40 protein-coding genes are annotated in these 41,411 nt (G+C 69.1%); 25 read left to right on the top strand and 15 right to left on the bottom strand.

What is annotated here, in order from left to right; all coding sequences use genetic code 11:
* The first annotated feature begins 221 nt into the window (after positions 1 to 221).
* Positions 222 to 710 carry a tripartite tricarboxylate transporter TctB family protein gene (locus tag AC07XP_RS26925; RefSeq protein WP_070063464.1) on the top strand — a complete coding sequence of 163 codons (489 nt, stop codon included), beginning with the start codon at positions 222 to 224 and terminating at the stop codon, positions 708 to 710.
* 13 nt (positions 711 to 723) lie between these two features.
* Entirely contained in the window at positions 724 to 2,235 is a 1,512-nt protein-coding gene (locus tag AC07XP_RS26920) for a tripartite tricarboxylate transporter permease (protein WP_062472774.1), read from the top strand.
* Positions 2,236 to 2,576: 341 nt separating this feature from the next.
* Here AC07XP_RS26920 and AC07XP_RS26915 read toward each other — a convergent pair whose 3' ends face one another.
* The gene (locus AC07XP_RS26915; protein ID WP_495266396.1) at positions 2,577 to 3,335 is read right to left on the bottom strand and encodes a sulfite exporter TauE/SafE family protein; all 759 of its coding nucleotides are present in this window, start codon (positions 3,333 to 3,335) and stop codon (positions 2,577 to 2,579) included.
* 420 nt (positions 3,336 to 3,755) lie between these two features.
* On the opposite strand from AC07XP_RS26915, the gene AC07XP_RS26910 reads away from it, so the two are divergent.
* Both AC07XP_RS26910 and AC07XP_RS26905 read left to right on the top strand, forming a co-directional pair.
* On the top strand, positions 3,756 to 4,994 hold the full coding sequence (locus AC07XP_RS26910) for an ammonium transporter (protein WP_495266395.1): 1,239 nt from the start codon (positions 3,756 to 3,758) through the stop codon (positions 4,992 to 4,994).
* Between the two features lie 18 nt (positions 4,995 to 5,012).
* Complete coding sequence (locus tag AC07XP_RS26905; protein ID WP_082818034.1) at positions 5,013 to 5,315, top strand: hypothetical protein; 303 nt, start codon at positions 5,013 to 5,015, stop codon at positions 5,313 to 5,315.
* Between the two features lie 7 nt (positions 5,316 to 5,322).
* On the opposite strand, the gene AC07XP_RS26900 is transcribed toward AC07XP_RS26905, so the two are convergent.
* From AC07XP_RS26900 to amaB, 4 genes are all read right to left on the bottom strand, one after another.
* On the bottom strand, positions 5,323 to 6,996 hold the full coding sequence (locus tag AC07XP_RS26900; RefSeq protein WP_495266394.1) for a thiamine pyrophosphate-binding protein: 1,674 nt from the start codon (positions 6,994 to 6,996) through the stop codon (positions 5,323 to 5,325).
* Positions 6,997 to 7,025: 29 nt separating this feature from the next.
* Positions 7,026 to 8,243 carry a pyridoxal phosphate-dependent aminotransferase gene (locus tag AC07XP_RS26895; RefSeq protein WP_495266393.1) on the bottom strand — a complete coding sequence of 406 codons (1,218 nt, stop codon included), beginning with the start codon at positions 8,241 to 8,243 and terminating at the stop codon, positions 7,026 to 7,028.
* The gene (locus AC07XP_RS26890) at positions 8,240 to 9,148 is read right to left on the bottom strand and encodes an amino acid ABC transporter substrate-binding protein (RefSeq protein WP_095743237.1); all 909 of its coding nucleotides are present in this window, start codon (positions 9,146 to 9,148) and stop codon (positions 8,240 to 8,242) included. Before AC07XP_RS26890 ends, AC07XP_RS26895 begins: the two co-directional genes overlap by 4 nt.
* A 99-nt stretch (positions 9,149 to 9,247) precedes the next feature.
* Positions 9,248 to 10,786 (bottom strand): L-piperidine-6-carboxylate dehydrogenase, encoded by a 1,539-nt coding sequence (gene amaB / locus AC07XP_RS26885; RefSeq protein WP_495266392.1) that lies wholly within the window; start codon positions 10,784 to 10,786, stop codon positions 9,248 to 9,250.
* Positions 10,787 to 10,967: 181 nt separating this feature from the next.
* Here amaB and AC07XP_RS26880 point away from each other — a divergent pair, with 181 nt between their 5' ends.
* Together AC07XP_RS26880 and AC07XP_RS26875 are read left to right on the top strand one after the other, a co-directional pair.
* Positions 10,968 to 11,243, top strand: a complete 276-nt coding sequence (locus tag AC07XP_RS26880; protein WP_369630933.1) for a GIY-YIG nuclease family protein — start codon at positions 10,968 to 10,970, stop codon at positions 11,241 to 11,243.
* A gap of 79 nt (positions 11,244 to 11,322) precedes the next feature.
* Positions 11,323 to 11,538 (top strand): hypothetical protein, encoded by a 216-nt coding sequence (locus AC07XP_RS26875; RefSeq protein WP_495266391.1) that lies wholly within the window; start codon positions 11,323 to 11,325, stop codon positions 11,536 to 11,538.
* A gap of 6 nt (positions 11,539 to 11,544) precedes the next feature.
* Here AC07XP_RS26875 and AC07XP_RS26870 read toward each other — a convergent pair whose 3' ends face one another.
* A complete protein-coding gene (locus AC07XP_RS26870) occupies positions 11,545 to 13,179 on the bottom strand; it encodes a GMC family oxidoreductase (protein WP_495266390.1) in 1,635 nt (544 codons plus the stop codon).
* A gap of 71 nt (positions 13,180 to 13,250) precedes the next feature.
* Complete coding sequence (locus AC07XP_RS26865) at positions 13,251 to 14,768, bottom strand: CoA-acylating methylmalonate-semialdehyde dehydrogenase (protein ID WP_139703976.1); 1,518 nt, start codon at positions 14,766 to 14,768, stop codon at positions 13,251 to 13,253.
* Positions 14,769 to 14,854: 86 nt separating this feature from the next.
* Here AC07XP_RS26865 and AC07XP_RS26860 point away from each other — a divergent pair, with 86 nt between their 5' ends.
* From AC07XP_RS26860 to AC07XP_RS26830, 7 genes are all read left to right on the top strand, one after another.
* On the top strand, positions 14,855 to 15,763 hold the full coding sequence (locus tag AC07XP_RS26860; RefSeq protein WP_495266389.1) for a LysR family transcriptional regulator: 909 nt from the start codon (positions 14,855 to 14,857) through the stop codon (positions 15,761 to 15,763).
* Between the two features lie 133 nt (positions 15,764 to 15,896).
* Positions 15,897 to 17,069 (top strand): MlaE family ABC transporter permease, encoded by a 1,173-nt coding sequence (locus tag AC07XP_RS26855; RefSeq protein ID WP_139703979.1) that lies wholly within the window; start codon positions 15,897 to 15,899, stop codon positions 17,067 to 17,069.
* On the top strand, positions 17,066 to 17,920 hold the full coding sequence (locus AC07XP_RS26850; protein WP_495266388.1) for an ABC transporter ATP-binding protein: 855 nt from the start codon (positions 17,066 to 17,068) through the stop codon (positions 17,918 to 17,920). Before AC07XP_RS26855 ends, AC07XP_RS26850 begins: the two co-directional genes overlap by 4 nt.
* Positions 17,921 to 17,928: 8 nt before the next feature.
* Positions 17,929 to 18,885 carry an MlaD family protein gene (locus AC07XP_RS26845; RefSeq protein WP_159273519.1) on the top strand — a complete coding sequence of 319 codons (957 nt, stop codon included), beginning with the start codon at positions 17,929 to 17,931 and terminating at the stop codon, positions 18,883 to 18,885.
* Positions 18,886 to 18,908: 23 nt separating this feature from the next.
* A complete protein-coding gene (locus AC07XP_RS26840) occupies positions 18,909 to 19,592 on the top strand; it encodes an ABC-type transport auxiliary lipoprotein family protein (RefSeq protein WP_495266387.1) in 684 nt (227 codons plus the stop codon).
* 40 nt (positions 19,593 to 19,632) lie between these two features.
* A complete protein-coding gene (locus tag AC07XP_RS26835; protein ID WP_070063477.1) occupies positions 19,633 to 19,854 on the top strand; it encodes a hypothetical protein in 222 nt (73 codons plus the stop codon).
* Between the two features lie 19 nt (positions 19,855 to 19,873).
* Positions 19,874 to 20,368 (top strand): GFA family protein, encoded by a 495-nt coding sequence (locus tag AC07XP_RS26830; protein WP_495266386.1) that lies wholly within the window; start codon positions 19,874 to 19,876, stop codon positions 20,366 to 20,368.
* 4 nt (positions 20,369 to 20,372) lie between these two features.
* Here the strand turns inward: AC07XP_RS26830 and AC07XP_RS26825 are convergent, their stop codons facing one another.
* Together AC07XP_RS26825 and AC07XP_RS26820 are read right to left on the bottom strand one after the other, a co-directional pair.
* Entirely contained in the window at positions 20,373 to 21,149 is a 777-nt protein-coding gene (locus AC07XP_RS26825; RefSeq protein WP_495266385.1) for an SIR2 family NAD-dependent protein deacylase, read from the bottom strand.
* Positions 21,146 to 22,009 carry an IclR family transcriptional regulator gene (locus AC07XP_RS26820; protein ID WP_062472735.1) on the bottom strand — a complete coding sequence of 288 codons (864 nt, stop codon included), beginning with the start codon at positions 22,007 to 22,009 and terminating at the stop codon, positions 21,146 to 21,148. The genes AC07XP_RS26825 and AC07XP_RS26820 overlap by 4 nt, the downstream gene beginning before the upstream one ends.
* A 149-nt stretch (positions 22,010 to 22,158) precedes the next feature.
* Between AC07XP_RS26820 and AC07XP_RS26815 the strand changes: the two genes are divergently transcribed.
* The 6 genes from AC07XP_RS26815 (at position 22,159) to fahA (ending at position 28,636) form a co-directional block, all read left to right on the top strand.
* The gene (locus AC07XP_RS26815) at positions 22,159 to 23,118 is read left to right on the top strand and encodes an MBL fold metallo-hydrolase (protein ID WP_062472733.1); all 960 of its coding nucleotides are present in this window, start codon (positions 22,159 to 22,161) and stop codon (positions 23,116 to 23,118) included.
* A gap of 64 nt (positions 23,119 to 23,182) precedes the next feature.
* A complete protein-coding gene (locus AC07XP_RS26810) occupies positions 23,183 to 24,820 on the top strand; it encodes an FAD-dependent oxidoreductase (RefSeq protein WP_495266384.1) in 1,638 nt (545 codons plus the stop codon).
* 5 nt (positions 24,821 to 24,825) lie between these two features.
* Entirely contained in the window at positions 24,826 to 25,020 is a 195-nt protein-coding gene (locus AC07XP_RS26805; RefSeq protein ID WP_062472729.1) for a DUF2783 domain-containing protein, read from the top strand.
* Positions 25,021 to 25,066: 46 nt separating this feature from the next.
* Positions 25,067 to 26,377 (top strand): homogentisate 1,2-dioxygenase, encoded by a 1,311-nt coding sequence (gene hmgA / locus AC07XP_RS26800; RefSeq protein WP_495266383.1) that lies wholly within the window; start codon positions 25,067 to 25,069, stop codon positions 26,375 to 26,377.
* Positions 26,374 to 27,348: a Bug family tripartite tricarboxylate transporter substrate binding protein gene (locus AC07XP_RS26795; protein WP_495266382.1), complete on the top strand. Its 975-nt coding sequence runs from the start codon at positions 26,374 to 26,376 to the stop codon at positions 27,346 to 27,348. The genes hmgA and AC07XP_RS26795 overlap by 4 nt, the downstream gene beginning before the upstream one ends.
* Positions 27,349 to 27,370: 22 nt before the next feature.
* The gene (gene fahA / locus AC07XP_RS26790; protein ID WP_495266381.1) at positions 27,371 to 28,636 is read left to right on the top strand and encodes a fumarylacetoacetase; all 1,266 of its coding nucleotides are present in this window, start codon (positions 27,371 to 27,373) and stop codon (positions 28,634 to 28,636) included.
* Positions 28,637 to 28,676: 40 nt separating this feature from the next.
* On the opposite strand, the gene mrdA is transcribed toward fahA, so the two are convergent.
* The 4 genes from mrdA to AC07XP_RS26770 all read right to left on the bottom strand — a co-directional run bounded on the left by mrdA (position 28,677) and on the right by AC07XP_RS26770 (position 33,432).
* Positions 28,677 to 30,674: a penicillin-binding protein 2 gene (gene mrdA / locus AC07XP_RS26785; protein ID WP_062472723.1), complete on the bottom strand. Its 1,998-nt coding sequence runs from the start codon at positions 30,672 to 30,674 to the stop codon at positions 28,677 to 28,679.
* A gap of 147 nt (positions 30,675 to 30,821) precedes the next feature.
* The gene (gene mreD / locus AC07XP_RS26780; RefSeq protein WP_062472721.1) at positions 30,822 to 31,343 is read right to left on the bottom strand and encodes a rod shape-determining protein MreD; all 522 of its coding nucleotides are present in this window, start codon (positions 31,341 to 31,343) and stop codon (positions 30,822 to 30,824) included.
* A complete protein-coding gene (mreC, locus tag AC07XP_RS26775; RefSeq protein ID WP_095743224.1) occupies positions 31,340 to 32,302 on the bottom strand; it encodes a rod shape-determining protein MreC in 963 nt (320 codons plus the stop codon). The genes mreD and mreC overlap by 4 nt, the downstream gene beginning before the upstream one ends.
* An 86-nt stretch (positions 32,303 to 32,388) precedes the next feature.
* A complete protein-coding gene (locus AC07XP_RS26770) occupies positions 32,389 to 33,432 on the bottom strand; it encodes a rod shape-determining protein (protein ID WP_056583929.1) in 1,044 nt (347 codons plus the stop codon).
* Positions 33,433 to 33,648: 216 nt separating this feature from the next.
* Between AC07XP_RS26770 and gatC the strand changes: the two genes are divergently transcribed.
* The 3 genes from gatC to gatB are packed head-to-tail and all read left to right on the top strand — an operon-like array spanning position 33,649 to position 36,930.
* On the top strand, positions 33,649 to 33,948 hold the full coding sequence (gene gatC / locus AC07XP_RS26765) for an Asp-tRNA(Asn)/Glu-tRNA(Gln) amidotransferase subunit GatC (protein WP_056583926.1): 300 nt from the start codon (positions 33,649 to 33,651) through the stop codon (positions 33,946 to 33,948).
* Positions 33,948 to 35,438 carry an Asp-tRNA(Asn)/Glu-tRNA(Gln) amidotransferase subunit GatA gene (gatA, locus tag AC07XP_RS26760; RefSeq protein WP_495266380.1) on the top strand — a complete coding sequence of 497 codons (1,491 nt, stop codon included), beginning with the start codon at positions 33,948 to 33,950 and terminating at the stop codon, positions 35,436 to 35,438. Before gatC ends, gatA begins: the two co-directional genes overlap by 1 nt.
* A gap of 1 nt (position 35,439) precedes the next feature.
* Positions 35,440 to 36,930, top strand: a complete 1,491-nt coding sequence (gatB, locus tag AC07XP_RS26755; RefSeq protein WP_095949786.1) for an Asp-tRNA(Asn)/Glu-tRNA(Gln) amidotransferase subunit GatB — start codon at positions 35,440 to 35,442, stop codon at positions 36,928 to 36,930.
* 46 nt (positions 36,931 to 36,976) lie between these two features.
* Here the strand turns inward: gatB and AC07XP_RS26750 are convergent, their stop codons facing one another.
* A complete protein-coding gene (locus tag AC07XP_RS26750) occupies positions 36,977 to 37,669 on the bottom strand; it encodes a DUF4124 domain-containing protein (protein WP_495266379.1) in 693 nt (230 codons plus the stop codon).
* Between the two features lie 12 nt (positions 37,670 to 37,681).
* Positions 37,682 to 38,362, bottom strand: coding sequence for an orotate phosphoribosyltransferase (pyrE, locus tag AC07XP_RS26745; protein WP_056583914.1), 681 nt, complete (start codon positions 38,360 to 38,362; stop codon positions 37,682 to 37,684).
* A 12-nt stretch (positions 38,363 to 38,374) separates the two neighbouring features.
* On the opposite strand from pyrE, the gene AC07XP_RS26740 reads away from it, so the two are divergent.
* The 3 genes from AC07XP_RS26740 to AC07XP_RS26730 are packed head-to-tail and all read left to right on the top strand — an operon-like array spanning position 38,375 to position 41,364.
* Positions 38,375 to 39,178, top strand: coding sequence for an exodeoxyribonuclease III (locus AC07XP_RS26740; protein WP_062472711.1), 804 nt, complete (start codon positions 38,375 to 38,377; stop codon positions 39,176 to 39,178).
* A gap of 15 nt (positions 39,179 to 39,193) precedes the next feature.
* Complete coding sequence (locus AC07XP_RS26735) at positions 39,194 to 40,558, top strand: hypothetical protein (protein ID WP_495266378.1); 1,365 nt, start codon at positions 39,194 to 39,196, stop codon at positions 40,556 to 40,558.
* Positions 40,555 to 41,364 (top strand): DUF1266 domain-containing protein, encoded by an 810-nt coding sequence (locus AC07XP_RS26730; protein ID WP_495266377.1) that lies wholly within the window; start codon positions 40,555 to 40,557, stop codon positions 41,362 to 41,364. Before AC07XP_RS26735 ends, AC07XP_RS26730 begins: the two co-directional genes overlap by 4 nt.
* Positions 41,365 to 41,411 lie beyond the last annotated feature (47 nt).

Here is a 41,411-nt window from a genome sequence, read left to right as displayed (position 1 = left end):
CTCCCCCTCACTCCCCGCCCCTTCGTGGAACACCACGGAACCGGCTTCGCCGGGCCGTTGGTGTTGCCCCCGGAAGGGGGTTGGCGTAGCGACACGAAGTGCGCGAAGCCTGGGGGAGAGCCAGTGCTAACCCTGTAAGCATTTGTCCGTACCGTCGCGGTCAGCCGACGGTCAGCCGCTGGCGACGACCCTCGTCCCTTCGAAAACAGAGGGTCGAGACAATGAAAATCAAGAGACAGGCGGACTTCTTCTCAGGAGTCATGTTCGCCGCCGTCGGTGGCGCGTTCGCCATCGGCGCCACCACCTACACCATCGGCGACGGCGCCCGCATGGGGCCGGGGTACTTCCCGCTGATGCTGGGCATCCTGCTGGCGCTGCTGGGCGCGCTGATCATGTTCCAGGCCATGGTGGTCGAGAGCGCCGACGGCGACAAGATCGGCAAATGGGCCTGGAAGCCGCTGGCCTTCGTGCTCGGCGCCAACCTGGCCTTCGGCGTGCTGCTGGGGGGCCTGCCCAGCGTCGGGCTGCCGGCGATGGGCATGATCATCGCGATCTACGCGCTGACCATCATCTCGAGCATGGCCGGCGAGCACTTCAAGCTGCGCGACGTGCTGGTGCTCTCCACCATCCTGGCAGCCGGCAGCTATGTGGCCTTCATCTGGGCGCTCAAGCTGCAGATCCAGGTCTGGCCCACGTTCATTTCGGGTTGAGGAGCACACCGCCATGGAACTGTTCCACAACCTGGCGACCGGCTTCGGCGTCGCCTTCACCTTCACCAACCTGCTGTACTGCCTGGTCGGCTGCATCCTGGGCACGCTGATCGGCGTGCTGCCGGGCATCGGCCCGGTCGCGACCATCGCGATGCTGCTGCCCGCCACCTACGCGCTGCCGCCCGTGTCGGCGCTGATCATGCTGGCCGGCATCTACTACGGCGCCCAGTACGGCGGCTCGACCACCGCAATTTTGGTGAACCTGCCCGGGGAGTCGTCCTCGGTGGTCACCTGCATCGACGGCTACCAGATGGCAAGGCAGGGCCGCGCAGGCCCTGCGCTGGCTGCGGCCGGCCTGGGCTCGTTCTTCGCGGGCTGTGTCGGCACCTTGATCCTGGCCGCCTTCGCGCCGCCGCTGACCGAGCTGGCCTTCAAGTTCGGCCCGGCCGAGTACTTCTCGCTGATGGTGCTGGGCCTGATCGGCGCGGTGGTGCTGGCCTCGGGCTCGCTGCTCAAGGCGGTGGCGATGATCGTGCTGGGCCTGCTGCTGGGCATCGTCGGCACCGACGTGAACTCGGGCGTGGCGCGCTTCAGCTTCGACATTCCCGAGCTCACCGACGGCATCGGCTTCGTGGTGATCGCCATGGGCGTGTTCGGCTACGGCGAAATCATCGGCAACCTCTCGCAGCCCGACGACGAGCGCGAGGTCTTCACGCACAAGGTCAAGGGCCTGTGGCCCACCAAGGACGACTTCAAGCGCATGACGCCCGCCGTGCTGCGCGGCACGGCGCTGGGTTCGGCGCTGGGCATCCTGCCGGGCGGCGGTGCGCTGCTGGCGGCCTTCGCGGCCTATGCGCTGGAGAAGAAGATCAAGATGCGCCCCGGCGAAGTGCCCTTCGGCAAGGGCAACATCCGCGGCGTGGCCTCGCCCGAGTCGGCCAACAACGCCGGCGCGCAGACCTCCTTCATTCCGCTCTTGACGCTGGGCATCCCGCCCAACGCCGTGATGGCGCTGATGGTGGGCGCGATGACCATCCACAACATCCAGCCCGGTCCGCAGGTCATGACCAGCAACCCGGAGCTCTTCTGGGGCCTGATCGCCTCGATGTGGATCGGCAACGCGATGCTGATCATCCTGAACCTGCCGCTCATCGGCATGTGGATCAAGCTGCTGACGGTGCCCTACAAGTTCCTGTTCCCCGCCATCGTGCTGTTCTGCGCGATCGGCGTGTACTCGACCAACAACAACACCTTCGACGTGTGGATGGTGGCGATCTTCGGCTTCATCGGCTACCTGTTCCTGAAGCTGCGCACCGAGCCGGCCCCGCTGCTGCTGGGCTTCATCCTCGGGCCGATGATGGAAGAGAACCTGCGGCGCGCGCTGCTGCTGTCGCGCGGCGCGTGGAGCGTGTTCGTGACGCGGCCGCTGTCGGCCGGTCTGCTGATCGCTGCGGCGCTGTTGCTGGCCATCGTGCTGCTGCCGGCGATCAAGGCGAAGCGCGAAGAGGCCTTTGTCGAAGACTGACAGTTCTTTTCGCTCGCTTGCAAGAAAGCCCCCGTGTGGGGCTTTTTTGTTTTCTGCGGATGGGGGCGTTCAGGGTGCGTGCACAGGACACCGGGTACTCCCCTCCGCGAATGTCCTCCGGCCTGCGGCCTCCCCCTTAATTTCGCTGCGGGGAGCACCCAGTGCCCTGCGCACGAGGGCACGCTGCTGGTTCGCGGCCGATCAACAACCTCGGCTGATAACGATCACGCTGGCGGGGTGCCTTGCGCAGCGAAATTAAGGGGGAGGCCGCAGGCCGGAGGACATTCGCGGAGCAAGGTGCCCCGTCGGCGGGATCGCGCCCTGAACGACCGCCTCAAGGATCACCGAAAGAACGCGTCGTAAGCCGTCTTCAGGATCAGCGCACTCACCACCACGATGAACACGATCCGCACGAACCCCGCCCCGTGCTTCAGCGCCACGCGCGTGCCGACCAGGCTGCCGGCCACGTTGGCCACCGCCATCACCAGCCCGTAGTGCCACCAGACGTGGCCCTTGGCGGCCAGCAGGATCAGCGCGGCGGCGTTGGTCAGGGTGTTGATGACCTTGGCCGAGGCCGAGGCGTTGAGGAAGTCGTAGCCCATCCAGCGCACGAACAAAAACACCAGGAAGCTGCCCGTGCCCGGCCCGAAGAAGCCGTCGTAGAAACCGATGGTCAGGCCGATGGTGCTGGCCGCCAGCGTCTCGGCGCGGCCGCTGAAGCGCGGCGCGTGCAGCCGGCCCATGTCCTTGCGCGCCAGCGTGTAGACCAGCACGCCCAGCAGGATGACCGGCAGCGCCCGGCGCAGGAAGTCGCCCGGGAAGACCGTGACGGTCCAGGCGCCGAGCATCGAGCCGCCGAAGCCCAGCAGCGCGGCCGGCCACATCGCGCCCCAGCGCATCTGCACCCGCTGACTGAACTGGGCCGCCGAGGCCGCCGTGCCCCAGATGGACGCGCTCTTGTTGGTGCCCAGCAGCGTGGCCGGCGGCGCGCCCGGAAACACCGCAAAAAGAGCCGGCACCAGGATCAACCCGCCGCCGCCCACGATCGCATCGATAAAACCCGCGAGCAGTGAGGCGCCCGTGACCACCAGCATTTCCATGCGGGCGATTGTCTCACCGGAATCGCTATCGAAACGATAGCTGTGGTGGCCGGTACCGGCTGGCCAGGAGGCTTGTTTGGCTTGGAGGAAAGCGCCCGCGTCCGCGCGGCGAACAGGCAAAAAAAAAGCGCCGACCAGCGGCGCTTTTCAAATATCAGACAGGCATCTCGTACGGAGCCTTTGAAGAATGTTCTTGTTGATCGATCGGAAGCTTGTCTCCTCGGACCCTCGGCAGTACGAGCAGGGCCCGTCGCGAGTGCGCAGATTGTGCAAGCGCGCACCCGCCCGGTGCATTAGGAATTACCCGCTTCGTGTTACTTCGACCCTCCGGTTGGGAAACCAAAGTGTTTCAGTCAGTTAACAAGATGGCATGACTCGTGCACACAGGCCTGTCGTCCACCACTCCAAGAAGAAACGGTCATGGCCCTGCTGGCACCCCAAGCCTCCCTGAACGCGGCCGACACCGCCTGGATGATGACCTCGACCGCGCTGGTGCTGCTGATGACGCTGCCCGGCATCGCGCTCTTCTATGCCGGCATGGTGCGGCGCAAGAACGTGCTGGCCACCATGGCCGGGGTGGTGGCGGTCGCCGCCGTGGTCTCGCTGACCTGGTTCGCGCTCGGCTACTCGCTGGCCTTCACGCCCGGCTGGCCCTGGCTGGGCAAGCTCTCGCGCATCGGCTTCTCGGGCTTCGAGTACCTGAAAGAGGCCGGCCAGGTGGCCGTGAGCCACGTGGCGCCGAACGTGCCGGAGTCGGTCTACGCCATGTTCCAGCTGAGCTTCGCGATCATCACCACCGCGCTGGTGCTCGGCGCCTTTGTCGAGCGCATGCGCTTCTCGGCGCTGCTGTGGTTCGCGCTGCTGTGGAGCCTGCTCGTGTACGCACCGGTCGCGCACTGGGTGTGGGAGCCGGGCGGCTGGCTCGCGCAGATGGGCGCGCTCGACTTCGCGGGCGGCTCGGTGGTGCACGTCAACGCGGGCATCGCGGGGCTGGTGTGCGCCTATGCGCTCGGGCCGCGCCGGGGCTACGGGCGCGAGGCCTTCGAGCCCTACAGCCTGGCGCTCACCATGACGGGCGCGGGCCTGCTGTGGGTGGGCTGGTTCGGCTTCAATGCCGGCTCGGCGGTGGCGGCCGACGGGCGCGCCGGCCTGGCGATGCTGGTGACGCACATCGCGGCAGCGGCCGGCGCCATGAGCTGGATGATCGGCGAATGGATCGTGCGCCGCAGCCCCTCGCTCTTGGGCCTGTGCTCCGGCCTCGTGGCCGGGCTGGTGGCGATCACGCCGGCGGCCGGCTTCGTCACGCCGCTGTCGGCGCTGGCCATCGGCGCCATCGCCGGGCTGGCCTGCTACTGGGGCGCCACGGGTCTGAAGCACCTGCTCGGTGCGGACGACTCGCTCGACGTGTTCGGCGTGCACGGCATCGGCGGCATCGTGGGCGCGCTGCTCACGGGCGTGTTCGCCGACCCGCGCATCTCGGGCGCGGCGGGCAATGTGCTGACGCAGGCGATCGCGGTCGCCAGCGTGGCGATCTACAGCGCGGCCGGCACGGCCATCGTGCTGTTCCTGGTGCATGTGCTGGTCGGATTGCGCGTCGACCCCGAGAGTGAACTGGTGGGCCTCGATCTTGCTCAGCATCGTGAACACCTGGGAGCCTGACCACCCGAGGGAAACGCCATGCCATCCATGTCCGAAAGCGAACGCATCGCGCTTGCAGCACGCCTTCACGTGGCACTGCGGCGAAAGCACGGGCGCGTGACCGACACCGAATGGATGGCCACCAACGCCGAGTACGCCGCCGAGATCGTGCGCATGACGCGCCAGCACGCCGCCGAGACGAAAGACGACGAACTCGACCAGCTCGCCACGCGGCTCGAGCAGGCCATGGAGCCGCTGGCCCGCGCCGCGCGGCTGGCGGCGCGCCAGCCCGACGGCCTACCGCCCACGCCGCCGCCGCGCTATGTCGGCGGGCTGCGCTGACGACGCCTCAGTTCGCGGCCAGCGCCGCCTTGCGGATCGACGCCAGCGTGCTCGCGGGCGTGATCGCCTCCGGGTCCAGCAGGCAATGCAGGATCGCCGGCTTGCCGCTGGCACGCGCACGCGCGAGTGCGGGGCCGAATTCTTCCGTCGTGGTCACGCGCTCGCCGTGGCCGCCGAACACCTCGGCATAGCCACGGAAGTCGGGGTTCTTCAACTGCGTGGCGCTGATGCGGCCGGGGTAGTGCTTTTCCTGGTGCATGCGGATCGTGCCGTACATGCCGTTGTCCAGCAGCACCACGAGGATCGGCAGACCGTACTGCACGGCAGTGGCGAACTCCTGGCCGTGCATCATGAAGTCGCCGTCGCCCGCGAACACGACCACCTCGCGTTCGGGCCACAGCCGCTTGGCGCCGACGCCCGCCGGCAGGCCGTAGCCCATCGAACCGCTGGTCGGCGCGAGCTGGCTCGCGAACGCGCGGAACGGCCAGAAGCGGTGCACCCAGGTCGCGAAGTTGCCCGCGCCGTTGCAGAAGATGGTGTCGCCCGGCAGCACCTCGCGCAGGTGCTGCATGACCTCGCCCATCTGCAGCGGACCGGGGATGCGGATCGCGGCCGGGTCGCTCCAGCGCAGGAAGTCTTCGCGCGCGGTCTTCGTCTCGGCCTGCCACACGGGCGGTGACGCCGGATGCAACGCGGACACCGCTTCGGCAAACGCCTGCGGCGTGGCGTGGATGCCCTGCGTCGGGCGATAGAGCTTGCCGAGCTCGTCGGCATCGGCATGCACGTGCACCAGCGCCTGCTTCGGCTGCGGAATCGCGAACAGCTCATAACCCTGCGACGGCACTTCCGACAGGCGCCCGCCGACCAGCAGCACGAGGTCCGCATTGCGGATGCGTTCCAGCATGCGCGGGTTCGCGCCGAGCCCCAGGTCGCCCGCGTAGCAAGGGTGCTCGGCGGACATCAGCATCTGGCGGCGGAACGAGCAGTACACGGGCAGCGCATGCGCCTCGGCGAACTTCGCGAACTGCTGCGTCGCGGCTTCGGACCAGCGGCTTCCGCCCAGGATGACGACCGGCCGCTGCGCCTGCGACAGGCGCTGCTGCAGCTCGGCGATCTGCGCCGCACCCGGATGCGTTTCGGTGACGGCATACGGCAGCGCATCGGCCACCACAGCGGCTTCGGTGAGCATGTCTTCGGGCAGCGCGATCACCACCGGACCGGGCCGGCCCGAGGTCGCGACATGGAAGGCGCGCGACACCAGCTCGGGCACGCGCGCCGGATCGTCGATCTGCACGACCCACTTGGCCATCGTGCCGAAGACCGCGCCGTAGTCCAGCTCCTGGAAGGCTTCGCGGCCCATCGCGTCGCGCGCGACCTGGCCGACGAACAGCAGGAGCGGCGTCGAATCCTGGTGCGCGATGTGCACGCCCGCCGCCGCATTGGTGGCGCCGGGGCCGCGCGTGACGAAGCAGATGCCGGGCTGGCCCGTGAGCTTGCCCTGCGCCTCGGCCATCATCGTCGCGCCGCCTTCCTGCCGACACACCGTCACGTCGATCGATGCGTCGTGCAGCGCGTCGAGCACGGCCAGGAAGCTTTCGCCGGGCACGCAGAAGAGCTGCTTGACGCCGTGGGTGATGAGCTGGTCGACCAGGATCTGGCCGCCGGTGCGGGAGGAAGTCATGAGGGTTCCAGTGGAATGAAGAGAAGAGGTCAGGAAAGCGCGGCGCAGGCGGCGGCGATGCGCGCACAGGCCTCTTCGAGCTGCGCCATCGACGTCGCATACGAGATGCGGAAATACGGCGCGAGCCCGAACACGCTGCCCGGCACCACCGCCACCTCGAAGTCCTGCAGCAGGTAGCGGCAGAAGTCGCTGTCGGTCTGCAGCAGCGTGCCGCTGGCCGTGCGCTTGCCGAGCACGCCGGCGCAGCTCGCGAAGGTGTAGAAGGCGCCCTCGGGCACGCGGCAATGCAGGCCTGGCGTGCGGTTGAGCGCGGCCACGACGAAGTCGCGGCGCTGTTGAAAGGATGCGCAGCGCTCGGCGACGATGCCCTGCGGGCCGGTGAGCGCCTCGATCGCGGCGGCCTGGCTCACCGACGAGGGGCACGAGGTCGACTGGCTTTGCACCACGGCCATCGCCGCAATCAGCGGGCGCGGTCCCGCGCCATAGCCGACGCGCCAGCCGGTCATCGCATAGGCCTTCGACACACCGTTCACCGTGAGCGTGCGTTCGCGCAGCCGCGGCTCCACAGCCACCGGCGTTGCGAACGCGAGGCCGTCGTAGAGGATGTGTTCGTAGATGTCGTCCGCCAGCACCCAGACGTGGGGGTTGTCGAGCAGAACGTCGGTGATCGGCTTCAGCTGCGCCGCGCTGTAGGCTGCACCGCTCGGGTTCGACGGCGAGTTGAGAAACAGCCAGCGCGTGCGCGGCGTGATGGCGGCCTGCAGTTGCGCTGCTGTCAGCCGAAAGCCGTTCTCCTCGCCACACGCCACCGACACCGGCACGCCGCCGCAGATCTGCACGATGTCCGCGTACGAGGTCCAGTACGGTGCGGGCAGGATCACCTCGTCGCCCGGGTTCAGGCTCGCCATCAGCGCGTTGAAGATCACCTGCTTGGCGCCCGCGCTCACGCTGATCTCGTCGAGCGCGAAGTCCAGCGCGTTGTCGCGCTTGAACTTCAGCTGCACCGCCGCCTTCATCGCCGGGCTGCCGTCGAGCACCGTGTAGCGCGTGTCGCCACGCGCAATGGCCTGCGAGGCCGCATGCCGGATGTTCTCGGGCGTGTCGAAGTCGGGCTCGCCCGCGCCCAGCACGATCACCGGGCGGCCGGCGCGCTTGAGCGCCTGCGCATGGTCGGTGATGCGCAGGATCTCCGAGACGTGGATGGCGCGCACGCGTTGCGCCGGCGAGAACACGGCGGCGTCTGTCACTTGGCGTAGGCCTCCAGCGGCTTGTCGTTGGGCTCGAGCAGCAGCTGCTTGAGCGCGGGGCTCATCGGCAGGTTGAGGCTGGTGTTCTTCGGCGGGATCGCGGCCACGAACCACTTGGTGTAGATCTTCTCGAGCTCGCCGCTCTTCATGAGCTTGCGCAGCGAATCGTCCACCGCGGCCTTGAAGGCCGGGTCGTCCTTGCGGAACAGCAGCGCGATCGGTTCGGAGCCCAGCGCCTCGCCGGTGATGCGGTAGGCCGTGGGGTTCTTCGAGTTCGCGATGATGCCGGCGAGCAGGTTGTCGTCGAGCACGAAGGCATCGGCGCGGCCCGACTCCATGAGCAGGAAGCTCTCCAGGTGGTCCTTGCCGAGCATGGTGTTGTACGAGACGTTCTGCGCGCGCTCGCGCTTGCGCAGCAATTGCACGGCGGTGGTGCCGGTCGAGGCCGACACGTTGCGGCCCGCGAGCTGGTCGAGCGTGGTGATGCCCGAGTCGACCTTGGTGGCCATGCGCACTTCGCTCACGTACGTGGTGAGCGCGAAGGCCACCTGCTGCTGGCGCGCGGTGTTGTTGGTGGTGGGGCCGCAGCCGATGTCCAGCGTGCCGTTCTGCACCAGCGGGATGGTGTTCTGCGCGGTCACGGCCATGTACTCGAGCTTGGCGTTGGGCGTGATGTCCTTCAGCACGCGCTCGCAGAGCTCGACGTGGTAGCCCACGTACTTCTCGCCCGCGCCCAGCATGTAGGCCATGGGCGGCGAGGCTTCGCGCACGCCGAGCACGACCTTGCCGCTCGCCTTGATCTTGTCGAGCGTGCCGCCCGTGGGCGCCTGCTGCGCGGTGGCAGTGGTGCCGAAGGCGAGCGCAAGCAGCGCGGCGGTGGCGAGGGTCTTCAGTTGCATCTTCATCTTTGCTGTCTCCTGGTGGTTTTTCTGGGGGATAGGTGCGACCGCTGCCTGGCCGCTGCGGCGAAATGCCGCGCGGCAGGCACCACGGGCCGGGGTTGTTCAGTCGCCGATGTCGAAGGTCACGCCTTGAGCCAAGGGCAATGCCGTCGAGTAGTTGATGGTGTTGGTCGCGCGGCGCATGTAGGCCTTCCAGCTGTCCGAGCCCGCTTCGCGCCCGCCGCCGGTTTCCTTCTCGCCACCGAAGGCGCCGCCGATCTCGGCACCGCTCGGTCCGATGTTGACGTTGGCGATGCCGCAGTCCGAACCCGCGCTGGACATGAAGCGCTCGGCCTCGCGCACATTGAGCGTGAAGATCGACGACGACAGGCCCGCGCCCACCGCGTTGTGCCATTCGATGGCTTCGTCGAGCGAGCTGTAGCGCACCACGTAAAGGATGGGCGCGAAGGTCTCGCGCAGCACGGGGCCGGCGTGCGACGTCAGTTCCACCAGCGCGGGGCGCACATAGAACGCGTCCTGCGTGCCGATGCCCTCGACGCGCTGGCCGCCGTGCACCGTGGCGCCGATCTCGCGGCTTTCGTTCAGGGCCTTCTGCATGCCGTCGAAGGCGGCGCGGTCGATCAGTGGACCGACCAGCGTGCCGGCCTCGCGCGGGTCGCCCACCTGCACATTGCCGTAGACCTTCACGAGCTTGGGCACGAGCTGGTCGTACACGCTCTCGTGCACAAACAGGCGCCGCAGCGTGGTGCAGCGCTGGCCCGCCGTGCCCATGGCCGCGAAGGCGATGCCGCGCAGCGTGAGGTCCAGGTCGGCCGAGGGCGTGACGATGGCGGCGTTGTTGCCGCCCAGTTCGAGGATCGCGCGGGCGAAGCGCGCCGCCAGCTTCGGGCCGACCTGCCGGCCCATCGCCGTGGAGCCGGTGGCCGAGAGGATGGGTACGCGGGGGTCGTCGACCAGCACCTCGCCGATGTCGCGCCGGCCCAGCAGCAGGCCGAGCAGGCCTTCGGGCGCGTCGCCGAAGCGTTCGATGGCGCGCTGCGCGATGGCGTGCACGGCCAGCGCGGTGAGCGGTGTTTTTTCCGATGGCTTCCACACCACCGGATCGCCGCACACGAGCGCGAGCGCCGCATTCCACGACCACACGGCCACGGGAAAGTTGAAGGCCGAGATCACGCCGCACACGCCCAGCGGATGCCAGGTTTCCATCATCCGGTGCTCGGCGCGCTCGGTGGCCAGCGTGAGGCCGTAGAGCTGGCGCGAGAGGCCGACCGCGAAGTCGCAGATGTCGATCATTTCCTGCACCTCGCCCGCGCCTTCGGACGGGATCTTGCCGGCCTCCAGCGTGACGAGGCGACCCAGGTCGCGCTTGGCGGCGCGCAGCTCTTCGCCCAGCAGGCGCACCAGCTCGCCACGGCGCGGCGCCGGCACCAGGCGCCAGGCCTTGAAGGCCTCGTGCGCGCGGCCGATGGCGCCGGTGGCTTCCACGGCCGTGGTCTGCGGCACCTGCGCGATCACCTCGCCGCTGACCGGCGAGCGCACCGTGAGGTCACCGCGGGTGTGGGCGGTGCGGGGCACGCCCAGGCGATGCAGCAGTTGTTCGACCTCGGCGGGAAGGGACACGGGGGTCTGGGCTTCTGGCATGGACGCTCCAGGGAGAAAGAAGGACAGAAGAAGAAATGCAACGGCGTTAACGGGCCAATATGTGCGAAACCCGCGCCCTTGCCTAGCGAAAAATTGGAAGGACTTGGTGCGTTTTGCGAATGAACTTCGTGGCGACACCTTCGTTCGACGCACGATAAGCGCCTGCCCGCACAATGCGCGCGTGCCCCGAAAACCGCCCGATCCCTCGCCGCCCCCACCCTATTGGCTCTACCTGCTGGAATGCGAAGGCGGCGTGTACTACGCGGGCATCGCGCTCGACGTGGAGCAGCGCTTCTTCCAGCATGTCTTCGGGATGGGCGCCAAGTTCACGCGCGCGCGTCCACCGCAGCGCGTGCTGGCGGCGCGCCAGTACCCCGACAAGGGCGCCGCGCTGCGGGCGGAGATCGCACTCAAGGCGCTGCCGCGGGCACGCAAGCTGGCGTTCTTCGACAGTTAGCCAACCGCCGCAGGCGACCTGCGCAGCATCACGGGCAGGCACAGCAGATAGAGCACGGCGCCGGCCAGCCCTGCGCCGTGTGCTGGAGGAACAGGCGGCACCGCCCGATGCGGAAATCCGGCAGCAGGCACTCGATGCCGCTGCGGCCTCGCGCCCGCTCTTGGCCGAGGCCTTCGCCAGCTACCGCAAGGCCGGCCCCGATGCGATGTTCGAGGTCGGCGTCGACCTCATGCTCGAAGGCGCGAAGGCGCGCTTGGCGGCTGACACCCAGCGCGGCGCCAAGCCGCGCCGCTGAACCGCCTCAGCGGTTGCGGTTGTCTTCCAGGATCCAGCCCGCCGCCTTCTCCGCCATCATCAGCGTCGGGCTGTTGGTGTTGCCGCTCGTGATGGTGGGCATCGCGCCCGCATCGACCACGCGCAGGCCCTGCACGCCGCGCACGCGCAGGCGCGCATCGAGCACCGCCATCGGGTCGCCGTCGGCGCCCATCTTCGTGGTGCCGACCGGGTGGAAGATGGTGGTGGCGATGTCGCCGGCCAGCCGCGCGAGGTCGTCGTCGGTCTGGTACTGCACGCCGGGCTTCCACTCCTGCGGCTTGTACTTCGCGAGCGCGGGCTGCTGCGCGATGCGGCGCGTCACGCGCAGCGAATCGGCCGCGACCTTGCGGTCTTCCTCGGTGCTCAGGTAGTTGGGCGCGATGGCGGGCGCGTCTTCGAAACGCGCGCTCTTGATGCGCACCGAGCCCCGGCTCGTCGGGTTCAGGTTGCACACGCTCGCGGTGAAGGCCGGAAAGCTGTGCAGCGGCTCGCCGAAGGCATCGAGCGACAGCGGCTGCACGTGGTACTGGATGTTGGGCCACGCGCGATCGGGCGAGCTGCGCGTGAACGCGCCGAGCTGCGACGGCGCCATGCTCATCGGGCCGCTGCGCTTGAGCAGGTATTCGAGGCCGATCTTCGCCTTGCCGACCAGCGACGAGGCCAGCACGTTGAGCGTGGGCGCGCCCTCGATCTTGTAGACCGCGCGGATCTGCAGGTGGTCCTGCAGGTTGGCTCCGACGCCGGGCGCGTCCAGCGCCACCTCGATGCCGTGCTGGCGCAGCAGCTCGGCCGGGCCGACGCCCGACAGCTGCAGGATCTGCGGCGAGCCGATGGCGCCCGCGCTGAGGATCACTTCGCACTCGGCATGCGCCGTGGTCATCTCGGTGCCGTCCCACACCTGCGCGCCGGTGCAGCGTTTGGTGCCGTCGGGCAGCGTCTCGAACAGCAGGCGCGACACCTGCGCGCCGGTCCACAGCTCGAAGTTGGGGCGGCCGTAGCAGGTGGGCCGCAGGAAGGCCTTGGCGGTGTTCCAGCGCCAGCCGCTCTTCTGGTTGACCTGGAAGTAGCCCACGCCTTCGTTGCTGCCGCGGTTGAAGTCGGCGGTGTGCGGCACGCCGGCCTGCACGGCCGCATCGGCAAACGCGTCGAGGATGTCCCAGCGCAGCCGCTGTTTCTCGACACGCCATTCGCCGCCCGCGCCGTGCATCTCGTCGGCGCCGAGGTAGAAGTCTTCGTGCTTGCGAAAGGCCGGCAGCACGTTCTCCCAGCGCCAGCCTTCGTCGCCCGTGAGTTCAGCCCAGTGCTCGTAGTCGCGCGACTGGCCGCGCATGTAGATCATGCCGTTGATGCTGGAGCAGCCGCCCAGCGTCTTGCCGCGCGGATAGCGCAGCGTGCGGCCGTTGAGGCCCGCGTCGGGCTCGGTGTTGTAGAGCCAGTCGGTGCGCGGGTTGCCGATGCAGTACAGGTAGCCCACCGGAATGTGGATCCAGTGGTAGTCGTCCTTGCGGCCGGCCTCGATGAGCAGCACGCGCTTGGTCTTGTCGGCGCTCAGGCGGTTGGCGATGAGCGAGCCGGCGGTGCCGGCGCCGATGATGATGTAGTCGAAGGTGGTGTCGCTCATGGCGGCTGGCTTTTTGTCTCTCGTTGTTCTTCGGATGCGAAGCGCCGCGCGTGCGGCGCCCCCTTTTACCTTTACTTCGCCGTGGGCATCACGAACTCTGCGCCCTTGCCGATGCTCTCCGGCCAGCGCTGCATGATCGACTTCTGCTTCGTATAGAAGCGCACGCCCTCTTCGCCATACGCGTGCATGTCGCCGAACAGGCTCTTCTTCCAGCCGCCGAAGCCGTGCCAGGCCATCGGCACCGGGATCGGCACGTTGATGCCGACCATGCCGACCTGGATGCGGCGGCCGAACTCGCGCGCCACGTTGCCGTCGCGCGTGAAGCAGCTCACGCCATTGCCGAACTCGTGCGCGTTGATGAGGTCGACGGCTTCCTTGAAGGTCGCGACGCGCAGGCAGCCCAGCACGGGGCCGAAGATTTCTTCCTTGTAGATGCGCATCTCGGGCGTGACGTGGTCGAACAGCGTGCCGCCCATCCAGAAGCCGTCGCCGCAGCCTTCGCCAGCCTTGTTGCCGTCGAAGCTGCGGCCGTCGACCAGCAGCTTCGCGCCTTCCTTCTCGCCCTGCGCGATGTAGCCGGTGATGCGCTCGTGCGCGGCGCGCGTGACGATCGGGCCCATCTCGGCCGCGAGGTTCTCGCCATCGAGCACCTTCAGCGTCTTCGTGCGCTCGATGAGCTTGGGCAGCAGCCGGTCGGCCACGTCGCCCACCAGCACCGCGACGCTGATCGCCATGCAGCGCTCGCCGGCCGAGCCGTAGCCGGCGCCGATCAGCGCATCGACCGCCTGGTCGATGTCGGCGTCGGGCATGACGACCATGTGGTTCTTCGCACCGCCCAGCGCCTGCACGCGCTTGCCGTGGCGTGCGCCGGTTTCGTAGATGTAGTTGGCGATGGGCGTGGAGCCCACGAAGCTCACGGCCTTGACGTCGGGGTGCTCCAGCAGCGCGTCAACCGCGGCCTTGTCGCCCTGCACCACGTTGAACACGCCGTCGGGCAGGCCGGCCTTCTTGAGCAGCTCGGCCATCAGCAGCGACGGGCTCGGGTCGGTCGGGCTGGGCTTGAGCACGAAGGTGTTGCCCGCGGCGATGGCCACCGGGAACATCCACATCGGCACCATCACCGGGAAGTTGAAGGGCGTGATGCCGGCCACAACGCCCAGCGGCTGGCGCAGCGTCCAGTTGTCGATGCCGGTGCTCACCTGGTCGGTGAAGTCGCCCTTGAGCAACTGCGGAATGCCGCAGGCGAACTCGACGATGTCGATGCCGCGGCTCACTTCGCCCTGCGCGTCGGTGAAGACCTTGCCGTGCTCGGCGGTGATGAGGTGGGCGAGCTCGTCCTTGTGCTGGTTGAGCAGTTCGAGGAACTTGAACATCACGCGCGCCCGGCGGATCGGCGGCGTGTCGGCCCAGGCCGGGAACGCGGCCTGCGCGGCGGCCACGGCGGCGGCCACCTGGGCGGCGTCGGCCAGGCCGACCTTGCCGGTGACGGCGCCGGTGGCGGGGTTGGTCACGTCCTGCGTGCGGCCGGAGGTGTTGGCGGCGGGGGCGCCGGCGATGTGGTGGTCGATATTTCGGGTGCTGATGGACATGTACGGGTCTCCTGAAGGCAATTTGGCCCAATCCACGAAGAGAAAGCCAATGAATTCGCGTCGATGGCGCTATAAATCAGTCTTATATGACTACGTCATCGATGGACCTCCAGATTCTGCGCGCCTTCGTTCTGGCGGCGCGCGAGGGCAACGTCTCGCGCGCCGCCGAGAAGCTGCACCTGACGCAGCCCGCGGTGAGCCTGCAGCTCAAGCGTTTCGCGGAAGAAACCGGGCTGGTGCTGTTCACCCGCACGCCGCACGGGCTGGCGCTCACGGCCGACGGCGCGGCCATGCTGCCGCAGGCCGAGCGCGTGCTGGCGGCCGTGGGCGACCTGCAGCAGGCCGCGCGCAAATTGCAGGGCACGGTGCGCGGGGCGCTGCGCATCGGCACCATCCTCGACCCCGAGTTCACGCGGCTGGGCGTGTTCCTGCGCGAGCTGGTCGAGGCCGCGCCGCAGATCGAGACCGAGCTGCGCCACGGCATGAGCGGCAGCGTGCTGGCGCAGGTGCTGCGCGGCGAGCTCGACGTGGGCTTTCACCTCGACCCCGGCGATGAATCCGACGACGCCGCGCCGGCGCCGCTGGCGGTGCGCACCCTCACCCGCTTCAGCTACCGCGTGGTCGCGCCGGCCGGCTGGGGCCCGCAGGTGCTGGGGCGCGACTGGAAGGCGCTGGCCGCCCTGCCCTGGCTCGCCACGCCGCCCGAGTCGGCGCACCACCGTCTGCTGGAACGCGTGTTCGGCCCGCTCGGCCTGGCGCCCCGGCGCGTGGCGCTGGTCGACCAGGAGGCCTCGATGCTCGACCTGCTGAAGTCGGGCGTGGGGCTGAGCCTCGTGCGCGACTCGATCGCCATCCGCGAAAGCCAGGCGCACGGCCTCGTGCTGGCCGACCGCGTGCGGCTGGATTGCGCGCTGCGTTTCGTCTCGCTGGCCGCGCGGCGCGACGAGCCCGTGATCGCCAGCGCCTGGGATGCGCTGGCCCGGGCCTGGAGCTGAAGATTGGCTGAAAAAAACGGCGTCTGGCCCTACGCAAACGAAGGGCCAGACGCACACAAGCCCCGGATGCACGCGGTTACGATGCGCGCTCTCGCTTGGACCTTTGTTTACGTTTTGTCCCGCACCTTTGCCCATGTCGCCCACCCCGTCGCCCGCTGACGCCCCCGCCACCGACGACGCCTTCGCGCCGCCGCGCGCGCAGACGCAGGACGTGGACGGCCGCACCTGGGCCGTGGCCAGCGGTTGCTGGACCACGCTGGCGATGTCGACGCGCCCGGCCTGGGAGGCGCTGGCCAGGGACCTCGCGGCGCTGCCGCCCGCGGACGACCGGGCCTGGGACCTGCGCCCCATCGGCCAGCTCGACCACATCGGCGCCCAGCTGCTGTGGGAGCACTGGCGCCAGGCTTGGCCGGCCACGATCGAGCTGTCGCCGCAGCACCAGGCGGTGCTCGACCAGGTGGCGAAGTTCACGGTGGCCACGCCCGACGAGCCGCCCAAGTCGCTGAGCGACCGGCTGCACGCACTGGCCCACCACGGCCCGCGCGCGATGGTCGTGCTGCGCGACTTCGTCGGCCTCATCGGCCAGCTCGCGCTCGACCTGTGCACGCTGGCGCGCGCGCCGCACCGCGCGCCGTGGCGAGACTTCTCGGGCCACCTCTATCAGTTCGGCGCCACGGCGCTGCACATCACGGCGCTGGTCGGCCTCTTGATCGGCGTGGTGCTGGCGTACCTGATCTCCCAGCAGCTGCGCAACTACGGCGCCGAGGCCTTCGTGGTGAACATCCTCGGGCTGTCGCTGATCCGCGAGCTCGGGCCGGTGCTGGCCGCCGTGCTGATCGCCGGCCGCTCGGGTTCGGCGATCACGGCGCAGATCGGCGTGATGCGCGTCACCGAAGAACTCGACGCGATGCGCGTCATGGGCATCCCGCACGGCTTCCGTCTCGTGATGCCGCGCGTGCTGGCGCTGGCCATCGCGATGCCGCTGATCAGCCTGTGGACCTCGATGGCGGCGCTGGCCGGCGGCATGCTCGCGGCCGATGCGGCGCTGGGCATTTCGCCGTCGTATTTCCTGTCGGCCTTGCCGCGCGCGGTGCCCATCTCCAACCTCTGGCTGGCCCTGGCCAAGTCGGCGGTGTTCGGCGTGCTGATCGCGCTGATCGGCTGCTACTTCGGCATGAAGGTCAAGCCCAACACCGAGAGCCTGGGGCGCGGCACCACGTCGTCGGTCGTGACCTCGATCACCGCGGTGATCCTGGTCGACGCGCTGTTCGCGGTGCTCTTCAAGGGCATAGGATTCCGCGGATGAACGCCGCCGCGACATCCCCGTCGAACACCGTGGTCGACATCCGCAAGCTCTGGACCGTGTTCAAGAGCCCCGATGGCGAACAGGTGGTGCACCGCGACCTCGACCTGCACCTCGACCGCGGCGAGGTGCTGTCGCTGGTCGGCGGCTCGGGCACCGGCAAGACGGTGCTGCTGCGCCAGATCCTCGGGCTGCAGAAGCCCACGAAGGGCGCGGTCGAGGTGCTGGGCCGGGCGCCGGGCGAACTCAGCGCGGCCGGCGCGGCCAACGTGGGCATGCTGTTCCAGCACGGGGCGCTGTTCTCGGCCTTCAGCGTGCTGGAGAACATCGCCTTTCCGCTGCGCGAACTCAAGCTGCTGCCCGACGAGCTGATCCGCAACGCCGCGCTCGTGAAGCTGCAGATGGTGGGGCTGGAGCCGCAGCATGCGAACAAGAGCCCGTCGGACCTGTCGGGCGGCATGATCAAGCGCGTGGCGCTCGCGCGCGCGCTCATCATGGACCCGCCGCTGCTGCTGCTCGATGAGCCCACGGCCGGCCTCGACCCCGAAGCGTCGGACAGTTTCTGCGACCTGCTGCGCGGCCTGCACCGCGAGCTGGGCCTGACGGTCGTGATGGTCACGCACGACCTGGACACCCTGTTCGACCTGAGCACCCGCATCGCGGTGCTGGCCGACCAGAAGGTGATCGTGAGCGGCACGGCGCGCGAAGTCATCGCCTACCCGCATCCCTTCATCCACGAATACTTTCTCGGCGGGCGCGGCCAGCGCGCCCTGGAGGCGCTGCACGACAAGCCCGCCGCCGGCACACAACCATCCGCGCCGCGGCCCGAGGCCGCGCGCGCTGACGAAAGGTAGGTCCCCTCATGGAAAACAAGGCCCACGCCCTCGCTGCCGGCGCCTTCGTGCTCGGCCTGATCGCCGCGCTCGTCGCGCTGGTGGTCTGGTTCACGCGCGACAACACCGTGCGCAACGTGTACGAACTCTCCACCCGCGACGCCGTGAGCGGCCTGCAGCCGCAGGCCCAGGTGCGCTACCGCGGCATCTCGGTCGGCAAGGTGACCTCGATCGACTTCGACCCCAAGACCAAAGGCAACGTGCGCGTGCGCATCACGGTCGACGAGCGCGTGCCGCTCACCACCTCCAGCTTTGCCACGCTGAGCTACCAGGGCGTGACCGGCCTGGCCTTCATCGCGCTGGACGACGAAGGCGAATCGACCGTCGCGCTCAAGCCGAACAACGACAGCCCGCCGCGCATTCCGCTCAAGCCCTCGATGCTCGCGAAGCTGCAGGACCGCGGCGAGGAAATCATCGACCAGGTGGAAGAAGTGACCAAGCGCGCCAACGCGCTCTTGGCCGACGCCAACCAGAAGCGCGTGGCCGACGCGCTGGAGAACATCGCGGCCGCCTCGGCCAGCGCCAACACGCTGCTCAAGCAGCTCGACAACACCGTCAAGACCGGCCTGAACCCGACGCTCGCCGCCATGCCCGAGACGCTGTCGACAGTGAAGAAAGCAGCCGGCGATGTCTCGCGCGTGGCCAACAACTTCAACTCCACCGTGGGCCGGCTCAACGCACCCGACGGTCCGGTCGAGCGCCTGAGCGAGGGCACCAAGGCGCTGGCGCAGGCGGTCGATTCGTTCAACGCCGCCACCCTGCCGCGCGTGAACCGCGTGGCCGACGACACCGCCCACGCGGTGCGCCGCCTGGGCCGCGCGGCCGACAGCATCAACGACAACCCGCAATCGCTGCTGTTCGGCAACGGCGGCGCGGCCGCGGGCCCAGGCGAGCCCGGCTTCGTCGCGCCCGCCGCACGCCACTGACCGGGAGCAGACCAACCATGCGCATGAAGAACACCCTCCCCGCCCTCGCCAGCCTCGGCTGCGTGCTGCTGGTCGCCGGCTGCGGCATGCTGCCCGACAAGCCGGCGCGCGCCACGCTGTACGACTTCGGCCCCGGCCTTTCGGCCACTGCCCCTGCAGCAGCGCCTGCCACGGCGTTGCCGGCGCTGTCTCTCGCGGAGTTCGACAGCAACACGCGCCTGGACGGCACGCAGATCCTGTACCGCCTGGGCTACGCCGACGCCAATGAACTGCGCCCCTACGGCCAGTCGCGCTGGAGCCTGCCGCCCGCGCAGCTGCTGCGCCAGCGGCTGCGCGACACGCTGGCCGAGCGCCGCACCGTGCTCGGCCCCGAAGAGAGCGCGACGCTCGCGCGCACCGAGGGCATCGTGCCCGACACGCTGCGCATCTCGCTCGACGAGTTCAGCCACTACTTCGACGCACCCGCCAGCAGCACGGGCCTGGTGCGCCTGCGCGCCACGCTGGTCCGCACCGCCACCGGCGGCGACCGCGTGATGGGCCAGCGGACCTTCACCGTGCGCCGTCCCGCCGCCAGCGCCGACGCGCCCGGCGGCGTGAAGGCGCTCATCGCGGCGAGCGACGCGGCCATGGCCGAGGTCGTGCAATGGGTCGACCAGCTGCAGCATCAGGAGCCGCCGCAGCCGCGCACGGCGGCACCGCGGCGCTGAACGGCTTTTCATTCCAACCAACCCTGAGGAGACCCGTCCCATGAACGCAACGCGCATCGTCGGCATCCTGCTGGTCGTGGCCGGCATCGCCGGGCTCGGCCTGGGCGGCTTCAGCTTCACCAAGGAAACCCACCAGGCCAAGCTCGGCCCGCTGGAGTTCTCGGTGAAGGAAAAACAGACCATCAACATCCCGGCCTGGGCCGGCGTGGCGGCGATCGTGGTGGGCGGCGCGCTGGTGCTGCTGGGTGGCAAGAAGGGCTGAGCGCCCGCCGACCACCGCCATGGCCGACGCCTTCGTGCCGCTGGAAGGCGGCTGCACCTGCCGGCAGGTGCGCTACCGCCTGAACGCCCCGCCGCTTTTCGTGCACTGCTGCCACTGCCGCTGGTGCCAGCGCGAGACGGGCTCGTCCTTCGCGCTCAACGCGCTCATCGAACCGGAACACGTGCAGATGCTGCAGGGCATGGTCGATCGGGTGCTCACGCCTTCGGCCAGCGGACGCGGCCAGACGTACGCGCGCTGCCCCACTTGCCACGTCGCGCTGTGGAGCCACTACGCCGGCGCCGGCGACGCCGTGAGCTTCATCCGCGTGGGCACGCTCGACACGCCCGACCGGCTGCCGCCGGACCTGCACATCTTCACGATGTCCAAGCAGCCGTGGGTGGTGCTGCCGCCCGGCGCAGCGGCCGTGCACGAGTACTACGACCGCAAGGATTACTGGCCCGCCGAAAGCCTCGCGCGCTGGCGCGCGCTGCGCGAGAAGATGCGGGCCGGCTAGCGCTTCAGTCGCCCGCCATCCCGGCAACCAACTTCGGCAACAGGTCTTCCGACGCCCCCCGCAACACCACCGCCGCCGCATCGTCCAAGTGCGGCAACGGCTCGATGTTCAGCGTGACCAGCCGGGCCCCGCGCGCCATCGCCAGCTTGGGCAGCTCGGCCGCCGGGTAGACGATGGTGGTGCTGCCGACCACCAGGAACAGGTCGGACTCCTGCGCCGCCACTTGGGCGTCGAGCAGCACGCCGGCGTTCAGCATCTCGCCGAACATGACCACGTCGGGCCGCGCGTGCGAGCCGCAGCGCAGGCAGCGGTGGAACGGCCAGGGGCCGCTGCGGTTGCCGCAGTGGTCGCAGCGCCAGCGGCGCAGCGAGCCGTGCAACTCCAGCACGTCCTGCCCGCCGGCCTTGCCGAGCAGGCCGTCGACGTTCTGCGTGATGAGCCGGGTCGCGGGGCGCAGCCGCTGCAGCTGCGCGAGCGCGAGGTGGCCGGGGTTGGGCGACGCGGTCTCGATCAGCGACAGGCGCTGGGCCCAGAACTTGGTGAAGCCGCCCGGGTCGCGCGCGAGGTCGTCGGCATGCGAGAACTTGAGCGCGTTCTGGCTCATCCAGAGACCGTCGGCGTCGCGGTAGGTCGGGATGCCCGAGGCCTTGGACAGCCCCGCGCCCGAGAAGACCACGATGCGTCGCGCGCCGCGCAGCAGCGCCACGGTGCGGTCGATGCGCAGCGCGAGGTCGTCGTCGGAAGAAGAGAAAGAAGACAAGGCGGAAGAAAACAGGGTCATCGATCGGAAACGGAGGGCACCACGGCGCCGGTGGCGCTCGCGCCCAGGCGCTGCGACACCGTGCCCGCGCAGGCCTTGAGCGCGCGCGCGATCTCGCCGTCCCAGGCGGTGTGGAAGATGCCGGCCGGGCCGATGGCGGTCACGGCCAGCACGATGGCGCCGGTGTGGTCGAACACCGGCGCGGCCATGGCGCTCACGCCCTCGATCACCTCGCCGTCGGAGCGGCTGATGCCGTGGTCGCGCACTTCCTGGCACTGGCGCTCGAAGTCGCTCCACGAAGGCAGCGGCTGCACCGGCGGCATGCCGGCCGGCGGCGCGGGCTCGGCGGCGCCCTTGCGCTGCTTCTGGCGCTGGCGCTCGTCCTCGAGCTGCGCGCGCACCACGGCCGGATCGAGGTAGGCGGCAAAGACGCGGCCCGAGGCCGTGTTGGTGAGCGAGAACACCGTGCCGTGGCGCATGTTCACGTGCACCGGCGAAGGCGACTCGGCCGTGCGCACGATGGTCGCGCCGCGCGCGCCCCACACGGCCAGCGCCACGGTGTGGCCGATCTGCTGCGCGAGCTGGCCGATCAGCGGCGTGGCGATGTGCACCGGGTCGGCCTGCTGCAGGCTGATCAGCCCCAGTTGCAAGGCCAGCGGGCCGAGCAGATAGTGGCCGCTGGCGCGGTCCTGCTCGATGAGGCCCAGCCGGCCGAAGCTCACCATGTACGGGTGGGCCTTGGCGGCCGTCATGTCCGCTTCGCGGGCAAGGTCTTTGAGCGCCATCGGGCGGCCGTGGTGCACCAGCGCGCGCAGCAGCTGCCCGCCGACTTCGATGCTCTGGATGCCGCGCTGGGCGCGGTCGGTGTCAGTCGCTGCCATGGCCGCCTTGCCGTCTGGTTGTTCGTTCATGAAGAAGGCATTAGACATGAACTGATCTCGGGCTTACACTCCGCGCATTCGTTATCTGCAAACTCGTTCGCCTTAAACGAATCAGGCGAATCCCAAAACCACCCCACCGGAGACACACGATGAGCCAAGCCAAGAAATTCGCCAGCCAGGCCGACCTGGAAGAAAAGAAGATCACCTTCAGCCAGATCTCGGAGCACGCCTGGGCCTACACGGCCGAAGGCGACCCCAACACCGGGATCATCATCGGCGACGACTGCGTGCTGGTGGCCGACACCCAGGCCACGCCCGCCATGGCCGCCGACGTGGTGCGCCGCATCCGCGAAGTGACCGACAAGCCCATCAAGTACGTGGTGCTCACCCATTACCACGCGGTGCGCGTGCTGGGCGCGGCGGGCTACGGCGCCGAACACATCCTGGCCAGCCAGGACACGCGCGACCTGATCGTGGAGCGCGGCGAGGAAGACAAGGCCAGCGAAATCGGCCGCTTCCCGCGCCTGTTCCAGAACGTCGAAACGGTGCCCCCGGGCCTGACCTGGCCCACCATGACCTTCACCGGCAAGATGACGCTGTGGCTGGGCAAGCTCGAAGTGCAGCTGCTGCAGCTGGGCCGCGGCCACACCAAGGGCGACACGGTCGTCTGGCTGCCGCAGGAGCGCGCACTGCTGTCGGGCGACCTGGTCGAGTTCGGCGCCACGCCGTACGCCGGCGACGCCTACTTCCAGGACTGGCCGCAGACGCTGGACAACATCGCCGCCCTGAAGCCCCTGGCCCTGGTGCCGGGCCGCGGCGCCGCGCTGACCACGCCCGAAGCCGTGGCCGAGGGCCTGAACGGCACGCGGGCCTTCATCTCCGACGTGTACGCCAGCGTGCAGGAAGGCGTGAAGGCCGGCCGCGACCTGAACGCGGTCTACAAGGAAACCTACGCGAAGCTGCAGCCCAAATACCAGCAGTGGGTCATCTTCGACCACTGCATGCCCTTCGACGTGAGCCGCGCCTACGACGAGGCCTCGGGCCACGCCGACCCGCGCGTGTGGACGGCCCAGCGCGACATCGACATGTGGAAGGCCCTGGAAGGCTGATCGCGCCGCGACCTTCCCCCGCGCGGGGAAGGCGACGGAAACGACAAGGACACGGAGACATCACGTGATCGACTATCAAAGCCTGCGCTTCGACTACACCCGCCACGCCGACCAGGACGCCGCCGCGCCCGCCCGCCACCCCGTGGTGGTCGTGGGCGCCGGCCCGGTGGGCCTCACGCTCGCCATCGACCTCGCCCTGCGGCAGGTGCCCGTGGTGCTGCTCGACAACGACAACAGCCTGTCCAGCGGATCGCGTGCGATCTGCTTCGCCAAGCGCACGCTCGAGGTGTTCGACCGCCTCGGCTGCGGCGACCGCATGGTGGACAAGGGCGTGTCGTGGAACGTCGGCAAGGTGTTCTTCCATGACGAGCAGGTCTACCGCTTCGACCTGCTGCCCGAGCCCGGCCACGAGCGCCCGGCCTTCATCAACCTGCAGCAGTACTACGTCGAGGGCTACCTCGTCGAACGCGCCGCGGCGCTGCCGCTGATCGACCTGCGCTGGAACAACAAGGTCACCGGCATCGAGCAAGGCGACGACGGCGCGGTGCTGACCGTGGAGACGCCCGAGGGCGAGTACCGCCTGCAGGCCGGCTACGTCGCCGCCTGCGACGGCTCGCGCTCCAACCTGCGCCAGATGCTGGGGCAGGAAGCCAAGGGCCGCGTGTTCCGCGACCGCTTCCTGATCGCCGACATCACGATGGACGCGCAGCTGCCCACCGAGCGCCGCTTCTGGTTCGACCCCTCGTTCCACCCCGGCCAGAGCGTGCTGCTGCACAAGCAGGCCGACGGCATGTGGCGCGTCGACTTCCAGCTCGGCTGGGACGCCGACCCGGTGGAAGAACGCAAGCCCGAGCGCATCACGCCGCGCGTGCGCGCGCTGCTGGACAGCATCGGCTTCGAAGGCGTGCAGTTCCAGATCGGCTGGGCCAGCGTCTACACCTTCGCCTGCCAGCGCATGGAGCGCTTCCGCCATGGCCGCGTGCTGTTCGCGGGCGACTCGGCGCACGGCGTGTCGCCCTTCGGCGCGCGCGGCGCCAACTCGGGCGTGCAGGACGCCGACAACCTCGCCTGGAAGCTCGCGGCCGTGCTGGCCGGCGACGCGCCCGACGCGCTGCTCGACAGCTACGCCAGCGAACGCGAATTCGCGGCCGACGAGAACATCCGCAACTCCACGCGCGCCACCGACTTCATCACGCCCAAGAGCGAGGTGAGCCGGCTGTTCCGCGACGCGGTGCTCGAGCTCACCAAGCGCCACGCCTTCGCGCGCTCGCTGGTCAACAGCGGACGGCTGTCGGTGGCCACGGTGCTGCGCGACTCGCCGCTCAACACGCCCGATGCCGACACCTTCGCCGGCGCGATGGTGCCCGGCGCGGCAGCAGCCGATGCGCCCGTGCGGCGCGCCGACGGCAGCACCGGCTGGCTGCTGCGCGAATGCCATGTGGCGCGCTTCACCGCGCTGGTGTTCGGCCAGGGCGACGCCGCCGAGCGCAGCCTGCAGGCGCTGAAAAGCAGCGACCTCGCGCTGCACGTCGTGCGCGTGGAAGGCACCGGCCCCGACGCCGAACTCGCCACGCAGCGCTACGACGCGCAGCCCGGCACCGTCTACCTGCTGCGGCCCGACCAGCACGTGTGCGCGCGCTGGCGACAGCCCACGGCGGCGAACCTGCGCGCGGCCCTCGACCACGCACTGGCAAAGGCATGACCCCGATGCAACCGCAACTGATCACCACGCCGAACCTCGAAGCGCCCGACGATTTCTACGAGGCGCTCATCGAGGCCCACCAAGGGCTTTCCACCGAAGAAAGCCACGCCTTCAACGCACGGCTCGTGCTCGTGCTGGCCAACCACGTCGGCTCGCTGGCCGTGCTGCGCGAAGCCTTCGACGCGGCGCGCGCCGGCTGAACGGCCGTACGTTCCCACCTCATCGCGACTTTCGAAAGACAAGCCCATGATCCAAGCAACACCCGCCGCCGAACGGCGCTACCAGAGCGGCTTCGGCAACGAATACGCCTCCGAAGCCGTGCCCGGTGCGCTGCCGCAAGGCCGCAACAACCCGCAGCGCGGCCCCTTCGACCTGTACACCGAGCTGCTCTCGGGCACCGCCTTCACGGCGCCGCGCCACGAGAACCGCCGCACCTGGCTGTACCGCCGCCAACCCTCGGTGGTGTCGGGCCGCTACCAGCCCTACGCGCAGGCGCACTGGACCACCGGCGCCGACCGCGAGATCGCGCTGCCGCCCGAGCCGATGCGCTGGGGCCCGCTGCCGCTGGACGGCGCGGCCGACGTCGACTTCATCGACGGCATGCACACGCTGGCCGCCAACGGCGACGCCGAGTCGCAGGTCGGCATCGGCTCGCTGATGTACCTGGCCGGTCGCTCGATGGAGCAGCGCGCCTTCGTCAACGCCGACGGCGAGATGCTGGTGATGCCCCAACAGGGCCGCCTCGTCGTCACGACCGAACTCGGCGTGCTCGACGTCAAGCCCGGCGAAATCGTGGTGCTGCCGCGCGGCATGGCCTTCAAGGTCGCATTGCCCGACGGCCTCTCGCGCGGCTACGTGTGCGAGAACTACGGCGCGCACTTCCGCCTGCCCGAACTCGGCCCGATCGGCTCGAACGGCCTGGCCAACGCGCGCGACTTCCAGGCGCCCGTGGCGGCCTTCGAGGCAGACGGCGGCGCCTACGAGCTGGTGAAGAAATTCGGCGGCCGCTTCTGGACCGCACCCACCAAACAGTCGCCCTTCAACGTGGTCGCCTGGCACGGCAACCTCGCGCCGGTGAAGTACGACACGGCCAACTTCATGGTCATCGGCTCGATCAGCTTCGACCATCCCGATCCCTCGATCTTCACCGTGCTGACCTCGCCCAGCGACACGCCCGGCACCGCCAACTGCGACTTCGTGATCTTCCCGCCGCGCTGGATGGTGATGGAAAACACCTTCCGTCCGCCGTGGTTCCACCGCAACCTCATGAGCGAGTTCATGGGCCTGGTGCTGGGCGAGTACGACGCCAAGCCGGGCGGCTTCAAGCCCGGCGGCGCGAGCCTGCACAACTGCATGGTGCCGCACGGCCCGGACGAGGAAGCCTTCGACAAGGCCACCCACGCCGACCTCAAGCCGCACAAGCTGGACAACACGCTGGCCTTCATGTTCGAGAGCCGCTACCGTTTCATCCCGACGAACTTCGCGCTGCAAAGCCCGGCGCTCGACACCGACTACACCGACTGCTGGGCAGGGTTGAAGGACCAATTCAAGGCATGACGCACGCTCTCACCCTCACCCGCCGCGCCGCGGCCCTCGCGCTGCTGGCCGCGCCGCTGCTGGCGCATGCGGCCGACTTTCCGTCCAAGCCCATCAAGTTCATCGTGCCCTACACGGCCGGCGGCACCACCGACCTCGTGGCGCGCACCGTGGGCCAGAAGGTGTCGGAGAAGCTGGGCCAGCCGGTGCTCATCGACAACCGCGGCGGCGCGGGCGGCAACATCGGCATGGACGCCGTGGCCAAGGCCGCGCCCGACGGCTACACGATCGGCTTCGGCGCCATCTCGACCAACGCGCTGAACCCGCACATCTACAAGTCGATGGCCTTCGATCCGCGCAAGGACTTCACGGCCATCAGCCTGCTGGGCATGTCGACCATCGTGCTCGAAGTGCCGGCCACCTCGGCCATCAAGACCGTGCCCGAGCTCATCGCCGCCGCGAAGAAGAACCCCGGCCTGCCCTACGCCACCGCGGGCGCCGGCACCTCGATGAACCTGGCCGGCGTGATGTTCGCGCAGATGACCGGCACCGAGCTCACGCACGTGGCCTACAAGGGCAGCGGCCCGGCCATCACCGACATGCTGGGCAACACCATCGGCGTGATGTTCGACAACCTGCCGGCCTCGCTGCCGCACATCCAGGCCGGCAAGCTGCGTGCGCTGGCCGTGGCGGGCGCCACGCGCTCGCCCTCGCTGCCCGACGTGCCGACGATGGCCGAAGCAGGCCTCAAGGGCTATGCGCTAGAGCCGTGGTTCGGCGTGTACGGCCCGGCGAAGCTGCCGGCGCCGATCGTGAAGGCGCTGAACGAAGCGTTTGTCGAAGCGCTCGCGATGCCCGACGTGAAGGCCAAGCTGCAGCAGGCCGGCTTCTCGCCGCGCGGCTCGAGCGCGCAGGAGCTCACCACGCTCACCGACACCGAATACAAGCGCCTGGGCGACGTCGCCAAAAAAGCGGGCATGACCGCAGACTGATCCGATTCAACGAAAGACCTCCATGACCGCACTCAACGCCACCCACGACCCGAAGCTGCGCAGCTGGGTCGCCGCCGCCAACGTGGCCGGCACCGACTTCCCGATCCAGAACCTGCCCTTCGGCCGCTTCCGCGCCGCCGGCAGCAGCGAGGCCTTCCGCATCGGCGTGGCCATCGGCGACCAGATCCTCGATCTGCGCGCCACCGGCCTCATCGACACCGACGACATGAACGTGCTGATGAACGCCTCGGTGAAAGACCGCCAGGCGCTGCGCGCCGCGATCTCCGCGGGCCTCGCCGAAGGCAGCGGCCAGCAGGCTGCATGGTCGAAGGCGCTGCTCGCGCAAGCCCAGGCCGAGATGACCGTGCCCTGCCGCATCGGCGACTACACCGACTTCTACACGGGCATCCATCACGCCACCACCATCGGCAAGCTGTTCCGCCCCGACCAGCCGCTGATGCCCAACTACAAGTGGGTGCCCATCGGTTACCACGGCCGCGCCTCGTCGATCGGCGTGAGCGGCCAGGTCTTCAAGCGCCCGCAAGGCCAGACCAAGGCACCCGACGCAGTGGCGCCGAGCTTCGGCCCCTCGAAGCGGCTGGACTACGAACTGGAGCTGGGCTTCCTCGTGGGCCGCGGCAATGCGCTGGGCGAACCCATCGCGATCGGCGACGCCGAAGACCACCTGTTCGGCGTGACCCTGCTCAACGACTGGTCAGCGCGCGACCTGCAGGCCTGGGAATACCAGCCGCTGGGCCCGTTCCTCGCGAAGAACTTCGCCAGCACGCTGTCGCCCTGGATCGTGACGACCGAAGCGCTGGCGCCGTTCCGCGCCAAGTTCGAGCGCCCCGCCGAAGACCCGCAGCCGCTGCCCTACCTCGATGCGCCCTCGAACCGCGCCAGCGGCGCGCTCGACATCACGCTCGAAGTGCTGCTGCAGACCGCGAAGATGCGCGCCGACGGCGTGGCGCCCGTGCGCCTCACGCTGGGCAACACCACCGAGGCCGCCTACTGGACCGCCGCGCAGCTCATCACGCACCACACGGTGAACGGCTGCAACCTGCAGCCCGGCGACCTGCTGGGCTCGGGCACGCTGTCGGGCCCGCAGCCCGACCAGGCCGGCTCGCTGATGGAACTCACGCTGGGCGGCAAGCAGCCGGTCACGCTGCCGAACGGCGAGAAGCGCACCTTCCTGGAAGACGGCGACACGCTGGTGATGCGCGGCTGGTGCGAGCGCGAAGGCGCGGTGCGCATCGGCCTGGGTGAAGTCGCCGGGACGGTGGTCTGACCCTGGCCTGAGAGACGGTGCGCCCCGCGGGGCGCGCCTGTCAGGGCGTCGGCGCCGCCGACGATGCCGCGCCCGCCGGCGCCGGCACCGCGGCCGCCGCGGGCCAGGCCACCTCGCTGGCCACGCGCGGCTTGCCCATCGGCGCGCCCGCGCGGCCGATGCGCACGGCGGCCATGTCGGCCTCGCTCGGGTACTGGTCCATGAGCCAGTAGTCGAACACGCGGCGCGCGAGAGGCGCCGCAGCGCCCGCGCCCCAGCCGGCGTTCTCGACGATGACCGCGAGCGCGATCTTCGGGTTGTTGGCCGGTGCGTAGGCCATGAACAGCGCGTGGTCGCGCTGGTGTTCTTCGAGCGCGCGCGCGTTGTACTTGGTGTTCTTGGCCTGCGTCACGGCCTGTGCCGTGCCGGTCTTGCCGGCCGCCTGGTAGCCCGCGCCCGCGAACACGCCGCGCGCGGTGCCGCTGGTGACCACACTGGTCAGGCCTTCGCGGATCACGGCCACGTTGGCCGCCGTGTAGCCCAGGTTCTCGGCCGGCGGTTGCGGCAGCGGCACGACCTGCCCGCTGACCGTGTTGCGCATCGCCAGCGCCAGGTGCGGCCGGTGCTTCATGCCGCCGTCGGCCACGATGGCCGTGGCCTGCGCCAGCTGCAGCATGGTGAAGGCGTTGTAGCCCTGGCCGATGCCCAGCGAGATGGTCTCGCCCGCGTACCACTTCTTCTGCTCGGGCCGCTTGTAGGCGTTGCGCTTCCACTCGGTGCTGGGCAGCACGCCGCGCACCTCGCCGCCCAGGTCGATGCCGGTGATCTGGCCGAAGCCCATCGGCTTCATGAAGTCGTGGATCAGGTCCACGCCCATCTCGTTGGCCAGCGAGTAGTAGTAGATGTTGCTCGACACCTGGATCGAGCGGCGCATGTCGACGCCGCCCAGGTAGCCCTCGGGGCTGCCGAAGCGGTGGCCGCCGAAGTTGAAGTAGCCGGGGTCGTTCACCACCACGCTCGCGGCACGCTTGCCGGTCTGCAGCGCCGCCAGCGCCATGAAGGGCTTGTAGGTGGAGCCTGGCGGGTAGGTGCCGCGCAGCGCGCGGTTGAGCAGCGGCTTGTCGATCGATTCGGTGAGCGCCTGCCAGCTCTCGGTGTCGATGCCTTCGACGAACAGGTTGGGGTCAAAGGTGGGCTTGCTCACGAAGGCCAGCACCTCGCCGGTCTTGGGGTCGATGGCCACGAGCGCGCCGCGCCGGTCGCCGTACATGTCTTCCACCAGCTTCTGCAGCTTGATGTCCAGCGACAGCATGACGGTGTTGCCCGGCGTGGCCGGGTGGCTGGCGAGCCGGCGCACGGCGCGTCCGCCGGCCGAGGTTTCCATCTGCTCGACGCCGGTCTGGCCGTGCAGCATCTTCTCGTAGCTCTGCTCGATGCCCAGCTTGCCGATGTAGTCGGTGCCCTTGTAGTTGGCCTGGTCTTCCTCGTCCCAGTCTTCCATCGCGGTTTTTTCGCGCTGGTTGATGCGGCCGATGTAGCCCAGCACGTGCGAGGCCAGCTCGCCCTGCGGGTAGTTGCGGAACAGGCGCGCCTTGATCTCCACGCCCGGAAAGCGGTAGCGCTGTGCCGCGAAGCGCGCCACCTCTTCGTCGCTCAGACGGGTGCGGATCGGAATGGAGTCGAAGCTGCGCGAGTCTTCGCGCAGGCGCTTGAAGCGGCGGCGGTCGCGCGGCGACACCTCGAGCACGCTGGTCAGGCTGTTGATGGTCTCCTCGACGTCGCCGACCTTCGAGGGCGTGATCTCCAGCGTGTAGGCCGAGTAGTTGGAGGCCAGCACGATGCCGTTGCGATCGAGGATGAGCCCCCGGTTCGGCACCACCGGCACCACGGCCGTGCGGTTGCTCTCGGCCTGCTCGGCCAGGTCGGCATGGCGCACGACCTGCAGGTAGACCAGCCGCGAGCCCAGCAGGCTGAAGGCGAACAGCACCGCCAGGCCGATGACGATCACGCGGCGCTTGAAGCGCGCCAGGTCGGCGGCAACGTTGCGGATTTCGGTCATGGCGTCAGGAAGCTTAGGCGTGCGCAGGTGCGATGGCAAATGCGACGGGCGGCCGCCGCCGGGCCGCCCCAAGGCGGGCCGCGCCTCCCCCTCGGGGGGTGGAGTTACACGCAGCGAAGCGAAGTGAAAAGCCGGGGGGCACCATGACTAGAGGGGGCGGTTCTCGTCGGGTTCGGGCGTGCGGCGCTGGGGCGCCAGCAGCAGCGCGGTGGCCAGCGGCCACAGCGCCGCCTCGAGCGCCGGCGAGACCAGCACGCCCCAGCCCGGGAACACGCCGCCGCCGATCATGCGCGTGATCACCTCGATGAACTGCGACAGCGCAAACAGCGGCAGCACCTGCAGCGCCTGCGAGAGCACCGGGTACCACAGCAGGCGCCGGTGGATCATGATCGCGAAGAAGCCCAGCGTGGTGTAGGACAGCGCATGCTGGCCCAGCATCGACGACTGGTGCACGTCCATGAGCAGGCCGAACATGAAGGCCGCGCCGATGCCCACGCGCGCGGGCTGGTGCACGCCCCAGAACACGATCACCAGCGCCAGCAGGTCGGGCATCCAGGCGGCGCGGCCGATGGGGATCATGTTGACCAGCAGTGCCACGAGCAGGCTGGTCCACATGAAGACGGGGCTGACGGGCAGCAAGAGCTGCTGCTGGCCGGGGCGCTTGATCATCGCGTGGCTCCCGCCGGTTTCTTCTCGTTCTTGCCGGCGCCCGGCTTGCCTTCGGGGCGCTTGCGCTGGGTGGACGCGGCCTCGACGTGCGGCGGCGCCACCGGAGCGCCCGAGGGCTCGAGCACCAGCACGTAGCGCGCCGCGGTCACGCGGGCCAGCGGCACGCAGTAGATGCGCGCGAAGGCCGAGTCAGCGCGGCGCTCGATGCGTTCGATCTTCGCCACCGGCAGGCCGGCCGGGTAGATGCCGTCGACGCCGCTGGTGGACAGCAGGTCGCCCTCCTGCAGGTCGGCATTGGCCGCCATGAAGCGCAGCTCCATGCCGCCGCCGTGCGCCGACGCATCGCCGAAGGCCACGCTGCGCACGCCGGTGCGGGTGTTCTGCACGGGAATGGCCAGGTCGCGGTCGATCACCAGCGTGACCTCGCTCGTGAAGGGCAGCACCTGCGTCACCTGGCCCAGCACGCCGCGCGCGTCGATCACCGGCGAGCCGGCCGCCACGCCCTGCGCGAGGCCCTGGTCGATGACGATCTTGCGCGTGTAGGGGTCGGCCGCGTCGTACAGCACCTCGGCCGGGCGGCCCGGCGTGGTGGTGGTCTGGCGCAGCTCGAGCAGCTCGCGCAGGCGGGCGTTGTCTTGCGCGAGCGTGTCGGCGCGGCTGGCGGTCTCGGCCTGCAGCATCAGGGCCTTGCGGGCCTCGTCTTCGTTGCGCTGCGCGGTCTGCAGCTCTTCGAAGTAGCGGCTGCCGCCCATCACCAGCATGACCGGCTTGAGCGCCGCCATCTGCACCGGGTAGAGCACCGCGCCGATGGCCGAGCGGATCGGCTTCACGAGGTGAAAGCGTGCGTCGGCGACCATGAGGAAGAGCGAGAGCGCGCCGAAGAAGATCAGCTTGCTGAGTGCCGATTGCCCCTGGTTGAACAGGGGTGGCGCTGTGCGATCGAGCGTGCCCAGAGGCATGTAGTCAGACCCGGCGGTGGTGCGGCATCAAATAACAAAAAGCCGGCCTGCGCAAGCAGAGGCCGGCCGATGATGGCTTTCGCCTTTTACTCGCTCGTGAAGATGCTGCCCAGACGGTCCATGCGCTCCAGGGCGATGCCGCAGCCGCGCACCACGCAGGTCAGCGGGTCCTCGGCCACGAGCACCGGCAGGCCGGTTTCCTCGGCGAGCAGGCGGTCGAGGTCGCGCAGCAGCGCGCCACCGCCGGTGAGCATCATGCCGCGCTCGGCGATGTCGGCGCCCAGTTCGGGAGGCGTCTGTTCCAGCGCGTTCTTCACGGCCGAGACGATGTTGTTCAGGGGGTCGGTCAGGGCTTCCAGCACTTCGTTGCTGCTGATGGTGAAGCTGCGCGGCACGCCTTCGGACAGGTTGCGGCCCTTGACTTCCATTTCCTTGACTTCGGAGCCGGGGAAGGCCGAGCCGATGTTCTTCTTGATGACTTCGGCCGTCGGCTCGCCGATCAGCATGCCGTAGTTGCGGCGGATGTAGTTGATGATGGCTTCGTCGAAGCGGTCGCCGCCCACGCGGACCGAGCCCTTGTAGACCATGCCGCCCAGCGAGATCACGCCCACTTCGGTGGTGCCGCCGCCGATGTCCACCACCATCGAGCCCGAGGCTTCGCTGACGGGCAGGCCGGCGCCGATGGCCGCGGCCATGGGTTCTTCGATGAGGTAGACGGCGGTGGCGCCGGCGGCTTCGGCCGCATCCTTGATGGCGCGGCGCTCGACCTGGGTCGAGCCGCAGGGCACGCAGATGATGATGCGCGGGCTCGGCGTGAGCAGCGTGCGCGGGTGCACCATCTTGATGAACTGCTTGATCATCTGCTCGGTGATCACGAAGTCGGCAATGACGCCGTCCTTCATCGGGCGGATCGCCTCGATGTTGCCGGGCACCTTGCCCAGCATGGCCTTGGCTTCGCGGCCGACGGCCTGGATCACCTTCTTGCCATGGGGGCCGCCTTCGTGGCGGATCGCGACCACGGAGGGCTCGTCCAGCACGATGCCCTTGTTGCGGGCGAAGATCAGGGTGTTGGCGGTGCCGAGGTCGATCGCCAGGTCGGTGGAGAAGTACCGACGGAAAGCTCCAAACATGTGCGGAATCCTCTGAGCACGGCCTGCGCATCGGCAGGTCGTCGCTCTATTTTTGGGTCGTTTGACGGGGTGAATTGATCGTTTTTGGCGCAAAAGCCGGCGCGTTCGCGGGGGTTGCGGCAAAGGCGGGATAATAACCGAATCCCCTCTGAATCCCGTGTCGGCACCCTCTTCGGCGTGCGATTGCCTCCGGTTTTTTCGACCCGTCAGCCATCTATGTCTCTTTCCGCTTCCGATATTGCACGCATCGCCTCCCTGGCGCGGCTGCAGCTTGCCCCAGATGAAAGCGAGCGCATGCTCACTCAAATCAACGGCTTCTTCGATCTGGTCGAACGCATGCGCGCGGTCGACACCACCGGCGTCGAGCCGCTGGCGCACCCCGTGGCCGCGCTCGAAGACGTGACGCTGCGCCTGCGCGACGACGTCGTGAGCGAGCCGAACAACCGCGAAGCCAACCAGAAGAGCGCCCCGGCCGTCGAAGCCGGCCTGTTCCTCGTGCCCAAGGTGATCGAATAATGAGCGGCGAGCAACTGCACCAGATGGGCGTGGTCGCCCTGGCCAAGGCCTTGGCCGAGCGCAAGGTTTCGGCCGTCGAGGCCTCGCAGGCGTTTCTGGGCCGCATGAAGGCCCACGAGTCGCTCGGCACGTTTGTCGATGTCAACGAAGAAGTCACGCTGGCCCAGGCCCGCGCAGCCGACGCGCTCATCGCCAAGGGCAACGCGCCCGCGCTGGCCGGCGTGCCCATTGCGCACAAGGACATCTTCGTCACCACCGATTTCGCCACCACCGCCGGCTCGAAGATGCTCGCGGGCTACCGCTCGCCCTTCGACGCGACCGTGGTGCGCCGCCTGGCCGAAGCCGGCGCGGTCACGCTGGGCAAGCTCAGCTGCGACGAGTTCGCAATGGGCTCGGCCAACGAGAACGTCGCCGTGCCCGCCGTGGGCCACGACCAAGCCGTGCCGGTGCGCAACCCCTGGAACCTCGAGCGCATTCCGGGCGGCTCGTCGGGCGCCAGCGCGGCGGCCGTCGCGGCACGCCTGGCCCCTGCGGCCACCGGCACCGACACCGGCGGCTCGATCCGCCAGCCCGCTTCGTTCTGCGGCATCACCGGCATCAAGCCCACGTATGGCCGCGCCTCGCGCTACGGCATGGTGGCCTTCGCATCGAGCCTCGACCAGGCCGGCCCGATGGCCCGCTCGGCCGAAGACTGCGCGCTGCTGCTGTCGGCCTTCTGCGGCCCCGACCTCGACCGCGACTCGACCTCGCTCGACAAGCCCGCCGAAGACTTCGGCCGCTCGCTGAACGACTCGCTCGACGGCCTGCGCATCGGCGTGCCCAAGGAGTTCTTCGGCGACGGCGTGGCGCCCGGCGTGCGCGCCGCCATCGATGCGGCGCTCGCGCAGTACGAGAAGCTCGGCGCCAAGCGCGTCGAGGTCTCGCTGCCGCGCACCGAGCTGTCGATTCCCGTGTACTACATCCTGGCCGCGGCCGAAGCCTCGAGCAACCTGAGCCGCTTCGACGGCGTCAAGTTCGGCCACCGCGCCAGGCAGTACAAGGACCTGGCCGAGATGTACGAACGCACGCGCGCCGAAGGCTTCGGCGACGAGGTGAAGCGCCGCATCATGATCGGCACCTACGTGCTCTCGCACGGCTACTACGACGCCTACTACCTGCAGGCGCAGAAGGTGCGCCGCATGATCGCGGACGACTTCCAGCAGGCGCTGACGCAGTGCGACGTGATCGCCGGCCCCGCCGCGCCGACCACCGCTTGGAAGATCGGCGAACACGGCGACGACCCCGTGGCCGACTACCTCGCCGACATCTTCACGCTGCCCGCATCGCTCGCAGGCCTTCCGGGCATGAGCGTGCCCGCGGGCTTCGACGGCGGCATGCCCGTGGGCCTGCAGCTGATCGGCAACTACTTCGGCGAAGCGAAGCTGCTCAACGCAGCGCACCGCTTCCAGCAAGCCACCGACTGGCACACGCGCACGCCGGAGGGCTTCTGACATGAGCGAGACCGTGAACACATTCGAAGCACAACAACAAGGCCGCCCGACCGGCCCGCTGGTGCGCGGCTATGAAGTCATCATCGGCTTCGAGACGCACGCGCAACTGTCGACCGCGAGCAAGATCTTCAGCCGCGCCTCCACGGCCTTCGGCGCCGAGCCCAACACGCAGGCCTGCGCGGTCGACCTGGCGCTGCCGGGCACGCTGCCCGTGATGAACAAGGGCGCGGTCGAACGCGCCATCAAGCTGGGCCTGGCGCTGGGCTCGCACATCGCGCCGCGCAGCGTGTTCGCACGCAAGAACTACTTCTACCCCGACCTGCCCAAGGGCTACCAGATCAGCCAGTTCGAGATCCCGGTGGTGCAAGGCGGCGCGGTGTCGTTCTTCCTCGGCGAAGAAAAGAAGACCGTGCGCCTGGTGCGCGCCCACCTCGAGGAAGACGCGGGCAAGTCGCTGCACGAAGACTTCATCGGCCAGAGCGGCATCGACCTGAACCGCGCCGGCACGCCGCTGCTGGAGATCGTGACCGAGCCCGACATGCGCTCCACCGCCGAGGCCGTGGCCTATGCGAAGGAACTGCACAAGATCGTCACGTGGATCGGCATCTGCGACGGCAACATGCAGGAAGGCAGCTTCCGCTGCGACGCCAACGTGTCGGTGCGCAAGCCCGGCGAGAAGCTCGGCACGCGCCGCGAGATCAAGAACCTGAACAGCTTCAAGTTCATGCAGCAGGCGATCGACTACGAGATCAACTCGCAGATCGACGAGCTCGAAGAGGGCCGCGCCATCGAACAGGCGACCGTGCTGTTCGACCCCGCCACCGGCGAGACGCGCACCATGCGCACCAAGGAAGACGCGGCCGACTACCGCTACTTCCCCGACCCGGACCTGCCGCCCCTCGTGGTGGCCGCCGAGTGGATCGAGCGCGTGCGCGCCACCATGCCCGAACTGCCGCGTGCCACGGCCGAGCGCTATGTGCGCGACCACGGCCTGTCGGAATACGACGCCGCGCAGCTCACGCAAGGCGCGGCGCTGGCCCGCTACTTCGATGACGCGGTGAACGCCGGCGCGGCGCCCAAGCTGGCCAGCAACTGGATCACCGGCGAGATGGCCCGCCGCCTGAACGCCGCCGAGATCGGCATCGAGGCCGCGCCCGTGAAGGCCGCGCAGCTCGCGCAGCTGGTGACGCGCATCGCCGACGGCACGCTGCCCAACAACGCCGCGCGCCAGGTGTTCGAAGCACTGTGGAGCGGCGAAGGCAGCGATGTCGACGCGATCATCGAAGCCAAGGACCTCAAGCCGATGAACGACGCCGGCGCGCTCGACAAGATCCTCGACGAGGTGATTGCCAAGAACGCGAAGAACGTCGAGGAATACCGCGGTGGCAAGGAAAAGGCGCTCAACGGCCTCGTGGGCCAGGTCATGAAGGCCAGCGGGGGCAAGGCCAACCCTGCGCAGGTCACCGAGCTGCTGAAAGCCAAGCTGGGCTGATCACGAACGAGCCCCGGGGGCGGGGGGCCGGCCCCGGCGGGTTCGTTCAGCGCGGGTTGCCGCCGTTCTGCGGCGACCAGAGCGTCTTCAGGCGCCCGCGCTCTTCGTCGAAGCGCGCATTCACGCGCTTCTTCTCGTCTTCCTGCTCCGTGATGAAGCGGTTCTGCACGGCCACGCTCTGCGTGTTGTCCTCGATGCGGCGGCGCACGGCGCCGGGCGCCTTGCTCGTGTCCTGCTTGTAGAACTCGAGCTCTTCGTCGATCTTCTTGCGGTCGTCGGCGAGCTCGACGAGGCGCTTCTTCGCGGCCTGGATCACGGCGTCGATCTGCGACAGGGCCTCGACGCGCTCGCGGTCGTGCGTGGTGGCGTTGGGATAGCGCACCAGCAGCGCGCGCTCGCGGCGGCGCTCGTCGATGAGCCGCGCAGCCTGGATGGCGGCTTCGCGCGCGCGGTCCTCGCGCTCCTGCTGCTCCCGCGCCGTGTAGGTCGGCTCCAGCTTGCGGCGCACCGTGCCGCTCGGGCTCAGTTCGCGCTGCTCGCGGTCGCTGCACTCGGCGATCGGCCGGTCGGCCGTGAGCGTGCGCCCGCGCGCGTCGACGCAGGTGTAGATGCCGACACCGGGCCCGTCCGTCTTGGCGGGCTGGGCCAGCGCCATGCCGCACGACGACAGGGCCGCCAGGCCCAGCCACAGCGACGCCACGACGGCGGCAGAAGAGGGATCGCGCGCGGGGCGTCGCATCGGCGCTGCGTCTCAGGCGCCGTAGCGCGTGCGGTAGGCCAGCACGCGCTCGCGGTGCGCGCCCAGGTCGGCGGCGGCATTGCCCGAGAGGTAGCTCAGCAGGTCGTCCAGCGTGGCGATGGGCACCACCGCGAGGCCGAGCTGGTTGCGCACGTACTGCACGGCGCTGTGGTCCACGTCGACGCCGTTCTCGGTGGCTTTTTCCTGCCGGTCCAGGGCGATGGCCACGGCATGCGGCGTGGCGCCCGCGGCCTGGATCGCGGCGATCGATTCGCGCACCGCGGTGCCGGCCGACATCACGTCGTCGACGATGAGCACGCGGCCCTTGAGGGGCGCGCCCACGAGGTTGCCGCCTTCGCCGTGCGCCTTGGCTTCCTTGCGGTTGTAGGCAAAGGGGTAGTTGCGCCCGCGCCGGGCCAGCTCGGCGGCCACGGTGGCGCCCAGCGGGATGCCCTTGTAGGCGGGGCCGAAGATCATGTCGAACTCGAGGCCGCTTTCGACCAGGCGGTCTGCATAGAATCCGGCGAGCCGCGCGATCTTGGCGCCGTCGTCGAAGAGGCCCGAATTGAAGAAATACGGGCTCATGCGACCGGCCTTGGTCTTGAATTCGCCGAAGCGAAGCACGCCGGCGTCGAGCGCGAACTGGACGAAGTCCTGTGCCACCGCGCTGCTTGTCTGACCGTCTACAGCCATTGGAAATTCCTTGTGTTCAAACTGACCAGTCTCAATCTCAATGGCCTGCGCTCGGCGGCCACCAAGGGCGTCGCCGACTGGGTGGCCGAACTCGCGCCGGATTGTATTTGCATGCAGGAGATCCGCGTCCAGGCCAGCGATGTCGAAGGCCGCTTCGAGCAGATGGCGGGCCTGCAGGGCCACTTCCACTTTGCCGAGAAAAAAGGCTACGCGGGCACCGCCATCTACACGAAGCATGCGCCCAGCGCCGTGGTGGTGGGCTGGGGTGATCCCGAATTCGACGCCGAAGGCCGTTACCTCGAGCTGCGCTTCGACACGCCGAAACGCAAGTTCTCGGTCATCAGCTGCTACTTCCCAAGCGGCAGCTCGGGCGAGGAGCGCCAGGCCGCCAAGTTCCGCTTCCTGAAGGGCTTCTTCCCGCACCTGCTGGCGCTGAAGAAGGAGCGCGAGTTCATCCTGTGCGGCGACATCAACATCGCGCACCAGGAAATCGACCTGAAGAACTGGCGCGGCAACCAGAAGAACAGCGGCTTCCTGCCCGAAGAACGCGCCTGGATGACGCGCCTGCTCGACGCCGGCACCGAAGGCGCCGGCCTGGTGGACGTGTACCGCCGCCTCAAGCCCGACACCACAGGCGACGCCTACACCTGGTGGAGCAACCGCGGCCAGGCCTACGCGAACAACGTGGGGTGGCGGCTGGACTACCACCTGGCCACGCCGGCGATGGGCGCGCTGGCGCGCACCGAGGCGATCTACAAGACGGTCAAGTTCAGCGACCACGCACCGATCACGGTGGAGTACGACTTCACGCTGTAAGTCGCCCGCCCGTCGATGCCGATCCCGACTCCGTCTCCGTCCACGAACCCGTCCTCGCCGCCCACGGCCGCGGCGACGGCGGTGTACCTGCCGCGCGACGTGGTGAACGCGCCCGAGGTGAAGGCCGCGATCGCGCGCCGCAGCGCCGAGCGAGGCGACGACGCCGACATGGCGGCCTGGCTGCTGAACCACTTCTTCCGCTGGGCCATCGGCAGCTTCGGCAACGTGCTGCCGGTGCAGTCGCCCGCCGACTACCTGGCCGCGGCCGGGCCCGACAAGCCGCTGCCCGAGTGGCTGGCCAAGCAGCTGCAGCCGCGTGCGCCTGTCGCGGTGAACGCGGCGTCCGCGCAGGACAAGGAAAAGTCCAAGGGCAACAAGGGCAACACGGCCGAATCGCCCGCCGCCGAAGCCACCCCGAAGACTTTCTACTACCTCGACCCCGATCACCTGCTGCTGGTCGACCGCGAACGCATGCTGGTGGAGTTCCTGCGCTCGCGGCGCGGCACGCGGCTCGAGCAGAAGCTGCAGCGCATCACCTGCTTCATGGCCATGGCCCTGTGGGAGCAGGAGCACCAGCGCATGCAGGCCAAGCGCAACAAGGGCTGGGTGCCCAGCAGCGGCCTGGCGCTGAAGGAAGTGCTGCGCACGCCCAACGGCGTGATCTTCGAGTTCATCGGCAGCCATGCGGCCTTGCGCGAGGAAATGGCCTACGAGTCGTTCCACATGCAGCACTGCCTGGGCCAGTTCGCCAACATCAAGAAGCTCAACGGCGGCTACGGCGAGCAGTACGCCAGCGCCGCGCAGAGCGGCCGGCTGCGCCTGTTCACGCTGCGCAGCGCGGGCAACCTGCCGCACGTGACCATCAGCCTCGAAGTTCACGCCGACGGGCTGCGCGTCGACCAGATCAAGGGCAAGCAGAACCGCCACCCGATCCGCAAGTACGCCGACGACGTTCTGCAGTTCCTGCGCACGCTGCCGCCGCGCGGCGAGCGCCACAGCGACTGCGAGGGCATGGGCCTGGTGTTCGAGCCCGAGGCCTCGGACACCGCCCGGGGCGAATGGAAGTTCGTCACCGACGTGCAGAGCCCCGACTTCCTGCTCAGCGTGATGAGCGGCAACTTCCACCTGATCGAGCACTTCGAGCAGCCGCCGCCGGCCCTGCAATGGCTGCTGCTGCGCATCGCGCCGCACGAGCTGGCGCGGCTGCGGCAGATGGACGTGGCGGTGGCCGCCGCCGCCCGGCTGACGCTCCCCGCGAACCGGTTGCCGCCGTCGCTGCAAGCGGCCCCCACGCAGGCGCCCGCCACGATGCTGGAGATCGAAGGCATCTCGCTGAGCGCCGCCGTGTGCGCGCCGCCGTTGGGAGCTGCATTGCCATGACGCAGGCCATCGTCATCGTTGTGTTCCTGGGCCTGCTGTACCTGGCGGTGCGCATCGCGTGGTTCGTCGTGCGCACGGCATTCCGCATCGTCGTGCGCGGCTCGGGCACGGCGATCGGCCACATGGAAAAGGCCAACGCCGACCTTGCAGTGCGCGCGGCGCAGGCCAAGGCCGACGCCGGCAAGGTGGTGCCCAACCGCCGCCGCTGGGCGCTGGCGCTCGGCGACATCCTGCTGCTGCGCAACGGCCTGCGCTGCGACAGCGACACGCTGGCGCTCGACGTGCCCGCCGAGCAGCGCCAGCGCCTGGCCAAGCAGGTGCTGCGCGAAATGAACATGGCCGCCGACCTGCCCGAGCGCGACATCGCCACGCAGATGCAGGCCGCGCTGGTCGGCTGGGTCGGCGGGCTCGGCCGCACCCACGCCAACTTCTACGAACAGCTCGCGGCCGAAGGCCAGGTGCGCGACGCGCTGGCCTTCGACTGCGCGCGCACCGCCTTCCTGGTGCGCTGCATCGCGCTGCTGGGCTGGGTGCCCGAGTCGCAGGCCTGGCTGGTGCTGTTCCTCAACGCGCAGCGCGCGCAGGACAGCTTCGAGAGCTGGGAAGACTTCGGCCACGCCTATGCGCGGGCCCGGCTGCACTGGCTGCGCATCAGCAGCCAGGACGGCCCCGCTTCGTCGCGCGCCACGCTGGAAGTGCAGGAGCACCTGCAGAACACCCAGGGCAACTGGCTCACGCTGCCCTGGAAGCGCTACCGCATCTTCGATCCCCAACCCGTCACTCTCGCCCCCGCCGCGTCGGCCTGACGCGCGAGCCCCGCCCATGACCACCCACACGCCCTCCGCCGCAGCGA

The sequence above is a fragment of the Variovorax sp. GW531-E2 genome (assembly GCF_059423125.1).
Note: the sequence above shows the minus strand (reverse complement) of the source record. Positions and strands in the feature narration are given on the sequence as shown.

Coding starts and splice junctions, on each gene's coding strand:
- AC07XP_RS26925 (WP_070063464.1), top strand. CDS start 222: ATGAAAATCAAGAGACAGGCGGACTTCTTCTCAGGAGTCATGTTCGCC.
- AC07XP_RS26920 (WP_062472774.1), top strand. CDS start 724: ATGGAACTGTTCCACAACCTGGCGACCGGCTTCGGCGTCGCCTTCACC.
- AC07XP_RS26915 (WP_495266396.1), bottom strand. CDS start 3,335: ATGGAAATGCTGGTGGTCACGGGCGCCTCACTGCTCGCGGGTTTTATC.
- AC07XP_RS26910 (WP_495266395.1), top strand. CDS start 3,756: ATGGCCCTGCTGGCACCCCAAGCCTCCCTGAACGCGGCCGACACCGCC.
- AC07XP_RS26905 (WP_082818034.1), top strand. CDS start 5,013: ATGCCATCCATGTCCGAAAGCGAACGCATCGCGCTTGCAGCACGCCTT.
- AC07XP_RS26900 (WP_495266394.1), bottom strand. CDS start 6,996: ATGACTTCCTCCCGCACCGGCGGCCAGATCCTGGTCGACCAGCTCATC.
- AC07XP_RS26890 (WP_095743237.1), bottom strand. CDS start 9,148: ATGAAGATGCAACTGAAGACCCTCGCCACCGCCGCGCTGCTTGCGCTC.
- amaB (WP_495266392.1), bottom strand. CDS start 10,786: ATGCCAGAAGCCCAGACCCCCGTGTCCCTTCCCGCCGAGGTCGAACAA.
- AC07XP_RS26870 (WP_495266390.1), bottom strand. CDS start 13,179: ATGAGCGACACCACCTTCGACTACATCATCATCGGCGCCGGCACCGCC.
- AC07XP_RS26865 (WP_139703976.1), bottom strand. CDS start 14,768: ATGTCCATCAGCACCCGAAATATCGACCACCACATCGCCGGCGCCCCC.
- AC07XP_RS26860 (WP_495266389.1), top strand. CDS start 14,855: ATGACTACGTCATCGATGGACCTCCAGATTCTGCGCGCCTTCGTTCTG.
- AC07XP_RS26855 (WP_139703979.1), top strand. CDS start 15,897: ATGTCGCCCACCCCGTCGCCCGCTGACGCCCCCGCCACCGACGACGCC.
- AC07XP_RS26850 (WP_495266388.1), top strand. CDS start 17,066: ATGAACGCCGCCGCGACATCCCCGTCGAACACCGTGGTCGACATCCGC.
- AC07XP_RS26845 (WP_159273519.1), top strand. CDS start 17,929: ATGGAAAACAAGGCCCACGCCCTCGCTGCCGGCGCCTTCGTGCTCGGC.
- AC07XP_RS26840 (WP_495266387.1), top strand. CDS start 18,909: ATGAAGAACACCCTCCCCGCCCTCGCCAGCCTCGGCTGCGTGCTGCTG.
- AC07XP_RS26835 (WP_070063477.1), top strand. CDS start 19,633: ATGAACGCAACGCGCATCGTCGGCATCCTGCTGGTCGTGGCCGGCATC.
- AC07XP_RS26830 (WP_495266386.1), top strand. CDS start 19,874: ATGGCCGACGCCTTCGTGCCGCTGGAAGGCGGCTGCACCTGCCGGCAG.
- AC07XP_RS26825 (WP_495266385.1), bottom strand. CDS start 21,149: ATGACCCTGTTTTCTTCCGCCTTGTCTTCTTTCTCTTCTTCCGACGAC.
- AC07XP_RS26820 (WP_062472735.1), bottom strand. CDS start 22,009: ATGGCAGCGACTGACACCGACCGCGCCCAGCGCGGCATCCAGAGCATC.
- AC07XP_RS26815 (WP_062472733.1), top strand. CDS start 22,159: ATGAGCCAAGCCAAGAAATTCGCCAGCCAGGCCGACCTGGAAGAAAAG.
- AC07XP_RS26805 (WP_062472729.1), top strand. CDS start 24,826: ATGCAACCGCAACTGATCACCACGCCGAACCTCGAAGCGCCCGACGAT.
- hmgA (WP_495266383.1), top strand. CDS start 25,067: ATGATCCAAGCAACACCCGCCGCCGAACGGCGCTACCAGAGCGGCTTC.
- AC07XP_RS26795 (WP_495266382.1), top strand. CDS start 26,374: ATGACGCACGCTCTCACCCTCACCCGCCGCGCCGCGGCCCTCGCGCTG.
- fahA (WP_495266381.1), top strand. CDS start 27,371: ATGACCGCACTCAACGCCACCCACGACCCGAAGCTGCGCAGCTGGGTC.
- mrdA (WP_062472723.1), bottom strand. CDS start 30,674: ATGACCGAAATCCGCAACGTTGCCGCCGACCTGGCGCGCTTCAAGCGC.
- mreD (WP_062472721.1), bottom strand. CDS start 31,343: ATGATCAAGCGCCCCGGCCAGCAGCAGCTCTTGCTGCCCGTCAGCCCC.
- mreC (WP_095743224.1), bottom strand. CDS start 32,302: ATGCCTCTGGGCACGCTCGATCGCACAGCGCCACCCCTGTTCAACCAG.
- AC07XP_RS26770 (WP_056583929.1), bottom strand. CDS start 33,432: ATGTTTGGAGCTTTCCGTCGGTACTTCTCCACCGACCTGGCGATCGAC.
- gatC (WP_056583926.1), top strand. CDS start 33,649: ATGTCTCTTTCCGCTTCCGATATTGCACGCATCGCCTCCCTGGCGCGG.
- gatA (WP_495266380.1), top strand. CDS start 33,948: ATGAGCGGCGAGCAACTGCACCAGATGGGCGTGGTCGCCCTGGCCAAG.
- gatB (WP_095949786.1), top strand. CDS start 35,440: ATGAGCGAGACCGTGAACACATTCGAAGCACAACAACAAGGCCGCCCG.
- AC07XP_RS26750 (WP_495266379.1), bottom strand. CDS start 37,669: ATGCGACGCCCCGCGCGCGATCCCTCTTCTGCCGCCGTCGTGGCGTCG.
- pyrE (WP_056583914.1), bottom strand. CDS start 38,362: ATGGCTGTAGACGGTCAGACAAGCAGCGCGGTGGCACAGGACTTCGTC.
- AC07XP_RS26735 (WP_495266378.1), top strand. CDS start 39,194: ATGCCGATCCCGACTCCGTCTCCGTCCACGAACCCGTCCTCGCCGCCC.
- AC07XP_RS26730 (WP_495266377.1), top strand. CDS start 40,555: ATGACGCAGGCCATCGTCATCGTTGTGTTCCTGGGCCTGCTGTACCTG.